Below are 55,701 nucleotides of genomic sequence, written 5' to 3'. Positions count from 1 at the left end.
ATCGCCGATGGTAGTGTGGGAGATCCCATGTGAGAGTAGGTCGTCGTCAAGCATCATACAAAGGAAGCCCTGATAGCGATGCTGTCAGGGCTTTTTTGTGTCTGCGGTTTTCCTCAACACATCAACGCATCAACGCATCAACGCAGCTAGATTGCGCATCCTCTTTTGTGTTCCGCTTGCGCCTGTCTCATACTTCGATGCGTCAGCGCGTGACATCAAAAGCGTGCACCTTATGGCAAGAGAAGGCGTTTAGAAAAACAGAGACGGAGCACCACCGGATCCCATCTCGAACTCAGAAGTAGCTCTCAACACGCTGCAGGCGCTCACCATCGCAGATGGTCGTGTGGGAGATCCCATGTGAGAGTCCCACAAGGGGATAGATATAGGTCGTACCGCAAGTGTATAGATATCGTCAAGCATCCTACAAAGGAAGCCCTGATAGCGATGCTGTCAGGGCTTTTTTGTGTCTGCGGTTTTCGGCATCTCAACGCATCAACGCAGCTAGATTGCGCATCCCTTTTATGCCCCGCTTGCGCCTGTCTCATGCTTCGACGTGTCAGCGCGTGACATCAAAAGGGGGCGCTGTAACCTGTAGATTCTCTTAATAGAATTTACCAATCTACATTGAAGCATTAACTATTAATCTATCCCTAGATAGGTTTGCTTGAGCGATGTAGTCAATTAAAAATTACGAATCTGATTGGTTTTTGAATGTTTTGAAAGTGTCGGCTATCAAAAATGCATCGGATTTTACTGAGTTTCAATTATCACTGACTCAAAGCGACTTTTATTTGATCAATATAACTATTAAAAATACTCTTTATGTAATTTTATTTCAAATAATGCCTGTTAATGAGTAGGCGCTCATTTGAAAGCGGTATAAAATTTCAACATCAAATTTTGGGCTTTTAAATTTACGTGTTGGAGTTTTTCGATGTCAGATGTACTACAAGTCGTCCTCATCAGTTTAGCGGTGATTGCTTTGCTGGGTGTGGTGCTGGAGGATGTGATTCATGTTAACAAAGCAAAGGTGACTTTGTTTTTAGGAACCTTTTCATGGTTTTTGCTCTACGTGTTCCATTCCGATTCAGAAAGTCAGTCAGAGGTTATTGCACGGGGTTTTGAAGAAAATATTGCCGAAATAGCAAGTCTATGGTTGTTTTTGGTTGCGGCTATGACGTTTGTTGCCTACTTAAATAAGAAGGGCATGATTGAAAATGTCATTCATTTATTTATGCCAAAGAGGATCAAAGAAAGGTCGTTGTTGTTCTTGACCGCTATTTTCTGTTTTATATTTTCTTCCTTAGCCGACAATATTACCGCAACGCTGGTATCGGTGACGTTGATTTTGTCGCTTAATTTATCGACTAAGAAAACCGTTAGGTTTGCTACGCTTGTAGTTTTTGCTGTGAACTCAGGAGGTGTTTCTTTGATCACCGGTGATGTCACGACGCTGATGATTTTCTTAGACGGTAAAGTACATATTTTAGATCTGTTATTGTTATCTCTGCCTGCATTCTCCGCTGTTATGGTGTTGGCGTTGCTACTCAGCCGTGGTTTAAGTGATACGGTTGAGATCAATATCCGTCACAATGAAGTAAGACCGGTCGACCTAATGATCGCAGGGGCCTTTTTATGTACGATTATTTCAACGATCGCTGCCAATGTCTTATTTGGTATTCCGCCTGTACTAATGTTCTTAATGGGCATGGCGACGATGTTTCTTATTGCTCGTTTCTTTAATGACGATGAAGAGGAAGAGCAATCTATCCTTGAATACATTCGAGTGATTGAGTTTGAAACCTTGCTGTTCTTCTTAGGTATCTTACTTCTCGTTGGGATGCTAAAAGAAATTGAGGTGCTGGATACGATTGTTCGCATGTATGAAATCATGCCGCCTTACATGGCTAACTTCTTGATGGGAGTTCTGTCCTCGGTGATTGATAACGTGCCACTCACGGCGGCCTTATTGAAAGCGGGTATCGTGATGACCGAAGCCGAGTGGTTAGGATTGACCTATGCGGTAGGTGTTGGTGGATCATTGCTTGTGATCGGTTCTGCTGCTGGTATTGTTGCGATGAGTAAAGTGGATGGGCTGACATTTGGTTCTTATGCACGTTACTTCATTGTGCTCGCACTTGTTTATACGATGGGGTATGCCGCATCGGTCGGTTTGGCCCAGATTTTATTGGGTTAGTTTTGATTATGAACAGGCACTTAGGTGCCTGTTTTTAGTTTGTTGTTAGGCCAATATTGGCCTAACAATTGTATGTAATGGAGGTAAGAGAATGTATTTTTAGCCCTGCTCCCCAAATGGGGGCGTAGACAGTCGCTTATTTGGTGCGTGCCTATGCTGCGTGTATCGAAATGGAGCATATATGGTAGATGTTGTTTGGCTTTTAGTTTCTGCTACGCTGGTATTCCTAATGCAAGCGGGTTTTTTATGTCTTGAAAGTGGTCGCATCCGCAGTAAAAACAGTATCAATGTTGCCGCGAAAAACATTTCCGATTTTATTCTATCCTCTGCAGTTTTTAACCTAGTTGGTTTTGGTTTAATGTTTGGTGCTTCCCAATACGGTGTATTTGGAACCTCTGACTTGTTGTTTGGCGAGCAGGCCGATTCCTCATCCATTGCCTTTTTCCTATTTCAGATGATGTTTTGCGGTACGGCCGCTACGCTGGTATCCGGCGCGGTTGCAGAGCGTATGACGTTCTCAGGCTATTTAATGATCACTGTTATTCTCAGTGCTTGTATTTATCCAATAGTCGGGCACTGGGCTTGGAATGGTGTGTATTCAGACGTCAGTCAGGGTTGGCTAGAGTCTTTAGGCTTCATCGATTTTGCTGGATCAACGATCGTACATTCTGTTGGTGGCTGGGTAGCTTTAATTGCAATCTGGGTGATTGGCCCGCGCTTACGTCGTTTCGACAAAGGCATTCACTTACCACAAGGTAGCAACTTGCCATTATCGGGATTAGGCGTGTTGCTGATCTGGTTGGGCTGGATTGGTTTTAACGGAGGTAGCACGTTACAGCTGAGCGAAGCCGTTCCACATATTTTATTGAATACTTTTATGTCGGCAGTATGGGGCGGGATTGGGGCGATGGCCTTATTCTATACATTAAGGCGTTATATTAATGTCTCTCAGTTGCTCAATGGCGTGATTGCCGGTTTGGTTGGTATCACGGCTGGCTGTCATGTCGTTACGGTCAATGGCGCAATTTTTATTGGTTTTACCAGCGGATTGATTACTGTGCTTGGCAGTATGTTGATGGAGCGTTGGAAGTTAGACGACGCCTTAGATGTGGTGCCAGCACATTTATTTGCAGGGATTTGGGGGACTTTAGCCGTCTCATTGTTTGGTGATCTAGATAAGATTGGTACTGGCTTAAGTCGCTGGGAACAGTTTGAAGTTCAAGCGTTGGGCATTGTTTCGATTGGTCTTTACTGTGTTGTTGTAGCGAGTATCGCATTGTATCTATTGCAAAAGGTGATGGTTCTACGTGTGACTCAAGAGGAAGAAGAGCAGGGTCTTAATATTGCTGAACATAGGGCCACCACAGAGCTGATTGATCTTTTGAATTCAATGCACGATCAAGAAGATGAGGCTGACTTTTCCAATCATGTGCCAGAAGAGCCGTTCACAGAAGTCGGTCAGATTGCGAAACAATATAATCGGGTGCTTGATAAAGTTAGCCAAGAAATTAGCGAGCGTGACCAAGCTCTGTTCTGGTTTAAAGAAAGTGAAATGCGAAAGTCTGCGATTCTTGATGCTTCAATGGATTGCATTGTTACGATAGACGGTGATGGCCATATCATTGAATATAACCCTGCTTCAGAGCGTACGTTTGGCGTGTTAAAGCGCCAAATTAAGGGAAAAAGCTTTATTGATAGTTTTGTCCCAATTAAAGAAAGACAAAACATTCGAAGTAGCTTGGCCACTGGCTTTTCCAGTTCTGGAGGTTGGCTGATTAATCGACGCAATCATTTTCAGCTACAGCGAGGCGACAACCAGATTTTCCCAGTGGAAATATCAATTACCAAGGCACTGAATGACCAGGGAAGCTTTCAAGAGTTTACGCTCCATATCCGTGATGTAACGCGCCATGTAAAGCTCCAGCAGCGTTTACGCTTGCTTGCTTACAATGATCCACTTACCAATCTCTATAATCGCGCCTACATGTCAGAGCAGCTTGAGCGTGCACTGGTGTATGCGGAGGAACATCATCAGGCTGTGGCGTTGTTATTTCTCGACTTGGATAAGTTTAAAGTGATCAACGACTCTTTAGGTCACAAAGCTGGTGATGAGTTGCTGTGCGAAGTGTCCGTTCGGCTTAATGATGTTGTCTTAGCGTCCGATATCATCGCGCGCTGGGGCGGCGATGAGTTTCTGATTATGTTGACAGAGAGTGTCTCTCCAGAACGTGCAATGACGCTTGCACATGAAATTTTAGCGAGCATGGTGGAGCCAATGTTGCTTGCGAATAAGCCTGTTAAAGTAGGGACGAGTATCGGTATCGCTATTACGGAACATCTTTATGATGCCGAGCAGCTGATTCAGCAAGCTGATATGGCCATGTATTGGGCCAAAGAAAATGGTCGAGACCATGCTCGATTCTTTGAGGCTCATATGGCCAATGAGATAACCGATCGTTTTCGATTGGAACAAGAAATCAAAGATGCCATTGGGGCTCAGCAATTTTATTTAATGTACCAGCCACAAATGAATACGCTAACGCAGTCGATCATTGGGTTTGAGGCCCTGATTCGTTGGGAACATCCAGAAAGAGGTTTTGTGTCTCCGGTGGAGTTTATTCCGTTAGCGGAAGAGTCGAATGTAATTTGTCGTATTGGCGAATGGGTGTTAGAGCAAAGTATCGCCAAGCTTCACCAGTGGCGAAATCAAGAGCTCAAAGTGTTACCAGTCGCTGTTAATATCTCCGGTAGGCATTTTGTTTCAGAGGGTTTCAGTCAGCATATTGAGACGCTGTTAGAACGTTATAAAGTGCCGGGTGATTTACTCAAGATAGAGATCACAGAAGGTGTGTTTATCCACGATATGAACCAATGTATCGAGATCATGGAAGGATTAAAAGCGCTCGATGTCGAGATTTCAGTCGATGACTTTGGTACAGGGTATTCGTCGCTGCATTATCTTAAAAAACTACCGCTGGATATTCTAAAGATAGATAAATCGTTCGTTTGCGAGATTGGTGATCATGCGGAAGGTGACAAAATTTGTGAGGCTGTGATACAGCTGGCGCAGAATTTAGATTTACAGGTAATCGCGGAGGGAGTAGAAACAGCGGAGCAAGCCAGTGTATTGAATGCGCTTGGTTGTTATCTGCATCAAGGCTACTTCTATGCTAGACCGTTACCAGAATCGGAAGTCATCGCACTGTTACACCATGAGCTTCCGATTCTATCGAACTAGCTAGTCTTCTTCTTGCGCATCAGCCGGCTGGCGTGTACGAATCTTACTCATCAATGACTGTCCAGTCGTTCTAGGAATGGCCGGGTTGTCACGATGCAGGGCCGTTTTAGCAATCATATTGGCCGCTACCGGAGCGGTGATTAACAAGAACAAAGTGATTAATAACTCTGAAACCGAAAAACGGCTTTGAGTAATCGTTTGATAAATAAGTGATGATAGCAAGATACCTGTAATGCCCAACGTAGTGGCCTTTGTCGGGCCATGCAGGCGAGTAAAAATATCAGGTAAACGTGCCAAACCAATAGATCCGACCAGCAAGAAAACCCCACCAATAACGAGTAATACCGTAATCAATAGCTCGGTGTAAAATGACATGTTGCTCTCCTATTACTCGATGATATCGCCGCGAAGTAAGTACTTACAAAGAGCGGACGTACTAACAAAGCCTAACATTGCAATCAATAAAGCCGCTTCGAAGTACAGACTGGTTTGCATATAAATACCGTAAAGCATCAACAATGCAATCGCATTAATGTACATGGTATCCAATGCCATGATTCGGTCCGAAATATGTGGTCCAACCAACAACCGCCATAAGTTGAGAAATAAAGCGATACAAATACAAATAGTGACGAAGAATAACGCCCAGCTTAGCATCCTAAGATCTCCTTAATTGGGCGCTCATAGCGCTGTTTAATTTCATCAATCAAGTCTTGTTCATTATCCAAGTGTAGGGCGTGAACATACAGCCATTGCTTATCTTCTGAGATCTCTACACTGACGGTACCTGGGGTTAATGACACCGTGCTTGCCAAAAGCGTAATGCCAACATCCGACGTGATATCTAGCGGAATGGCGACAAAGCCTGGATTAAGATTTTTGATGGGGCCAAGCACTAAGACAGCGACTTGGATATTGGCCACCAAGATGTCTTTTAGCACCATAAAGAAATAGCGAATCGCAAGCCAAGGTTTTTTGATTTTGGGCTGCTCGTTACGCATGCTGTTTACCAGCAAGGGAATACTGATCGCAAAGAATGCAGCGAGTAAAATGTGCCCTGGGCTGATGGAACTGTTCAGCAGTAGCCAAACAACAAACAGTAGAAGGCTATGGAATGGCATAGGCAAAAATGACATTAAAAGCCTCCTTTAGATAGCGGTGCAGTCAGTAGCGCATCGACCGATAAACTTGGGTTAAATAAATAAGCAGCGGCTTCGTTGGTTAACTCTGTCAGCGGGCCTGCAAACAATGCCAAGATAGGTGAGGCAGACAGTAGCAATACGATGCCCAGCCACTCACCCAAATGAATAGGCTGACTGTCTTCGTTTGACTGCTTGTTGGTAGAGTAGCGCCAGAACAGTGTGGTGCCTGCACGAGACAACGCTATCAAAGAGCCTAGACTGCTTAGCAGTACAATCGGCCATACCCACATTTGCTCGGTCGCTGATTGCACAGACTGAAGAATCATAATTTTACCGATAAAGCCTGAGAACGGTGGCATACCGATAACAGCAACAGCGGCGATTGAGAAGAATATAGCTAAGAAAACAGGGTTATCCATGGCTTTCGCCATGACAAACCGATCTTCGGCTTTACCACGTTGGCGACCGATTAAATCGGCTAACAGGAACATACCGCCCGCCACCAATGTACTGTGTATCATGTAGTACAAAGCCGCACTCGTTGCCGCTTCATTTTGCAATGCAGCACACACTAATAAAGTACCGGCCGATAGCACAACAAGATTGGCAGTAACCAGTTTGAGGCTAGGGCTGGCCAACACGCCGATGGTACCGACGACGATCGTCATTAACGCTAACGGCCACAACCAAGATTGAGCAATATGGGCTAGCTCACCCGCCTCATCGCCGAATACTACACCATGAATACGCAAGATACTGTAGATACCTACTTTGGTCATAACAGCAAAAATAGCCGCTACCGGCGCACTCGCGCTTGAGTAAGTCTTTGGTAACCAAAAGTGCAGCGGCAACATGGCAGATTTCATGCCAAATACCACCAGCAGCATCAACGCACCGATCTTCGTCAGAATCACCACACTGCCGTCTAGCTCAGATACCTTTTGTGCCATGTCAGCAATATTGAGTGTGCCTAATGTACCGTACAAAATCCCTAAGCCGAATAGAAACACACTCGAACCAGCTAAGTTTAAGATGACATAATGAACGGTTGCCTGTGTCTTTTGTTTGCCACCGCCGTGTACGAGTAACGCGTAGGACGCGATCAGTAGAATTTCGAAGAATACGAATAAGTTAAACGCATCACCGGTTAGAAATGCACCGTTGATCCCCATCACTTGGAACATAAAGAGAGGGTAGAAGTAGCCACCGGCGCGGTCATAAGACCCTGTCGCGTAGCATAACGCTCCAAAGGCCAAGAAGTTCGTTACGGCCACCATCACCGTAGACATCGAGTCAGCAACAAGCACGATACCGAAAGGTGGACGCCAATCGCCTAGAATGTATTGCGTTACGCCTTCCGTTTGAACGTGTGTAACCAAAGCAAAACCAACGACGACTTGCGCAAACATTGATAACAGCGTGGCAATACGCTGGCGTTTAATATTCTTTGACAGCGGCGGTAGTAATAACAGCGCCCCGGTAATCAACGGCAACAGAATGGGTAAAATACTAAGATGTTGCATTTAGCGTTGGCCTCCGGCTTTCTGGCGAGCTGATTCCTTGGTCTGTGGAATTCGACCATCCACATGATCATTGCCTAAATCGGCACGGGCACGCATAGCCAAGATAACGGCAAAGGCCGTCATGGCAAAGCCGATAACAATCGCCGTCAACACCAAAGCTTGAGGCAAAGGGTCACCATACTCTTCAGACATCCCTAGAACCGCAGCGGCATCCAGTTTCAAGCGTCCGCTTGCAAACAGGAATAAGTTCACGGCGTAAGACAGCAGTGTTAAACCAACCACAACCGAAAAGGTACGGCCGCGAAGAGTTAAGAAAATACCGCAGGCCGTCATTAAGCCCACACAAAAAGCGTAGATGCCTTCCATTATGCTTCCTCCTCATACACAGCACGTTCACTCGTGGTCAACTGACCAAGATTTGCCAAGATCAACATGGTTGCCCCTACGACAGTTAAAAACACGCCTAAATCAAACAACATGGCGCTGGCCAACTCAAACTTACCGATGACCGGTAAATAGAAGTAATCGAACCAAGACGTTAAGAACGGACGGCCAAACAGCCAGCTGCCTAAGCCCGTCAATGTAGCAATACCGATACCAGAGCCAATCATAATTTGGTAATCCAGTTTCAAACGGTCTTTAATCCAATCGACACCATGCGCCACGTACTGCTGAATAATGGCAACCGACGTAATCAAGCCCGCGATAAAACCACCCCCTGGCATGTTATGACCGCGCAGGAAGATATAAGCGGATACTAATAATGCCAATGGCAGCAAACTTTGAGAAACCACAGACAACATAAGTGGATGGCGATCACTCGACCAAGGTCGACCTTGTTCGTTGCTGGATGGCATGTACAGGCGCATACGAGCAATCAGCTTAAAGATACCCAGAGCGGCGATGCCCAATACCGTAATCTCACCTAACGTATCAAAGCCACGGAAGTCGACAAGAATCACATTGACCACGTTCGTACCACCGCCACCGGTTTTACTGTTTTCGGTGAAGAAGTCAGAAATTGTATCCAGCGGACGCGTCATTAAGGCAAAGATTACAGTACCTACGATACCGCCAATCATGGCCGAGATGCCTAAGTCACGCACAACACGACGAGGGCTCGACTCTTTCGGGGTTTTCTGGGGTAAGAAGAACAACGCCAGCATCAGCAAGATGATGGTCACGACTTCAACCGATAACTGAGTCAATGCCAAATCTGGTGCCGAAAAACGAGCAAAGGCGAGGGTGACAATCAAGCCGACAACAGACAATGTTAACAAAGCAACCATACGGCGGCGATGCCAGATAACGGTAGCGAGTGATGCCAAAGACAACAGTACCGCGCCCGTAATGGATAACGCATCCAGAGGAATCTCCGGGCGATGGCCAGCAGTGGCATCAAGATCTAACAACGGATACGCACTGACGACGATCGTCAGCATCATTAAAAAGTACATATAACGCTGCAACGAGCCGTTCTCAGTGAACCCTATAAACCATGTTGCTTTACTCACCAATTGTTGAATTGCACGTTCAAACAAAATTTTAGGATCGTTAGTCGGGAACTGAGCTTGGAATTTGAATAAGTGTTGGCGGTTGTAATACACCACCAGACCACCGACTAAGGCGATCGCACTCATCAGAAGAGGAATGTTAAAACCGTGCCAAATGGCCAAGCTATAGCTAGGCACATCGCCATTCAAAGCCGCATTCGACGCACTGTACAACAGATCGCCAACAATAAAGCTTGGGAAAATACCCACGGCCAAACACAGCGCCACAAGCACCTCTACCGGTACACGCATATAGCGAGGTGGTTCATGAGGCGTTTTCGGCAAATTAATCGGCTCACCGTTAAAGAATACATCGTGAATAAAGCGAAGCGAGTAAGCGACGGACAGGACACCGCCCAGTGTGGCCAGTACAGGTACCATCCAGGATATAGAGCCTAATGAGTTCTGATGCAGCGTTTCATTAAAGAACATTTCCTTGGATAAGAAACCGTTTAGCAGGGGCACACCCGCCATCGCCATCGATGCGACCATCGCTAGCGTGGCGGTATACGGCATGTATTTCCATAGACCGTTGAGCTGACGCATGTCTCGGGAACCAGACTCGTGGTCAATGATACCCGCCGCCATAAACAGAGACGCTTTAAAAGTAGCATGGTTGATAATGTGGAAAATGGCGGCAACCAAGGCCAGATCAGAACCCATACCCAGTAGGAGAGTGATCAAACCTAAATGACTGATAGTGGAGTTAGCCAGCAAGCCTTTTAAGTCGTGCTGGAACAAGGCTAAATAGCCGCCCAATAGGAATGTCGCTAGCCCCGTCATGCTGACCATTAAGAACCAAAGATCGGTGCCGGCCAAAGACGGGTAAAAACGCGCCATCAAAAAGATACCCGCTTTTACCATAGTGGCTGAGTGTAAGTAAGCACTTACTGGAGTCGGCGCCGCCATGGCATTCGGTAACCAGAAATGAAACGGAAATTGTGCGGATTTAGTGAACGCACCGATTAGAATCAACACAGTGATAATTGGGTAGGTACTGCTCGCACGAATCATGTCGCCGCTGTCTAAAACGGTTTGCAGCTCAAAGCTGCCGACCACATTACCCAGCATGAGTAGGCCTGCTAACAAGAACAAGCCGCCTGTGCCGGTAATGGTTAACGCCATTCGTGCCCCTTTACGAGCATCGCTTTTGTGGCCCCAGAAACTGATCAACAAGAATGAGCTAATACTGGTTAACTCCCAGAACACCCACATCTGGATCAAGTTATCAGACATGACCACGCCAAGCATGGCAAACATAAACAGAATCAGGTAACAGAAAAACTTACCGATGTTGTCATTGCTTGAAAGATAGTAGCGGGCATAGAGAATGACCAAGAGGCCAATGCCTAAGATCAGCAAGCTAAACAGTAGAGACAGACCATCCAATCGAAAGGCTAAACTCAGTCCGAGACTGGGGACCCACTCAATGGCGGTTTGAAAACGCTGCCCATCTAAAATGGCGGGTGCTAATTGCAGTACTAAAAATAAGGCCACTGCAGGTAAAGCAGCCGTTAAAAATGCACATGCGGTTCGGCTATAGCGGGTACTACATAAGGGGACTAAGGTTCCCAGTAATACTAATAGGGGAATGCATAGTAGAGTATTCAACGGATCTGCTCCTTCATAGCATTTTTAACAGTTAGCCCTACTAAAGGCATGACTGTTTCCATTTATTCGGCATCATATGTGAACAAATCGATGCTTATTCATCTGTATCCTGTAAGGATAGCGTGATAGAACAACATTTTCTTTAAAAAATTGACGAAAAAAAGTAACAAAAATAACGTCTTGCACCCTCATCAAAAAAAAGCGCCGAATTCAATTCAGCGCTTCTTAATAGACTCAAATCAATCGATTAAGTTCATTGACTCTTAATTTCTTCCATCAACGACTCGATGCTCACCACCACATGTAAGCTAGCGGTTTCCATCTTATCTAGATGATGCAACATATCGGCAGACTTGCCTTGCTCAGCAGCGGCAACGGCCGCACGACCAGAGTCATGAACAGTCTTATGTGGCGCTTCAATCGCACGGAAATTATGCGAATGCTGAAAATGCTTCTGTCCGTAACCCTGATAGTACCATTTACCAAGGCGACATTCCGTATGTGCGTTAACCGCTTCACGGAAGTCTTTTTTATCGATCTTGTTATACACCTGATTTTTCCAAACGGAATGGTCAAGTTTAACCGTATCAAGGAAGGCTTGTGTTGCCGCCATTTTGATTACGTTCTGCATTTTCTGAGACGTTGTAATCACGGTTCCAACAATGCTGTCGATTTGTCCTGCCGAGGTCGCAACATCTTCGGCGCTGGATTGGTTTTTGTCCACCATGCCTTTAATTTTTTGTGTTTGATCTAGAACTTTTCGTACTAAGTCTTCTACTTGCTCACTGGCTGCATGGGTTTTACTGGCAAGATTACGGACTTCGTCTGCAACCACGGCGAACCCACGCCCCGCTTCACCTGCACGAGCCGCTTCAATCGCTGCATTCAAAGCCAATAAGTTAGTTTGATCTGAGATTTCTTGGATGCTGGAAACCAATTGACTGATGCCACTGGCGGTTTTATCCAGCACAACAGCGGCGTCCATACTGGAGCTGGCTTCTTGATTGATGATTTCAGCACGGTCGTTTAAACGAGACAGTGCGGTACGCGTATCAGCAAAAAGCGTGTCGACTTCTTTTAGTTGCATACGTTCATGGATTAATGTCTCGGCACTCTCGGCTAAGCCTTGTCGAATAGAATTGAGCATGTCGCCACCACGCAGCTGGTAGCTTAATAGCTCTGAGCAGTAATCGTCGGCCGTATTGATAGCGGCGTCTTGCTTTGCTTGGAGTAGTTCAGTCTCAAGTGCTGAAATACGTTGCTGGCTTTGCGAACGTTCTTGTTCTATTTGTTGCTCTAGATCGGCAATACGGTTTTTATGTGAAGAGAAAAACATCGTCTAAGCGGCCTCCGCAATGGCTTTTTTATAAATAGCACAACGGTATAGTGTGCTTAATGCGGTCAGGATAAAAGATATTTATCTGTAGAGTGTATGAAATTTGTAAGCGACATTAAAAAGCCTGCTTCGGATCAATAACCAAGGGCTATTTGAAGCAGGCTAATGTGACGAGACTGTTCATTGATGAGTATTTATCCGAAGAATGCCCATAGTGGACTGTGTTCAGAGCCCATGCTCCACAACAGCACCACGACGGCTAACAAGAACTCAAGAATCAGAACACCAATACCAAGTGTCCCCGTGGATAGAATAAAACCTTCCTTATGACTGATGCCTAAGAATCGTGGCGTTCCTTTATAAAGTAGGTAGCCTGAATAAACGACCCCCAAACACACGGCTAACACACAAAGCCAAGCAATAGGATAAATCGCAAATAAACCACTCAAAAACATGGGTGTTGCAATATAACCTGCAAAGACAATGCTTTCAGCACGGCTAGGGCGATGAGAGTACTGGCGCGACAGTGCATGAATCGCCGACCCTACACCTGCAACCGCTAATAAGATCAAACCGTAAAATAACACCCCCAGACCTAGAGCCGTCATCAAACTAAGCTTCACGCCTTCTTCACCGTTCAACGTCCAACCCACTTGCGTCGTACCGATGAAACTACTAACGACAGGAATCGCCGCCATGATCAGCACATGATGTGCATACATATGACTGACAGATTCGTGTTCTCTATTGATTTCTCGCCATTCTCGATCAGGATGGTGTAACAACCCCCAAACATGATTAATCATGCTGTCCTCCTCGCTATCGACTATATGAGTTAGAGTTTACTTAAACGTTTAATTACGTACACAAGTAACGTCTACAACGTTCAGTATAGATGCATACGAGCAAGTAGTCGGACTGGATGATAATGATTTCTTATAAGCAGGTGATTTAATAGACGGTTACGCTATATTAAAACGCACGAGCGTAGGGGCAACGGCTTAGTTGAAGCTGTCCGTGCATTGATACGTTTCTGGCATTTCGATACGAAATGGCTGGTCAAGTGGTGCCTTGTGATCCAGTCTCTGAAGACTGTTTGACACCAAAAACTCATACAACTTCCATCGAGAACAGTCTTTATTTTCCACAGTACTGGTGCTGTGCAGTACGACCTGATTGTCTTGATTTACCAGCTCTAAACGAAAAGTTGCTTCTAACAATGAGTACGGAATTGTTTCGTAACCCACCACGTAAGGCATGACGTGATAATCGGTGTCACAGTAATGATCACCGTCTTTATTTTTATAGCAATGCGTGCTGCGCCCCGTTCGTACATCTTTATAAATAGGCGCTTTTTCTTCACGCTTAACCGTTTGACTACTTAGAGTAAAGCGTGCAATCAGATCAGGGTTATTTAACTGCGGACCAACGTAATGAAAGCCATTGGCTTGAAAGGCCTGCACCACTTGAGGCAGATAGCGTTTCTGGGTTAACGCATCGCCTGATGGCATGGCCTCCACACGGATACGAGACTCAGAAGTGATCACAGCCGTTGGGTCCACATTACTGACTTGGCGACCTGACATCACCACATTTGAGGAACAGCCGGTGACGGTTAACAGTATAACTATACTCAAAAGCGATTTCATGGCTCCTCCTTAACGTTGGTTTCGTTTTATTATTCTAATCGAAAATCCAAGTAATGCGGGTTATTAGAGATATGACACATTCGTCAAACGTTCTGATAAAAAGGCTCGATTATTGTGTCGCCTGAGAAGCAATCATCTGTGCTGAGCGTTCAAGGGACATCGAAATGCGCTCAAAGCTACCGCGAATAAGCTCTAACTGTTCCTCAGAAAGCGCAGACTGTGGCAATTGCGTTAGAAAGTGCTGTGCCGCTTGATCAAAGATCTCTGTTTTTTGGCCGTGATAACTGCTTACAAAGCCTTTCGCCAAAGCCTGCTGTAGAGTATGAAGTTCGGTGTTCAGTTGTTCGCCACAACGACTTCTGACTAAGCTGTGTAAATGCAATGAAACATGACCTAAATTTAACCCTGTTAGCGCAAGATCGATCAAATTACGGGTGTCCATCATACCTTTTTCATAGGTAGCAACGCGCAGTAAGCGGTCCCCCATACGGGCGTTGAACCACATATCGGCTTTTGAACGGTTGGGTAAATCGACCAAGTCTTGATAGGTATTCTTGATCAAACGATGCATCATGATGTTAAGGCTAGGCCCCGTAATTAACTTAAACAGCCAATACAAAAAACTGACGCCCACAAAAATCGCTAAGGCATTACTCACCGTCGAATCGATCTGAAATGCACGTGTCATATCCGGCCCTGGCATAACGAAGATAGTAAAGGGAATGGAAATGCCCAGACCTAAGGGCAGAGTGGCGCGATTGGCAATGCAGAGCAAACCAATGAAATAGGGGCCAGCCAACACCAGAATCAACAGCTCGTAATCACCACTGCTTTGCGCCAATAAGGGTAAGGCATAAAACACCGCTAACACGACAGCGATGACCACACCGACAAGGATGCGCCGCAATGCTAACGTCAACAGAGTCAGCGGAAACCGCGCCATCATAATCGAAAATACCACTGGTAGAATCATCATCATAAGCACCGCTGAGGCGCCGGTAGAAAGCCACAACACCGCCCCCACCGAAAACATCACAGCACTGCGTAACCCCGTGGCCAATCCAACCAAGGGGTCATGGTGTGATTTAATGCGTGGTGCATTCAAGCGTGGTTGACGGTGGCTGGTGAGCGCATCGAAGCTTTTAATAATGACAATCAGCTCAGCACTCAGCTCTTGAGCAATTTTAAATAAACGTAGGCCAAGGGCCGATTCATTGACTGCGTCGTTAGCATACTGACTTTGGCGACGACGCAAAGCTTGCGCAAGACGATGCGTCTCAGTAAACGTGGTGGCGCTGGCCATCTGCCCAAAGGTGTCGTGCATGTCGTCCATCATGGCACGCATAGACGGTGAAATAAGCTCAGAATGGTTGCGCTGCAAGCGACCAAAGATTTGAATTAATGCCAGCAAAGACAGGGTTTTATTGGTTAACAAATTCGAAGCGCGACTGCGCCCGGGGCCATGTGGCCCTTCAAAGCGGACTGCGGACGAGTCATCGTTCAGCGCTGCCAGAGACTCTAAAATACCATCGATCGACTTATGGCGACTGTCATGGGAACCGTTCGAATCCAGCTCGACCGCCAAGTAATCAAGCGTCATATTAATCGTAGTACGCGCATTGGTGCGCAAAACCGTACTGACTTTATTGGGCCAAATAAGCGTACTGACCAACGCGGCACACACCACGCCGACGATAATCTCACTGACCCTCGCTTGAGCAATATCAAAAATCATCGCACTGCTGGCTTGGGTGGGCTGAACCATGACCAACAGCACCACAAGGCTGGCGGTCATACCGGCCATGGCAAACGCATAAACAAGGTTGACGCGACGCACCAGCGCCGATAGCCCCGAATTGAGCCCCAACCAAAGTGCCAGAATGCTCATCGCCAGTGTTGGCTGACTGGAAAAGTTGTTCAGCAAAAAGATGCCAAAGGCACCGCCGACCACCGTACCTACAATCTGATACAGGCCTTTTTCAATCACTAGCCCACTTTCAGGGCGCATTTGTAAAAAGATCGCCCCGATCAATGCCCAATACGGGCGGTCTAAATTAAAGAACATCGCCACATACAAGGCTAAGGCCATTGCTAGCACACCTTTAATGGCAAACTTGATCGCATCACTTGTGGGGAACAGAATACTGTTGAGCAGTGCTTGCATAATGTGTCCGCTACTCAGTCGCTAGATGAATCGTCGCCGACATACCCGCACTCAACTGCACGCCATCAAACGGATCCAGTTCAATGTCCACCGGAATACGTTGCGCTAAGCGAACCCAGTTAAACGTCTGCTGTACTTGAGGCAAAAGCTGTCCGTTACTCGTCGTGTTGCTGTCGGCAATGGCTCGACCAATACTAGTGACTTTTCCTGTCAACGGTTGTCCACCGCTCATCAGGTGAACGCTGGCTTGTTGACCAACATGGATCATCGGCAGTTTGGTTTCTTCAAAGTAACCTGTCACATAGAGCGAGCCTTTTTTTACCAGCGACAATACGGGTTTTCCTTGGCTAACATAGTTACCTTCACGCAAGTTCAAGTTCACAATGTAACCATCTTGTGGCGCTGTGACTTGCGAGCGTTCTACATCCAACTTAGCCGCGTTGAGCTTTGCTTGGCTGAGTTTTAATGTCGCCTCGGCTTGCTTTACCGTAATTCGAGCGCTTTCAATCGTCTCGTCAGACACCAACTGGTCTTTTTGGCTTAGCTGGCGGCGACGCTCATACTGATGTTGCGCTAACTCTAGCGCGTATTGATTGCCGGCAACTTGTGCTTCCAACTGCTCCACCATGGTTCGAGCGCGGGCGTCGTCGATATTAAGAATGACATCGCCTTGCTTCACTTCTTGATTATCCGTCACATTGAGCGAGGTAACCCAGCCCGACACATCGGGTGCAATGGTAATCACCTCTGCGCGAACACGGCCGTCACGAGTCCAAGGGGAATACAAATAGTGCTGCCAAATCCAATAGCCCGCTAAAATCGCCAGCAGCACAACAGCGACGGTCAGGGCAACGCGTAAGGAATGCTTCATAACAGTGATTGGTTCCCAAGTAAGTAGACAACGAGCGCGAGATAGCAGACGTATAAGCCCACCTCAAACCATGCCACGCGCCAAATTTTCACATAAAGGCCCGTTTTGTAGAGCACAAACCGAGTGAGCCAAGATAGGATAAATGCCAACGGCGCAAACAAGACCAACGGGCTAAACAGCAAACCGCCCAGTGCTAATTCTTGAAACATATCGCTAAATATCCCATATCGTCGAAGTGATGATCTCAAGCTTGCTACGCCAGCGTATCGTGAAAAGACCTTTGCTGAGTAGCTTGATGTCTACCAGTTTAGCAGACTATAAAACAGAAAATGGCGTACATACTGAGGCATTACAGCGCAAACTCAGGGTAGAAGGGGAGATAAAAGCCTCGATCTCAACGCCTAGAAACCGCTGCATTATAAAAAGTAATGAACTAGATAATAAGCTATTAGGCGAGGCGATAGACGCAACGATGTGATATACGGCAGGCTGTTGATAAAGGTGTGGTATTCGGAAGGCACAAAAAAGGCCGCTTATTGCTAAGCGGCCTTTTTAGAATGTGGTGGAGATGGGGGGAGTCGAATCTCTTACTTACCCCTATTAATGACTAATAATGAGCTATAAACACCAATTTGCAAGGGGGGCTTTTACAATGATTAATCATTACGCTTCAGTTTGCGTCAGTTATGTAGTCACGATGTAGTCACTTTCTGAATTTGAACTTTTTGACACTGTATAGATCTGCATATGTTTAGGTAAGTTTGATAAGGATGTAAAACATGGTATGCACAGACATTGTCTTTCCCTTAAGCAAAGGGGGAAATGGAAACACAATAAAGCGATATGAGTTGGAAAGCAGTAAGTCTTGGGTGATTGCTACATTGAGGAGGCATCATAAGCAAGAGAACGACCGTCCTTACTGCCTATGCTCACCAAATAAGCCAAAGATGCAAGTACATGAACACCGCAACGGAAAGCTATATTTAAAGCGGCTGCCAAATACAGGATCAATGCATCATAAAGACTGTCCGAGCTTTGGGGATACTGTGTCTAGCAAAAAAAGAAATTACAAGGATGCAGTTTATACTGAGGGCGGCTTCTACAATATTTGCAGCTCTAGCTCTATTGGTGTACCTCATGGGGCTAGAGCCCCTAAGGGGGAGCAAGGTGGAAGCCAAAGAACAGGAACAGCTCGACATCGATTAACTCTAACAGATACTTTCCACGCTATATGGAGCGAGGCTGGCTTAGATACTCGAATAGAAGATGAGAGACCCCATTACGAACTTCTGAAAAACGAATTAGATAATACGGCTAAAAACATCAAAATTAACGGGACACTATTAAGTGATGTACTTTTTATTCCTAATCAGCTGACTGATAAGCAGCAACAAGAGCTTCTAGCATCCAAGCTCAAAGACAATGACTCAAAAAAGAAGTTGGTTGTTATGGGGTTGCTTAATAAGCTCAACCACCAGCCCAAAAAAGAAGGTGGTTTTTCTAAATTCCTGTTGTTTCTTTACAATGGCTATAAAGCCACCCCTAAGGCCACAGCCCCTCTTATTCTAGACGAAGGCTTGTATAAGTATTGTCAGAAAAAAATGAATTTTAAAGGGGATGTTTGGGAGTTCAATCGAGCAAATGATCTGGTTTGGGTGATTGCAACCGTTGAGGTCAAAACACGAGTTAATAGTGGCGGTGTTTATGGGAAAGTATCTAATCTCGCGTTTATTCCTGTTTCCAGTGAGCATGTTCCGATCTAAAAAATCAGTAGTATACGACTTCTTGAATAAAGTTTTAACGAACAGAAGCACGCCTATAACGCTGCTGCGCAGACTATAGGCGTGCTTCTGTTCGTTAAGCATTAAAGCAAAGTCGTTCGTATCATCATGGTTAGTTCTTTCTGGGACTTCTCAGAGCGCTCTGATCGGAATAAAGCGCCTAGTAAGGGCACATCCTTAAGAACTGGAACACCTGATTGAACTTTCCTTTCCTCATCAGTAACAAGGCCACCAAGTAACAAAGTCTGCCCGTCAACGACCCTTGCCACTGTCGATATAGATCTTTTGTTAGTAATAAGATCACTTGCTTGAGTTGAGCTTGCCACACTTGATGATTCTTGGCTTATCTGAAGAACAATTTCACCTGATGCTAGTACGTGTGGAACAACGGACAGGCTAACGCCTACGTCTCTACGTTCGATTTTTTGAATCGCATTGCCGCCGTCAGTTACTTCGTTCGAAATTATAAAGGGGACGTTCTGCCCTACAGATATATGACCACGCTCACGATCCATCACTAGGATTTGTGGGGTAGAGAGTATCTTTGTATTGCTGTTTGATATCAAAGCTGTGATCAGGCCTCGAATATTACCACCACGCGATAACACTGCATGCCCACCAAGCCCAAGCATTTGAATATCACTGGCTGAACTCATTGAGTTTTGAATGAATGAAAAACCGTTATTTGATAAGGCACTAGACAAATTTACACCGATCTCTTCAGAATCTAGTAAGTCACTTTCCATTATCACTGCCTCGATCAAAACTTGTGGTATATCGCTATCAACAACAGCTATAAACTCATCAACCATGCTAATTTGATTTTTATTACCAGTCACCAAAATAGCATTACTTGAAGGAAGTACTGTAACTGAGTGCTTAGAAACCATCGTTGCAGTAGCTTGCTCTGAATCGGGCGTAGTTATATTAGAAGTTAAAATACTTGTAATAGCACCTGAAGCCTTAGAACTTCTAAGATTGTTCAGTTTATATACTTTGGTTATCAATGGTTCATCAATGAATGTTGAACTGGAATCTAAAATAACCTGATAGATTCCATTTGATGTTCTTAAGGCGTAGCCATTAGATGTAAGGACTTTTTCAAACAGGTGCATTACATCATTAGAATCAAGGCTTTTTACATGTAAGGATATTGGCCCTTCAACTCCTCGACCCAAAATAATGTTATTACCTGTTTCTTGAGATACCCACTGAACAAAATCTGCAATTGGAGTATTACGCATCTCAAATGGATCTAAGGGTTTTGCAGTTAAATTGAAAGATAAAGAAAATGCGAATATGCTAGTTACAATAAATCGAAACATGTTGATCCTCCTTAATTATTAATGCCTCACATGCGCCTCTTGACTTAATCTCATAGCCTTTATTTCTAAGTGAAGTGGAAGATGTTCTTATTCCCTCTGAATCTATAAAGCCATAAGACGCTAATTGATTTGGCAAATTTGAATAATCTGTAATAACCCAGTCATTGAACACGTGGTTAAGAGGGATTTGAGAATGTAAGGTTTGCTTATCCTCGACTACAACCTGATGAGGTTCTGTATTTAAAATCATGATAATAAAGGTAGCTATTGAGCCGAATGCTAAGGCCGTTAGTCTTGAGTATTTTTTTAGATATATTTTTGTGATTCGCATAACATTTTTAAAACTCATAGGGACGCTATAGCGTCCATGTGTGTAATAGGGGGGTAAGACGCTGTAGAGACCTTTGTCATAGTAATCACTGAACTGTTGCTTAGTGTCGTAACATGAGTAAAGCGAGGTTCCAATGGTTGTCCATGTATCTACTTTTATTGATGTGGGGGAGTCTCCATAGCGAACAACAGCTATGTGAACTTTTGGAAACGGTAGCTTTGAACCCGTAAATATTTTGTAGATAGCACCTATGAAAGGGATATTTATTCTGTCTGTACGTCTGCAATAAACAACATGTTCCGCAAGCGAAAGCCGAGCTTGCTTGTCTACTAGACTTAGATCTTGAATTATAAAGATAACATCCCAGCCTAGCTTTCTTGCATGTAACAGCCAGTTTATTACTGCTTGCCTACCTTTATCAGCCCAAGTTCGACTATTGAACCATGTGCCGCATTCATCAAGGACTAATAAGCCATTTAAGTCTTCATCATAGCTTTTATTCCCAACACCTAGAGCTTCTAGATCGCGTGCTTCTGGTTTGTCTGGAACACGGTATAAACGAGTGTTTTTTTTATTTCGCCCTAACATTTCTTTTAGATCAATGTTTAGATTCGTAGCTACTGGTAAGCCTTTTTCAAGCTTTTCTTTGATTCGAGCAACAGATGCAATTGATTTACCAGAACCAAGTTTTCCTGTGACAAAATATATTGGCATTATCTGACTCCTGCATAATATTCAATATATCTGACTTGCCAGCTCCAAACCCAACGTACTACTTTGGCGGAAACTATTGCGGAAAAACAAACGGGTAATGAATCAGGAACAATAAGGCTCATTGCCTGTATGTACATAGGCGGTAAAACGAAATTTAAGCTAAGAATTAAGCTCTTAATGGCTGTGACCATTGCAATAGTTACTGATGAAACAGCGGTAATAATCCCTAATTGCATAGCTGTGTTTTTAGTAAACCACTTAGCAAAGAAACCTACCACTTGAGCAAATATTCCAGCTAAAAATGCTGCTAAGGCTGGAAGCCTCAGGGCATTACTCGCAGCGGTGATGATTGGCAATAAAAATACGGGCATTTGAGTTAGGCCTTCAATCTAGGGGGGATTCCAGTTGTTAAGATTTCGATCAATGTGATGACGGTATAAAACGTAAGAAGAAAGCTAAAAATCTTTTTAAACTGATCTGAGAACTCACAAGAGATAGTGAAACTAAATACTTGACCTGGTGTTCCCAAAGTCAAAGGAATACAGCTTTGCGGGCTAGGGATCACAGACAACAAAGTATCAAAGACTCCATCTAATGCAGAGTCATTTAGGGGGGATAAACCATCTACAATGCTTGAGATTTCAGCCTTGACTGTGTCAACGGCTGAACCTGATTCTTCATCAATGTATTCTTCTGTTGAATCAAGGAGGGAGGTAATAAAACCACTGTTTAGGCCATGGTCTCCCTCACACTGAGTAGGTGAAGAATCAGGATCGCAAGGCTTAAGCTCATCAAGCTTCCCGCTTATTTCATCCAGTTTTGAAGAGTAGTCAGTTGATGTTTCTGAATCTGCTGGTGCAGCATTAATACCTTGAATAGCATCAACAATATCTTCAGAACCCTGAGAAATTGCATTAGATAGATTGACGCCAGTCTGAGAAACATTGTCAGATAATTGCTCAGTGTTGTATCTCTCAATAGAAATACCTTGGCTGATTTTATCAGTGACGGCATCTATACGATTACCTAGGTCATAGGCACTTTGATCTATACTGTCAGAAATTTTTGTTCCGTTTTCATTTATATTGGCATTACCGTTGACTATAGCCGTATAGATATCACTTAAAGAGTCTAAAACCTGTGAGAAAACGCCTGAAAATTCATCGGCACTTGGCAAGTCAGGATAAATTGGGGTTTCATCATCTGATGGGGTGGTAGGATCATTTGTGTCATTACCATCCCCGTTACCACCTTGATCAGGGTGGTCAGGCGAATTTGGGTCGATATCAGAGCATGAGAATTGAAAGTTATCTGGGCTAATGTACTCGAAGCTAAAATAAGTTGATGATGAACTACAGCCCGCTTGAGATTCTGAATATTCATAACATGAGTCGTAATCGACACAAACAGCAGTTTCACTAGAGCATAGCTGTGAAGCTTGAACATATTGACCGTTATCGCAGAGCTTAGGTGAAGGACGATCACAGTAATCTGTGTAGCCGTATACATCAGGTGGGAAACCATCAGAACATAGCTCTTGATCTTGAGGTTGATCAAAATCAGGTAAGCATGTCGCAAGAGTTATGCCTGAAGAGCATGATCTCTTAATTACTACGCTTGAATCATATGAGGACCCACTAGATTTATAAAGTGTAACTTTATAGCCAGATCCATAAGTGATAATGCCAAATGTAGAGCAATAAGCTCCTGCATTATCACAAAGAAGTTGAGCTACTTCCCCAACACTGCTACCCACTTTAGTAGTGCTGGTTCCAACTCCCCAGTAGTAACCAGCCTCATAAGCATAAGCTGGATCATTAATGTTTTCATCTGCATGAAGTGAAAATGACAGCAAACTAAAAAGTATGGCGATAAAAAAATGCATAATTTCTAATCCATGAAAAAGGGGACTAAAAAGCCCCCCTCAGTGGTAAGTGATTCTAAGTAGCTGATCTTGCGAATTTCTTGATTAATTTAATACTAAGAAATGCGACAAGAATTGTCGTAGCGATAGGCCAAGTCGCAGCAATCAAGTCATCGACCATAACTGAGAGTGAATCATAAGCAGCTTGAGCGGGAGCTGGTAGCTCAGCATGTGCTGAAGAAATTGTTGCAATTGTTAAGCCTGCAACAGCGGCAATTTTAGATTTCATCATATTGATGCTTCCATAAGTTTTCTGAAATATAACAATGTTGAACCAAACACCCATCCAAGGGTGTAGGCAGTGGTTAAGGAGGCCATTAAAAACTGAGTATCAGTCATGGCTGACCTCCCTTAATTGCGCCTAACCCGAATGAAATTACGAGAGCGGCACAAAACCCTAACAGCCAAAGGCCGTCATATTGATCGGCAGACATCGCTAAGAGCCTGTCTTGCCGAGCGTGATGTTTTTAGCAACAGGGACTAGAGGTAAATCAAATGGATTTAACTCAAGGTTTTTGTATCGACCAACACGGAAGGCCGATAGTGCAAGCTCATACTCACCTACTGGTTTGGCATCAGTAGGGGCCTGCAAAGGAATCTCGATCTCTTGCGGAAAAGCACCACCCATGTGTGCATAGGCTTGCTGGAAGTAGCGCAGTCCATTTTTAGTGCTGCGAGACTGAGGCAGGTTATGACCTTCGATGATTGAAATTTTTAACATTTGTTTCTCCTAAACATTGGTTGTGATTGGGTGCGTAGAGTTATTGATACGAGTCCAAGGCAACAGACTACGTCTGTTGCAAAGCGCTCTTTGCCGCGCGGGCATGACCCCACCCCTCAGAAAACAAGTTTTCATCGAAGTGCGGTCCTATATGTTGGTCATCATGTTTTGGGCGTGTGTTTTGGAAATGAATTTCATCGAGAAGATCAACAACACCATCCATGATTTTTTGACTGGCTTCAGTTAAGCGAGGCGTAACTGTGACATCCCAGAAATGAATTCGAGATAAAATTGTGATGCCAGCATGGATAACACCTATAACAGTATCTTTAGCTTCATCACCATATTTAGAAGTGCTTACTGTCTCGATTTCACCGGTATCACGGTTTAGTCTTTGACGAGCTCCGTAAGCTAGTTTTATTTCCATGTCTTTACGTGAGATAAATGGGCCACCCATAAGATTGACAAATTCAGCCCAGTCACCGTTTCTAGCGGCCTGACGGATAGCCTCTAATTGTGGGTCTTGTTGTTCGTCTAAGCGTCTAAATTCTCTGTAAGCTTGCACACTATGTACCCCTATTATTTGGAATTGACGGATACCACAGTCTCTTGCCCACGCCTCGATACTAAGTGCACTTTTTATAGCGTCAGTCCCATACCAGTCTTCGCCATGCCCTGCATTTTGTGCGTTGTTTAAACCAATACCTGTGGTGGATTTTGAAATGTATTTAACGAGGTAACCTATAGCTGCTTCGGACTGAAGCACCTTGAAATCTATGCGATTTTTTTGCGCACCTTTCTCGTTTGGATAATCTTTTAATGCATATTCGGTAAATATTTCTTTTACTGCGTCTATATTTTGTGGGTCGATAAGCAAAGCTAAATGCCAGTGAGGTGTACCATCGTGATGAGGCTCTACCACTCTGAATCCAAATTTATGAATGCTTTTCCGAGCAAGTTTTGCCGTAATTAGTTCATAAAGGTGAGCAAGGTGTTGATTGACTTGTTTTGGCGTTGATCCATCCCAATTTGGGTTGGGTACAGCACTTATCGCCTGCTTCTTTTTGCCACTGTGTTTATAACGAAGTTGCATTCGATGCATACAACTAGGCGCGGTCAAAGTTACAAATAGACATTGATAACCTATTTGGCTAGCTATGGATGCATAGCCTTTTGCGACTGTAACGAACTCAACAAAACGAATGTAAGGATTAGATGGGTTCCTAGATGCAATATCAGCTAAAGAAAAGCTTTGACCGAGTTCATTCTCTAGTTTGGTGCGAGATAGAGTCTCTAAAGTATTAGCCATCCTACTTTGATGACGCTTAATGCTTACGCGAGAAGAATACGGAGAGAAAAACTTATGTGTTTGGCGTAGCTCGCGTGATAAAGCTTGAATTTCTGATCGACAAAGAGAGCCAATTTTACGCTTCCATATAGCTGGATCTTTAAAGCGATTGAGGAGAGGTTGTATCTCATCGATCTTAGATACTAGGCTTGAAAAATCTAGACTATATTCAGATGCCAGTTCCAGACAAAGAGAGAGGGCCTTATATGGGCCATTAAAATTGATGTGATTGGTGCTGATCCGCGCTAATTTATTCGATAAATCAAAAATATCATCATCTGAAGACGTGATGTTGAAACCGTTAGACTCAAGACGCTTTTCAAGCTCCAGCAAACGGCGGTTAGCGTGAACGTAGGAAGAGGTTTTAGCAACGTAATCATATTCGGCCCTGAAAGCACCTGCTAGATCTCGGGCTTTGACGAAAATCGAATCTCGGAATGACTCACATTGAGGCGTACCAAGATTGTTTAAGTCTGAGTTTTCCTTGATCTTGTTATCGAATGATTCAAATAACGGTGCTTGCGCACAAAGAGCGGCAACGTTTGAACGTTGCAATACACTCCCAGTATGATCTAACATTACCGAGTTCCTATTTAGCGATGGTGAACAAATCGGATAGCGGTATTGCCGTACTACTATCCAAGAGAAGCCATACTCAGTTGCCGCTGGTATGGCTTTTTTATTGCTTCTGGTTCAATGCCTCTTTTTCGATTAACGCAACGTTAACCATTCTTCGTCTACCTACTTTCATCGTTGGAAGCTTGCCTCTGCTGATTAAGGCTCTGATCGCATCAATCGTTAAGCCTGATACATCCGAGAACTTCTCAATCGTAACAATTGGGCTATGTAGCTGATTGTTTGGTGTCATGTTCTGATTCCGCTAGTGCGATTGTAAGTTGATCAAAGGCATTCTCTAGGTTTTGAACAGCCTTCATAACATTTTCATCACCGTGCATGAATTCACCCATTTGTCCCCATAGTAGAGACACAACAAAAATGGACTCTGCATAGTCGATACGTCCACGACGTACTGCTTTTTTCAAAAAGCCTAAAGCAAGTCGATACTCAGATCGGTCTTCAGGGGCTATCAAAATTTCATTCATAACTAACTCCAATTCAGCTTGTTTTTTTTATTGTTAAACAATTGACAACGACTCGTCAATAAGCTGACGATATAAAAAACACGTTATCAACATATAGTGTTATTTTGCCCCGCAATAGTTGCGGATTCGACGAAGATGGTGTTTTTTGGTGTTTTTTGGTGTTTTTTGATGTTTTTGGATTTTGAGCATCAAGAACGATGGTGTTTTTTAGTGTTTTCTAATTTTGAGCATAAAAAAACGATGGTGTTTTTTGGTGTTTTTTTTGAATTTTGGGTTATGTGATGACGATAAAGAAGCAAAATAACTCTTGGTTAGTTGATGTATACCCGCACGGACGAAAGGGAAAAAGGGTACGAAAGAGCTTTCCCTCTAAGGGCGAAGCTCTGCGATTTGAGCGACATATTTTGGGAAATGCGTCAGGTGAGCAACCTTGGAATGAGTCTCCGCCAGATAATAGACAGCTGTCTGAGCTGATCAATATTTGGTTTTTAATGGCTGGTCAGTACCTGAAAGATGGTGAAAGGCGGAAGGTAAAAATGCTGGCGATTGCGGGTAGGCTTGGCAACCCGATTGCGAGAATGATGACAGAAAGAGAGTTTGCTTTGATGAGGGCAAATCGAACAGCAGACGGGATTTCAGCTAAGACGCTTAACAATGAATTAGCGTATATCAAAGCGATGTTTAATGTGCTCAAAAAGCAAAAGGAAATAGCTTTTGAAAACCCGCTTAATGATCTTGATCCGTTGAAGATTGGAGAGCGTGAGCTTTCATACCTAACACATGAGCAAATAGACATTTTGCTTGATGCTTTCAAAAACAGTGAAAATGAACACGTTGAGCTGATTACATTAATTTGTCTCAGTACCGGAGCGAGGTGGGGGGAGGCCGAAGGACTTACTCGTAGCCGAGTTCATAACGGTAAAGTGACTTTCACAGATACGAAAAGCGGTAAGAATAGGTCTATACCTATTTCAGGTTGGCTTTTTGAACGGCTAATGAAGCATTCAAATAAGACTAAATCCCCTGAACTGTTTACCTTTTCTCTTAGTGCATTTCGTAGGGCACTAGTAAGAAGTGGAATCGAGCTTCCGAAAGGGCAGGCTGCCCATGTTCTAAGACATACATTCGCGAGTCACTTTGTAATGAATGGCGGCAATATACTCACGTTACAGCGGATTCTTGGACACAGTGATATCCGTATGACAATGCGTTACTCACATCTAGCTCCAGATCATTTAAAGGATGCGGTTGAGCTAAATCCAATTAACCAAATTAGGTGTTAGTCTTCATCAAGAGTATAAAATGTCAATGTGTAAGGAATAGGAGTGTCAGCTATTTTAGATAAATATTCCTGAGATTCCTTGTATAAACGAATTGTCCATATATCTAACAATTTGTTTGGGTAATGAAATCCTATAGCTTCCAGAAGATCTTGATTAACCTCTTCTTCAAATCCAATATAGTCAGCTGGGTTGTGAATAAGTAAGCTTTCAATAGAGAAATCGCTAAAAGATAAACTTTCTAATAAATCTGAGAAACTATCTGTTTTTGACAAATAGATGGGCATTTCTTTATTTCTTTCGTTTTTTATTCTTTTAATAATGTTTGAATTTAAATCATTTAATAATGATTGATATATGTTTTTTTTCACATCGATTCTAAATTTTTCCTGAACTTTTTCTAAAACAGATGGGTTTATATAGTAATTGGAAATTGATTGATCTGGGTTTAGATCTTCTTTAATAACAATTTTGCTATGAACTAGGTTCTGAAGAGCATTGAGACTTGGGTTGTAGGTAATGTATGGGATTTGTTTTGTGTCTGTTGCTCTTACTACACCTTCTGAAATCACTATCTTATAAAGAGTGCTTTTGTCATCTCTCTCTAAGGTTTTGATCGCTCGAATTAAAGAGTCTTGATTTCGATTATGTATTTCTCTGTTGTTTTTTTCTTGCTCTTCTTTTTTCAATATTTTTTCTTGCTCTTCTTTATTTTTTGCTTTAATCCCGTAGATGATTAGCACTAGAGAAGCGCTAACTATCATTGAAAAGGGGAGCCAAGCGACAGTACCTTTGGCTTCTTTAAGATCTGTGTTCTGTCTTACTTGGTTTAGAGTTGTATCAGAGAAAAAATAGACGATAGATATATCAATTAGAGCACTTAACAATAAAAATAAACCGTACCCGTGCATTGGTACATTTTTAAGATGCTCTACTGCACCAAAAAGTGCTTTTTCTACACCATTCATAATGTGATGTCCTTTTAATGCGCATTTGATAAAAAAAGCCGTTACTAAATGAATAGTAACGGCTTTTTTGTTCGGTGTAGACACTTTGTGGTCATATCTACCGTGTTTGACTTAAAAACTTCTTTTAAATCAAGCGCTTGATTGGTGGAGATGGGGGGAGTCGAACCCCCGTCCGCCAGTCCTCTGCCATTGGATCTACATGTTTAGTCACTTCTATTATTTGACTGTTTACCGCCCGAAGGACAGGGTGTAACCAGCGAGCCTGTTTAGTCTTATATCCTTATCCCCAGGCAGGGCATCGGATAGCATCTCGTAATTTATGATACTGCGGAATCCTGGGCTACAAGCAACCTAGGGGCAGCACACTAGCAGGGTATTAAGCTGCTAGTGAGTAGTTTTCGTCGTTTGCGACTATATAATTGATACATGTGGATTTACGAGATCACGTATCACTCTCGACATGCACCTCAGGTTTTGTAACCGGCGTCGAAACCATGTCATCCCCGAAGTTGCGGCCATTCTATCTAATACTGTGACGTTTAGCTAGTGGACCGCTCTGTTTCCACAATGTGGAAATTAAACGCTGTGTTTCATTAGACGTTCTTTATCACGCGCCCAATCACGTTCTCTTGCGGTATCGCGCTTGTCGTGGTCTTTTTTACCGGTTACCAGTGCGATCTCACATTTGATTTTGTTGCCTTTCCAATACAACGCCATGGCCGCACAGGTTTTACCTTTTTGCTCGGTAATCTGAATGATGCGGTCAAGCTCGCGTTGGTTCAGCAGCAGTTTACGCTGGCGCAAGGGTTCACACACAACGTGTGTCGATGCGCTCAACAGTGGAGTGATGCGTGCGCCGATGAGGTAAGCCTCGTTTTGGTGGATGATGACGTAGCTGTCCACCAGTTGTGCTTTCCCTTCACGAAGACTTTTGACTTCCCAGCCTGATAGCACTAAACCGGCTTCAAACTTCTGGTCAACAAAGTACTCGTGGCGTGCGCGCTTGTTTAAGGCGATTGTGCCAGTACTGTTTGATTTTTTCTTTGCTTTACTCATAGGAAAAATTATACGGTCGATAGGGCGAAAAGCCTATGCTTTTCTTGAGGTATGCGCCCTAATATAAGAAAATTTAGAACTTTAAGTAAATTCGGCGCAGGCAGTTGATTGGTCTGCCGCATGTTTAAAATTCGCTTAACTCATTGAGAGCTTAATGTATGCCCGAGAGTCGCTGTTTACAAGGGATTTGGTCTAGCCCTTGGATATTTATTTTTGCCGCCGCAGGTTCTGCAATTGGGCTAGGTAATATTTGGAAGTTTCCCTACATGTTGGGCGCCAACGGCGGTGGTGCCTTTCTATTAATCTACTGCTTGTGTTTGGTTGTGGTGGGGTTGCCGATGTTAATGGCCGAAGTGGCATTGGGGCGCACAGTGCGATCTAACCCAGTCGATACGGTGAATGACTTAGCCGAACGCCACGTCGTGCCTAAGTATTGGGTGGCCGTGCCTTATTTGGCGGGTGTCACGGGGTTGCTGATTTTGACGTTTTACAGTGTCATCGCAGGGTGGGCGTTTGCTTATTCGCGACGTGCTGTCACTGGTGCGTTAGAAAACTTAGACAAAGTTCAATCAGAGGCCTTGTTTCAAGACTTCTTGCAAGCGCCCGTTGAGATGATCTTCTGGCATACGCTGTTTATGGCGATGGTGGTATTGGTTGTTGGGCAGGCGGTGACACGCGGGTTGTCCAGTGTCGTGAAGCTGTTGTTACCTGCGTTGATCTTTTTATTATTGTTGTTGGCCGGATATGCACTAGTAGTGGGCGCAAGCAGTGAAGCAATTGGCTTCTTATTGCGTTTTGATTGGGATCAGGTGACTTTTGAGGTGGCATTGTCTGCGATTGGCCACGCGCTGTTTAGTCTGGGCGTTGGCTTAGGGGCGATGTTTTCTTATGGCGCATACATGAGTAAGCGAATGTCGATCGCTAAGGCGTGTACCATTGTGGTGGGGCTCGACTTGTTGGTATCGATCTTGTCGGCGTTGATTATTTTCCCGCTTACCTTTGCCTTTGGTATCGATGTCGATTCTGGTCCGAGTTTGCCATTTGTTACGCTGCCTATTATTTTTGATCTGTTGCCCGCAGGGCAGGTGATTGGCTTGGTGTTTTTTGCATTGTTGGCGCTTGCGGCGCTGACGTCGGCGATTGCGTTGATGGAGTTGTTTGTCTCATGGCTGCATGAACGCTTTTATGTGGGGCGTTTAAAGGCGTCGTTTATTATTGGTTTGGTGATTTGGTTTTGTGGCATTGCGATAGTGCTGTCGTTTAGCCACTGGGATGCCAAAATTGCATTCGGCTTGAATTTATTCGAATTGGTGGACAATGTAACCTCTTTAATTATGTTGCCCGTTGCAGCCATTGCCTTATCTGTTTTAGTGGCTTGGGTCGTGCCTGAGCCAATGTTGAAAAACGAAATGATTGCGAAGAACCCCAGCCATTTTCGTTGGTGGTACACTACGCTGAAATACGTCAGTATTCCTGCGGCTGTTTTGATTACGGTTGCCGGATGGATAGGAGTTTAGTTTGAGTCATATTCAGAAATTTGCTCATGTTAATTACAGTCAAAAACAAATGTATGACTTAGTAAACGATTTCGAGCAATATCCAGTATTTCTTCCAGGCTGTATTGGAGCCCGCACGATTACCCGTACGGATCGTGAAATTGTCGCGACATTGGAGGTTGGTAAAGGGCCAGTACGACAGTCTTTTACGACGCGTAATGTGTTGACTGAAGCGAGCCGTGTTGAGATGAGCTTGGTCGAAGGGCCTTTTAAACGTCTGCATGGTGTGTGGACATTTGAGCCTTTGTCAGAAACAACGTGTAAGATTGCATTAAGTATCGATTTTGAGTTGAGTGGTATGCTCAAATTCGCCTTTGGTGGTGTTTTTGGTCAGGTCGCCAATGCGATGGTTGAAGCCTTTAGTGAACGAGCGAAAGTAGTGTATGGCTAAGATTCGAGTTGAGGTAGCCTATGCGCTGCCTGAAAAGCAAAAAATAGTGGCGCTTGATGTGGAAGAAGGCTGTACTGTGATGGATGCAGTACGGATGTCGAACATTGATGCGTTTTTCCCTGAGCTGGATTTGACCGCTCCAAAACTGGGGATCTTTGGTAAATCGGTGCGTAAGCCAGAAGAACAAGCGCTTCGAGCCGGTGAGCGTGTAGAAATTTACCGCGAATTAAAGGTTGACCCGAAACAAGCTCGGGCCAACCGTGCAGCGAAAACCGACAAATAGAAAATTATTTTTCCTGAATGTCTTGTAGGGCGCCGTTTTGGAATGTCAGTACAAGATGTTTTACTTCGCTCAGCTTACTTTTGTTGTCTGTGTAAAGGCTGCTGAACAAGTAGTGCCACTGGTTTGAATTGAACGTGCTCTGTACCATTGGTGTGCCGAGTACGTACATGACCTGAGATTGTGTCATGCCAAGCTGGAGTTGCTGCACTTGTTCTGTTTTTATGACGTTACCTTGTTCAACCGGTGGTTTGTACGGTGAAGGCAGTAAGCTACAGGCGCTAAGTGTAAAAAGTGTCGAAAGTAGGAGAATCGTTTTCTTCATTGGTCTTATCCTATATTGGTTAGGTCAATGATAAAGTAATTATTAACGAGATCGAAATAGAGAATGACTCATGAGCAGTGAAAATCAAGAACTTAAAAAAGCGGGACTGAAAGTAACACTTCCACGTGTGAAAATCCTACAAATCCTTGAAAATGCCGGCGACCATCATATGAGTGCGGATGATGTTTACCGCACACTATTGGATCAAGGCGAAGATGTGGGGTTAGCAACGGTATACCGTGTTTTAACACAATTTGAAACGGCTGGCTTAGTTGCGCGCCATCACTTTGAGGCTGGCACAGCGGTATTTGAATTAGCGAAAGGCGATCACCACGATCACATGATCTGTTTAGAAACCGGCAAAGTGGTTGAGTTTGTAGACGAAGTGATCGAGCAACGTCAACACGAAATAGCAGAGGCTCACGGTTACGACATCGAAGATCACAACTTGATCATTTATGTTCGTCCAAAGAAGAGCTAAGCAACTTCAGTCCTAAGATTACTGAAGTTGAACGTTGCCGAGCATCTCTTGGGCATGAGCCAGAGTTTGCTCGGTAAGTTCTATTCCGCCTAGTAATCGTGCGATCTCCTGCGTACGGTTTGTTTCCGCTAGAGACTCTACCTTCGATACGGTAGCCTCATTAAAGACTTCTTTGCTAACGCGGAAGTGCTGATGGCCTTGTGCGGCCACTTGTGCCAAATGTGTGACACAGAAGACTTGCCCTCGATTACCCACAGAGCGCAACATACGGCCCACGACTTCGGCGGTACCGCCACTGATGCCGACATCGACTTCATCAAAGACCAAAGTCGGAATCACTGAGGTATGCGCAGTGACTACTTGAATCCCCAAGCTAATACGAGACAACTCACCACCTGAGGCAACTTTGCGCAATGGTTGAGCTGGCTGGCCTGGGTTTGATGCAATCATGTATTCGATTTCTTCATAGCCATGCGCGCTGATTTGATCCAATGGATCGCAATGAATGTAAAAGCGAGCGTAAGGCATACCCAAACCGTGAATTTGTTCTTCCACCCGTTGGGCCAGTTCTTCTTTGGCTTGGGTGCGTTTTTCTGTCAACAGTGTGGCGCTACTGGTAAGTTGCTGATACGCCTTTTCTTCTTTAAGTTTCAGTGCTTCAAGGCTCTCTTCGCCACCCGACAACGCTTCTAGTTCTTGGTCCACCGTTTCACGCAGTGGTATCAAACCTTCTGGCAGTACTTTGTGTTTGCGGGCGGTGTCGTAAATATCACTTAGGCGTTGCTCGACGTCTTGGAGTCGGCCAGGGTCTTGCTCCAGTGTGTCTTGGTAATGACTTAGGCTAGTGGCGGCTTCTTCGGCTTGAATCAGTGCCTGCCTCATCATTTCCAGTGCATTATCAAGCTCTTTTGTCGCAGGATGAATGGCGCTCGCTTGTTGAATGGCTTTGTGTAATGAAGAGCAGACGTTGCCTTCATCGCTGTCACGCAAAATACCCGCTGACGCGTAGGCTTTAAATTGAGCATCCGCAATGTTGGATAAGAAGGCTTGCTCATTTTCAAGCTCTTCCAATTCGCCTACTTTTAAATCTAGTTGAGCGAGTTCGTCTGCTTGATAAGACAAAAGTTGAATGCGGGCGTCGAGCTCTGCCGAACGATTTTGCTTGGCATGCAGTTCGTCTTTGAGTTTACGCCAGCTATTGTATTCCTCACGAACTTGGCGTGTTAAATCAGTCAGTTGGCCGTATTCATCCAGCTGCTGACGCTGGGCACTGCGCTTCATTAGGGATTGGTGTTCGTGTTGTCCATGAATATCGACCAAAAAGCTACCGGCTTCTTTTAGATCAGCCAAAGTACAAGGCCGATTATTGATATAGGCTTTGGAGCGACCTTCTTTGCTAATAACGCGGCGTAAAATACACAAGTGATCGTTTTCTAGGTCGCGTTCTTCTAGCCAGCTCTGCACTGCAGGGTAGGCGCTAATATCAAACGTTGCGCTAATGTCGGCCTTTTTTTCACCGTGGCGAACCACGCCTGCATCCGTGCGCCCACCTAGGCACAACGATAAGGCGTCGACCATGATGGATTTACCGGCACCGGTTTCCCCTGAAATGGCTGTCATGCCGGATTTCAGTTCAAGTTCTAGGGATTCCACAATCGCAAAGTTTGAAATAGCAATACTGGTTAGCATGGCCCGCTCCTGATAAAGCAAATAAAGGTATGGTTATTTATACAGTACTTTATGTGTATCTTTATACAGTATTTGTTTGTTTTTTGACAAGTGTAGTCAAAAGAAAAAAAATGCGCACATTTAATAGGGATAAGGTGTTGAAAGCCTCAAAGGCATCCCCATATATCGATCACAGACAGGTTACTTTCTGTTATTTGGAGATAAAAATGAGTGATCAAACGAATAAAGCACAGCAAGAAGAAGAGCTGCTGAATGAAGCAGATGCGGCCATTGCTGAAGAAGTGTTAGAGGGTATGGTGGATGACACTGCCTCTGATGAACTAGCTAAAGCGCAAGAAGAAGCGGCTAATTACCGTGAAGCAGCGCTACGTGCTCAAGCCGATGCGCAAAATGCTCGCCGTCGTGCAGAACAAGACGTAGAGAAAGCTCATAAGTTTGCGCTTGAGAAGTTTGCTAAATCGATTATTACGGTAGCGGATAACTTAGAACGTGCTTTGTCTTCGACAGATGAAGGTTCTGAGAAAGATCCAATGCGCGAAGGTGTTGAGCTAACGTACAAAGACCTAATGGAAACGTTGGCACGCTTTGAAGTAAAAGCAGTGACACCTGAAGGCGAACCATTCAACCCTGAATTGCATCAGGCGATGACAATGGTGCCAAATCCGAATATGGAACCTAATACTGTAATGGATGTGGTTCAGAAGGGTTACACCCTGAACGGACGCCTTTTGCGCCCTGCAATGGTAGTAGTTTCGAGCGCCGCTTAAAAATACTGTCATTTTTTTGACAGTCAGAGCTTGAAATACAAATTGCAGCACCCAAATACAGAATTATCTAAACGAACAACGAATTTTTACTGGAGATAAAACCATGGGCAAAATCATTGGTATTGACTTAGGTACAACAAACTCTTGTGTTGCTGTCCTAGACGGCGAAAAAGCTCGCGTTATTGAAAACGCTGAAGGCGATCGCACAACCCCATCTATCGTGGCATTCACAGAAGACGGTGAAACACTGGTAGGTCAATCAGCAAAACGTCAAGCGGTAACAAACCCAACGAATACTTTGTTCGCTGTTAAGCGTTTGATTGGACGTCGCTTTGACGACAAAGTCGTTCAAAAAGACATCTCTATGGTGCCTTACAAAATCATCAGCGCTGACAATGGCGATGCTTGGGTAGAAGTGAAGGGCGACAAAAAAGCGCCACCACAAATTTCAGCTGAAGTTCTTAAGAAAATGAAGAAAACAGCAGAAGACTTCCTAGGCGAGAAAGTAACAGAAGCGGTTATCACAGTTCCTGCTTACTTTAACGACTCTCAGCGTCAAGCAACCAAAGATGCGGGTAAAATTGCAGGTCTTGATGTTAAACGTATTATCAACGAGCCAACAGCGGCTGCGCTTGCATACGGTCTAGACAAAGCAAAAGGCGATTCAACGATTGCTGTATACGACCTTGGTGGTGGTACATTCGATATTTCTATCATCGAAATCGCTGATGTAGATGGCGAGAAGCAATTCGAAGTATTGTCTACGAACGGTGATACGTTCCTAGGTGGTGAAGACTTCGATATGCGCGTTATCGAATTCTTGGCTGCTGAGTTCAAGAAAGAAACGGGCATCGATCTACACAACGATCCTTTAGCACTACAACGTCTAAAAGAAGCGGGTGAGAAAGCGAAAGTTGAGCTGTCTACTTCTAGCCAAACAGAAGTAAACCTACCGTACATTACGGCTGATGCGTCTGGTCCTAAGCACCTTAACGTTAAATTGACTCGCTCTAAGCTTGAGTCTTTGGTTGAAGAGCTAGTGGCTAACTCTATTGAGCCTTGTCGCCAAGCGCTTAAAGATGCAGACCTTACTGCGGCGGACATCGACGAAGTTATCTTGGTAGGTGGTCAAACACGTATGCCATTGGTACAAGCGAAAGTAACAGAGTTCTTCGGTAAAGCGCCTCGTAAAGATGTGAACCCAGACGAAGCGGTTGCTATCGGTGCATCGATCCAAGGTGCGGTACTAGCGGGTGACGTGAAAGACGTTCTTCTTCTAGACGTAACACCTCTGTCTCTTGGTATCGAGACAATGGGTGGTGTGATGACACCATTGATCGAGAAAAACACGACGATCCCAACTAAGAAGTCGCAAGTATTCTCAACGGCGGAAGACAACCAAAACGCTGTAACGATTCACGCCCTACAGGGTGAGCGTAAACAAGCGTCTCAGAACAAGTCTCTAGGTCGTTTTGACTTGGCTGACATTCCACCTGCGCCACGTGGTGTGCCTCAGATCGAAGTGAGCTTCGATATCGATGCCAATGGTATCTTGAGCATCTCTGCAAAAGATAAAGCGACAGGTAAAGAGCAGTCGATTGTCATCAAAGCCTCTTCTGGTCTAAGCGATGAAGAAGTTGAACAAATGGTACAAGACGCAGAAGCGAACGCGGAAGAAGACCGTAAGTTCGAAGAGCTAGTACAGGCTCGTAACACTGCAGACGGTATGATTCATGCAACACGTAAAACATTGACTGACGCAGGCGACAAAGCGACAGCAGAAGAGAAAGAAGCGATTGAAAAAGCGATCACGGATCTTGAAGCTGCGCTAGAGTCTAACGACAAAGATCAGATCGAAGAGAAAACGAATGCGTTGACTCAAGCGTCTGGCTCTCTGGCTCAAAAACTATATGAGCAGGCTGATGCTGCTGAAGCTGAAGGTGCTGAACAAGCGTCTGGCGCGAAACAAGATGACGCAGTGGATGCTGAGTTTGAAGAAGTAAAAGACGACAAAAAATAAGCCCTGTGCTTAGTTAAGTCGTCGTCCCGATGGGACTTATGCAAAACACGGGACGCTACCGTGTTTTGCTGTATCTAGGGATTAAACTCACACTACATATTCAGGAACACCTGCAATGAGTAAACGTGACTATTATGAAGTGCTTGGTGTAAGCCGAGACGCGGATAAGAAAGATATTAAAAAAGCTTACCGCTCGTTGGCGAATAAGTACCATCCGGATAAGAACCCGGACAATGCCGAAGCACTGGATAAATTTAAAGAGTTGGCAGAAGCCTACGAAGTATTGTCTTCAGAAGACAAGCGTGCAGCGTATGACCGTTTTGGTCACGAAGGTGTCAATGGCCAAGGTGGTCAGGGCGGCTTTGGTGGTGGCGCTGGTGCAGGCGGTTTCAGTGATATATTTGGCGATGTATTTGGCGATATTTTTGGTGGCGGAGGTGGTGGCGGTCAAAGCCGTACTCGTCGCGGTTCCGATTTACGCTACACGCTAGAGCTTGATCTTGAGCAAGCGGTGTGGGGCTGTGAAGAGAAAATTCGCATTCCAACTGCGGTTGATTGTGAGAAATGTGAAGGTTCTGGTGCCAAGCCTGGTACGAAGCCGACAACGTGTCCAACCTGTAATGGTGCTGGGCAAGTGCGCATGTCACAAGGCTTCTTTTCGGTTCAGCAGACCTGTCCTCAGTGTCATGGGCAAGGACAGGTTATTTCTGACCCTTGTAACTCTTGTCATGGCCAAGGCCGTAAACAAGAGTACAAAACGCTTAACGTTAAGATCCCTGCAGGGGTTGATACCGGTGATCGCATTCGCCTAACGGGTGAAGGTGAGGCGGGGACTTTTGGTGGCCCAGCAGGTGACTTGTTTGTTCAAGTCTCGGTCAAGCCTCACTCTATTTTTGAGCGTGATGGTTCCAATTTATACTGTGAAGTGCCGATTAGCTTTGCAACGGCGGCTCTAGGTGGCGAGATTGATGTACCGACTTTAAATGGTCGTGTGCGATTGAAAGTGACCGAAGAGTGCCAGACTGGCAAGCTATTCCGTCTACGTAATAAAGGCGTGAAGCCTGTGCGTGGTGGTCCAGTAGGAGATTTGATTTGTAAGGTGATGGTAGAGACACCAGTGAACCTAACGGATCGACAAAAAGAGCTGCTGCAAGAATTGGCTGAAAGCATGGGGGAGAACTTAGATCACTCTCCTAAGCAAAAAAGCTGGTTTAATGGGGTGAAGCGATTTTTCGAAGAGATTAAAAAATAAGGTAATCTCTTTAGTAAGACAAAAAAGGAGCCATTAGGCTCCTTTTTCTATCAGTAAACTCTCAATATATTGACGTAGCAGATTGGCTGCATTGGTAAAGCTATTATTATTAGGGATGATGAAATCTGCTTTGTTGCGGATCTCGATGGTTTTGAGTGATGCTTGACGAACATGTCGCATGTAACGGCTAGTCACTTCATTAACATCACGGGCGCGTTCTGTGATGTCACGCTTTAAGCGACGTACGATTGCAATATCCATATCGGTATCCACAAATAACAGGTAATCTACCGCGTCGCGGATGGCTGGGTCTTGAAACATCATGTGACCTTCGACCAGAACGACTTTGGAAGGTGCCAAATTACGATAGCCTACGCGCTTATGTTGCGAATGATCGTAAACGGGAATTTCATTGGGTTGCTGTTGGTTTTTACAATTGTGTATAGCGAGTGTGATGCTCTCTAAGTCTAACGAGTTAAGATCATCGAAGTTATAGACATCCGGGTCAATGTTGCCGCAGCCTTTGTAGAAACTATCCTGACAAATGACGGTCAACTTATTTCCTAGGCCTTCTGCTAGCAGTGAGCATAGACGGCTTTTACCGCTACCTGATATACCGGTGATGCCGATTACGAGCGCCATGGGTTACCTCAAGAAAATAGAATTTGCATTATTGAATGGTAGAATTAGGCTCTAGTTTAACAGAGAAGTACTAAAATCGCTTCCTGACTTATTGGTTAACATTACGAACATTGAGATTTTCATGTACTTAAATAATTTGGGCTTTAAAAGGGTTTGCATCGCTTTTGCTATGCTAGGTTCTTTTGCGAGTGTTGCAGAAGACTTGGCTCAAGCCGACTCAGCCGAGGTTGTGGAAGAAGTGCAGCCTGCTGCGCCAAGCTATTCAAAGGGAGCTGAGCTGTTTGGGATCGGTTTTAATAACTTGTCTAAAGCAGAGTTTGAGGCGCATTTATCTAAAATGGGTCTGGAGCCGTATCCATCCTATCGAGAAGGTATAGCCAGCTATAGCTTAGGAGCGACTGGGATTTTAGGCATTAAAGAGCTGACTGTGGTCTACAACCATTATGAGTATGTAGAGCGTGCAACAATGTCAGGTGTCGTAGAGGACCCTGAGCTTAGGTCAAAATTAGGCAGTGTACTAGAGCGAAAATATGGCCCACCTACGGTTGGCTTTATTCGTGATGGTTATGGCCGCGCCCGATGGATATTGCGGGATGGAACTGAAATTGAATTGCACAATACGACCTTTGATGTATCCGTCAGTTATGTGGATCGCATACCGAAGCGTAAGTCATCTTCTGGTCGTATTGATGTGGAAGCCTTACTTAAACGAAATCAGTGATCTAAATGGACTTATTACTCAGCTTTAATTTAGATATTGCGCGTAAACTGTCTCCTCATTTACATGATATCTCACTAGCATTGGTGGCGACGATGCTGGTTATCTTTGGTGACCATGTGAACCGAACGCTTAAGCGTGCTGTGTCGAATTGGATGTTTTTGGCGCGTATCACGGCATTTGTACTGATGTGTACCTTTGGCTACGGTTTACTGACGTTATGGGGGCAACCTCTTGTCTATTGGTTGTTGACTCACCTTGCACCCATGTTTAGACCGTCTGTCATTCTTGTCTGCTTTGTATTCTTGGGTGTATTGGCCGAAAGAAAACGATATTTATAAAAAAAATAAAGAAATTTTCCCTCATTTTCTGTAGTGAAATTACGTAAATTTATTAGAAAATGCCGATATAAAAACAGCGCTTAATGCAAATGTTGTTATTTTATAACAAGCCTTAATTAGTTACGTTGCTTTCATAAAAAAATGCCTGTAACCCCTGATTTTGCTGGTTTTTTGTTGCCGGGTTACAATTTGTTTTTAGGTGATTGTGTCGGTAAACTGCGCCCAAATAGTTATGAAACGTTTGTTTTTCTCGGGGGCAGTTAAATGGCAAACACTTGGTTAGAAACGGTAGCCAAAGTTGAATCAATGATTCCACTTTTGGGCAAGTTAGGTCGCGAGCAGTCAGTGAAAGTTCAGCTAGCTGGGCAAACATTGATGTCTGATTCTGTAACAGGTTTAGTGGCGTTATTTGACCAGTATCCTGGTGTAGACCTAGCGCGTGTGTATCAAGTGTTAGAGCAGTTGATTGCAAAGAAGACATCAAATGCAACAGTTGAACTTGAAGAAGCGCTAGCAGATGCTGATCTTGCATCGTTGACAAGCTTTGCGCAAGCGGGTGCAACAACACCTGTCGTGCTTTATGGTTTTGGTCGTATTGGACGTTTGTTAACACGTCGTATGTGTACGCTTGGTCACACAACACCTGGCATGCACTTGGCTGCTATCGTTGTTCGTAAGGCGGGTGATCGAGATCTTGCGAAACGTGCTAGCCTACTGAAATTTGATTCAGTTCACGGTACGTACGAAGGTGTTGTTAAAGCAGATGCTGAGAACGAGCAACTGATCATCAACGGCCAGCCAGTTAAAGTTATTTATTCCTCTGATCCAAGTGAAATTGATTACACGAAACATGGCATCAATAACGCGTTATTGGTTGATAACACAGGTCGCTGGCGTGATCACGATGGACTGAGTGTTCATCTTAATCGTCCGGGTATTGATCGTGTTGTATTGACGGCGCCTGGCAAGCAAATGAAAAACATCGTATACGGTGTTAACGATTCTGATATTGAATCAAGCGATCAAATCCTTTCTGCGGCATCTTGTACAACCAATGCGATCACCCCGATCCTGTCTGTACTAGAAGAGCAATTCGGCATCGAGTCTGGGCACGTTGAAACGGTTCACGCTTACACGAATGACCAAAACCTAATTGATAATGTTCATAAAGGTGATCGTCGTGGCCGTGCTGCGGCAACAAACATGGTAATGACTGAAACAGGTGCTGCAAAGGCTGTTTCCAAAGCGATTCCTTCTCTAGAAGGTAAGCTAAGTGGTAGTGCAATCCGCGTTCCTGTGATCAATGTCTCGATAGCAGTATTGAGCTTGAACTTAAAAGCTCAAACAACGGTTGAAGAAATCAATGAACTGCTTCAAAAGGCGTCTGCAAGTGCAGCATTGACAGGCCAAATTGGCTTCAGCACTGAAGCAGATGCGGTAAGTTCTGACTTCATCGGCAGCGAACAAGCCGGTATTTTGGATTCTCTATCTACAAAAGTACGCGGTAACCAAGCGACATTGTATGTTTGGTACGACAACGAATACGGCTACAGCTGCCAAGTAGTGCGACTAATGGAAAAATTAGCGCAAATGGCTCTGGCTGATAGCAATGCAGTAGAGACTGCAGCAGCGTAATAGATCGGACACCTTTAAGCATGTGTGTTAGTTCGGCGACCTTCGGGTCGCCGTTTTTTTTGCCTAAAAAATAACTAGATCGCGGTTTTAGGTAATTCAAGGCAAAAAAAATCGGACCGAGGTCCGATTAAATGTAACTAGCAGTTGCAGTGATGTGGCGCTCACCAACATCACGCTAATACATGGCTGTGGGGACATGTACTAGGGAAGCATCTGATTGCTCAAGACGCCGTGTTTAGGAAGCAGTACTACCAAAACATGGAGCCTATTCTACGCGTTGATTGTTGGGCGACAAACGATATAAACTGCGCTTTTGGATTAGCCTTACTAATGCAAGTGTGACTCATGAATAAAGCATCTCTTCCTTTTTTACATACTTTCGTCGTCGCGGCTAAGCACTTAAGTTTTACTAAGGCTGCGCAAGAGCTTTTTTTAACTCAAGGAGCTGTAAGTCAGCAAATGCGGCAGTTGGAGCAGCGCTTAGGCTTTGCTTTATTTGTCCGCTATCATCGCAGTTTAGAGTTGACATCTATGGGAGCAAGATTGGCGCTGCATTTGCGCCATGTCTTTTCTGACCTAGACGCGCTTATCGAAGAGTTACGTGAAGAACGTGACTCCAATATTATTACGCTATCTGTTATGCCATCGTTGGCAACACGTTGGCTGATGCCGCGTTTAGGTCGTCTGCAAGAGCGGCATCCAGGCTTGCAGTTGCGAATTCAAGCGAATGATCGAGAGGTGAATTTCACCCGAGATCGCATTGATGCAGCGATTATCCATAGTCATTTACATACTGGCAGTGCTTATACAGCGCCTTTGTTGAGGGACAAGGTTTTCCCTGTATGCAGTCCTGCCTTTGCAAAACAGAATCAATTACATGAGCCAAGTGACTTAGTGAGGGTGCCGCTGATTAATGATGATTCAGAGTGGCGTTTTTTCAGTCCGTATGCGGAATGGGAAGCTTGGTTAGCCAAAGCGAATGTGAAGGGTGTAAGGCCCAGTCGTGCGATGAGTTTTAATCGGGGCGACCTTGCCGTTCAAGCTGCACTGTCAGGACAAGGCGTTGCGTTAGGAAGAACGCCATTGGTTATGGATGATATTCGCGAAGGGCGTTTACTAAAACCATTTGATGAGATCTACGATAATGGTCATGTGTACTTGTTTGCCTGCCCAAATGAGTTTCGCGAGCGAGAGTCGATCCAACAAGTACTTAGTTGGCTAATCAGTGAATGCCAATCCTACGCGCCAGATGAAGCATTAGCTTGATGTCAGTAGCTTTATAGATAAAGCGATACACATTACGATCACTAGTGGCCTGATTAACTGTTGGCCTCGGCTGATGACGAGCCGCGAGCCAATTTGAGCGCCAAACCATTGCCCAATTCCCATAACAATTCCGATGCCCCAAAGTACATTGCCAGTAAAGCTAAATAAGATGAGGGAGGCAATGTTGCTGGTGGCATTTAAGATTTTGGTATGGGCAGTGGCTGAAATAATAGAAAACCCCATTAAGCAGATGAATGCAGTGGAAAAGAAAGCGCCAGTCCCCGGCCCAATCAAGCCATCATAAAAACCAATTGAGAAGCCAGCGAGAAAGGCGAACTGAGTCATATTGATGCGAACAAGCTTCGCGACTAGAGGTTGTAATGTGGGCAGCAAGTAAAAAAAGATCGCTACCCCAATGAGAATGGCAGGAATCATTTTGATCAAAATACCGCTGTCGATATAAGAAACTAATAGAGTGCCACTAAAACTACCGAGCGCGGTCATTAAGATCGGAATGCGCATAGACGACAGTGAGACTTGTTTGGTGCGGACAAAATGATAGGAAGCCGATAACGTGCCAGCGCAGCCTTGTAATTTGTTTGTTGCGAGGGCTTCAACAGGTGATGCTCCTGCAGCAATAAGGACGGGAACCGTGATTAAACCACCACCACCCGCGAGGGCGTCGATTAGACCAGCAAGGAAAGCGGCAGCAAAAAGCCCAAGTACAACCCAGATAGAAAAGTCAGAAAACAGCTCCAAGCTTAGTCCTTTATTAAATAATGATGGTAACCAACGGTCATATTACAGTATGTTAAGAATATTAAGCTAGCAAGCCATTATGGATACGCAGAGTTACGTTTTTAAACGCTTACCTGCTTGAGGTTATTGCAGATTCTGGCTAACTTATGACTTTATTATTGGTTATTTTTTGAGGGATTGTATTGATGGCTAAACAATACGCAGAAGTACATCAAGATGACTTTATGAAATTTGGTGGAGATCGTTTGAGCTACCTAGATATTGAAGATGACTTGATGGCGTTGGCTGGGCATGGTGTTGCTGGCAACAACTTTAAGAAGGAAATTCTAAAAATGGCAGGTTGGACAGGTGGTGCATTAACCACTTATGCTCAACGACCTGCGGTTGCAGCAAATGCGTTTAACAAAGTACGAGAAGGTTTAGCGAAGGTGTCGACTGCCGAAGAGCTGAAAGCTTTTTTGCAAAGCTAAGCTAAGCTAACCCTCCATAGGCCCGTTTCATTGCTGACCTATGGAGGGTTAGGTAGTTACTTCCCTTCGGCGTCCGCTATCTCGCGAATACCGTATTCTTCATCGAGAATTTTCCCGATGATGTTGTCACCTGCTAAGTGATGCGCATATTGCATGTGTAAGCAGCGAATCTGATCCCAGTTTTTAATGCCACCAATCCCTAGTGTTTCAAATAAATGGGTAAAGCCTTTTTCTTCAATGATACGCTTATGCTCATCGCTCATCGCTTGCCAACGACGGCTAACGTAATCTTCATGTGATTTATGGTACGCCGCGCGAAGTGCTTCATCATCTCTAATGCGCTGTTCTAATTCTTTTACGACACCTTGGCTTTCGATGCGTGCAAGCGCCTTATCAATGGCGCTGCTGGACAACCAAAATAGAGTCGGGAATGGTTGATCAAATACCCAAGTTTCCATTTCTAGAACTTGCGGTACGCCGTTTGGTGAATAGTGAGCAACTTTACGAATGCCGCTTGGAGCGCGACCTAGCTGCTGAGTGATGATATCGATATCAGCTTGAGATAGGGGATTTGTCATTGGGTACTTTAAAGGGTAAATGCTGGGAAACTGGCGGCGAACTGTTGGATCCATTCAGCGGCGGCTTCGTTATAGTTTAAGCGTCGGCCTTGATGCTTAGCTTGTCGACGATAGTGTTCTATCTGCGAGAGTTGCTCAATCATACGAACACAATAACAATCATCATTGTTGGGGAACTCAATCGCAATACGATATTCGTCTTGCTCTTTGTCACACCAGACAATTCGCCCCGTCACACAGAAGTGAGGGTCTATTTCTTGCAGAGTGATACGCACAGAAGTGCCTGCATGATAGGCATATGGCGCCAAATAGGTAATGCCTACGAAGCCAAGCCGATCAGTACCAACAGTAGGAAAAAACTGATCCTCGATAATTTTTATATCTAAGGGTAAGTCTTTCGGATGTGCAACAAATTCCATCGCAACAAGCCAGTTTATGTTCAGTTAATCAGTCTATCGGCCGGACAGCCAGATGGTTTAAAAAGAAAGCGAATTGTACGCTTTTTACTCTGGCTGTACAGACGAAATTTAGGATAAATTTCAGTCAATACATAAGTTTTAACTATTAAATTCACTTGGCCTAGTGTTTTGCCTTACAAACCACACATTCCCTTCACTCTGTCGTTTCTTAGGTCAAGCGAGTGAGCATTTCATTGCCCGTTATTAATAAGTCTTATGCATAAAACGCTCCAGATTTCTAATTTCTTTAGTCATGCACTGCAGTATTTGTCTTACGTAAAGTTGGAACAGGGCTTGCACCTTGTTCAAATAACAGGCAGTATTTTTATTAAAAGGTCATTTAATAAAAAGTTGCTTTATTTGACCTGCACGAAACACGTTATTTAGAGTGGAATGGGAGGCGTCAATGTCGTTATCAGTGGTGCAGCGAGTGCTGCTTGGGTTTGTAGTGCTCCTACTGTTGCTATTTATTGTGGCATGGTCAGGAGTAGGTGGCTTGAATTCGGTGCAAAACAAGATTGAGACAGTCACAGGTGAAATCGCTTCCATTTCTGACAGCAGTACACAAGTCAGCGCGACCTTAGCGCAAACCAGTAGTGCCGCGTTGCAATACTTAATTGCCTCTTCGGACACAATGTTAGAGAGTGCTCAGAGCCAATATCAAGCGGGCAAAAAGAATTTTCAAACAGAAGCTGAATCACTCAAACAACAGGTTTCCAATTTTCCTGATGTGTTGGCCACGGTGTCTGAAATCGAACAACTTTCTACAAAATTTTTCTCTATAGCGGATGCGGCTATTGCTGACCATAATCGAATGGTTCAGCTTGAGCGTGCCATGGCGGACAAAAAACTCGATCTTAAGGATGAGCTGAGTTACGTCGTGGAAGACTTAGAGTCGCTTGCTGGTTACCCAGAAAGTGAAGAGCAAGCGTTTGCCGCAGGGCTTGTTAAAACACAAATGGAAAGTCTGCGCTTGTTGATCGGTGATTACTTTGATTCAACCAGCGTCGCGGCGTTAGAAGATATACGTAACGAGATGGGGAAAGCGTTTGCCCCTGTCGACAAGGTCATCGGCAAATTGGGGGATGAGATGATCACGGATAATATTAATGTTATCCGCCAAGCCTTTGAGTCAGATGAGGGGGTTGTGAATGAGTTTTACGAATATAACCAACTACAAGTCGCCGCCGAAAAAGCCGCTGCGTTACTGCTGAGTTCGTTGCAGTCGATGCAAGGGGAGCAAGTGCAACTTACAGCATTGGTCGGTCAATTACGCGAACAAGCGAAAGAGAATGCCTTTGCGGCGTCTAGTAATGCCAAACAAATATCATATCTAGTCGTGGCGATTTCTGTGGTGATTGCGGTCATCATTGCCTATTGGGTCAGTATTAGTATTCGTAAGCCATTGGCGAAAATTTTGAAGGTACTGGACCAAATTGCCAATGGTGATTTAAGTCAGCGAGTTGCGGTGACGAGTAAAGACGAGTTTGGCCAGCTGTCTTATTGGGTCAACAGTTTGGTGGAAAAGCTCAGCAGTGTTATTAAGCAAATTGATCAGGCCTCCGATCAAGTAGTGACTTCTGCTGATACGGTTTTTCAGTCAACCTCCCATACTCAATTGATCATGAAAGAGCAGAATGATAAAACCACGTCTGTTGCTACCGCTATGGATGAAATGTCAGCGACCGTGCGTGAGGTGGCGCATCATGCGGAAGTGTCTTTAGAAAAAGTACAGCAGGTCGACAATAGCGCGGACGCGAGTTTACAGCGTATGACAACCAATATTTCTCAGGTAGAGCAGCTAGTGCGCCAGTTAGAGTCTTCGTCTCAGGTGGTATTAAAAGTAGAGCAATATTCCCAGAACATCGGCACGATTTTAGAGGTGATCCAAGATATCGCTGAGCAAACTAACCTGTTGGCTTTGAATGCGGCCATTGAGGCGGCTCGTGCGGGCGAGCAAGGTCGAGGTTTTGCTGTGGTGGCTGACGAAGTACGAACACTGGCTAACCGTACCCATACTTCCACAGAAGAGATTCAGCGGGTCATTGCCGAGTTGCAAGGTGGTGTGAAAGCAACGGTTAATACCATGGATCAAAGCTGCCAACATGCTCGAGATAGCATGGTTGAGGCGCAAGGTGTGGGGAGCTCATTGTCTGAATTACGTGGCTTTATTGTCGAAATTCGTGATTTAAGTATGCAAATTGCCACGTCGGCGGAGCAGCAGTCACATGTTGCTCAAGAGATTAATCGTAGTATTCACGAGATCTCAAACAGCTCTGAAGGGGCTATGGAAGAGGCGTTGGCTGGGCAGAATAACTGTCAACATATGAATGAGTTGGCTCAGAATCAGAGAACCTTAGTCGGACAATTTAAAACGGCATAAAGATCGCTGTTGGAAATTATTCGCGCTATGATGCGGTGAAAATACCGGATAGGGACACAGTCATGAGTGTACAAATTGGAGATGTTTTGCCTTACGGCAATTTCTTGGTGATGTCTGAAAGCGGTCCTCAAGAGATTGATGTAGAGACATTCTTTACGGACAAAAAAGTCATAATGTTTGCTGTGCCGGGGGCGTTTACGCCAACCTGTAGTGCGAAGCATCTGCCCGGCTTTGTCGAGCATTACGCAGCCTTTAAAGAGCGTAGAGTGGACGATGTCGTGTGTTTATCCGTCAATGATGTCTTCGTGATGGATGCATGGGGTAAAGCTCATGGTGCAGACCGCATTGTTATGGCCTCAGATAACTTAGCGGAGTTTACCACCGCGTTAGGGTTAGAAGTGGATGTTGCGAAGGCTAAAATGGGCTTACGCAGTCGCCGCTATGCTATGTTAGTAGAGAATGGCATTATCCAGCAGCTATGGCTTGAAGAGCCTGGGGTATTTGGAATAAGTGCCGCTGAAAATGTACTAAATCAGATATAACGATGAAGAAAGCCGCATTAGCGGCTTTTTTTATGTTTGTTGGGTTTACAAATCAACCGAAGAAATTCACTTGCTTTTTTATTTTCTAAGATCAATATAGTTATAAGACAAGCACATAGATAAGGAGGGCGATCATGCTGTATGAAGATCGCGTTGACGCGCTGGTATCCCCCAAAGGCGCATTGGAAATGTTATCCCAGGAAGAAATTGCTCGTATGTCGGAAGACAGCGGTGATTTGCATGAGTTGTTTCGTCGTTGCGCACTGGCTATTTTGAATTGCGGTAGTGATTCTGACGATCCTGCGGAAGTGATGTCTATTTTCAAAGACTTTGAAGTCCGTATTATTCAGCAAGAGCGTGGTGTAAAACTGGAGTTGACCAATGCTCCGAGCAGCGCTTTTGTTGATGGGAAAATGATTAGCAGCGTACGTGAAATGCTGTTTAGTGTGTTACGAGACATCATTTTTACTTACCATGAATACAATGTGGCGCGCGGCTTAAACGATGCGTCGTCTGACAAAATCACCAACGTCGTATTTGAATTGCTGCGTAATGCTAATGTATTCCGTCGTATTCAGGACCCAGATATGGTGGTGTGTTGGGGCGGGCATTCGATTGCTCGACACGAATACGATTACACCAAATATGTTGGCCATGAATTGGGCCTACGTGAATTGAATATTTGTACTGGTTGTGGTCCTGGTGCAATGAAAGGTCCTATGAAAGGGGCGGCCATTGCTCATGCAAAACAACGCATTAAAAATGGAGTTTACCTAGGTTTAACCGAACCCGGTATTATTGCGGCGGAATCGCCTAACCCGATCGTTAATCAACTGGTGATCATGCCAGATATTGAAAAACGTTTAGAAGCCTTTGTGCGTACTGGACACGGTATCGTGGTGTTTCCTGGTGGTGCAGGTACGGCGGAAGAAATTCTGTATATTCTTGGCATCTTGCTACACCCGAAAAATGAAGGCATTCCATTTCCGTTGGTACTGACTGGGCCAAAAGAAAGTGCTGCGTACTTTGAACAGATTAACGAGTTTATTGGGGCGGTGTTGGGTGAGAAGGCCCAATCGTTGTACCAAATAGTCATTGATGATGGCGTTGAAGTGGCGCGCATAATGAAAGCGGGTATGGAAGAAGTTCGCTTGTACCGTAAAGCGCATCAAGATGCGTTCTACTATAACTGGAAACTACACATTCCTGATGAGTTTCAGCGTACCTTTGAGCCGAACCATGAAAACGTAGCGGGGTTAAACTTGTTCTTTGGGCAAGAAACACACTTGTTGGCGGCTGACTTACGTCGAGCGTTCTCAGCGATTGTTGCAGGTAACGTCAAACCACAAGGCGTTGCGAGCATTAAAGAGCATGGCCCATTTGAAATTCACGGTGATAAAGGGCTGATGAAGAAGCTGGATGCGTTATTAGAAGCGTTTGTGAAACAGCAACGAATGAAGCTTCCAGGTACTGCTTACGTACCATGTTATAAAGTTATTACAGACTGATAACTTTATTTGAGCATTAAAAATGCCGCATCAAATGCGGCATTTTTTTGGACTGTAGTTAAGAAACTGTTACTTATCTGGCGTGTCATTAAGTGCGTTGGCTTGATTCTGAATTAACAGCTGGTGAATAAAACCAAGTTTTTCGCGTACTTTAGGCACTATGACAAATGGGTACAGATCCGGCTGTCCCATGCTGCGGTTGAGGTTATTAGCCGCAAACGTCAGTGGCAAATATTGATTGAGAAGCTCATCAAAGTTCTGATGCTGATAAGGGTCGAGCGTAATCTGAGTGACTAGGGATGGGTGTGTGCCATGCACTGGTTGAATTTGAATACCAAATTCGTAGGCCGTTTCAAGCGTATCCAGTATATGAAAATAGTGCGCCCAAGTTTCCGCCCAGTCTTCCCATGGATGTGAAGATGCATAGCTGCTGACAAAGTTCTCCTGCCAATTCGCTACAGGTGTTTCATAGTGTTTTTCTAGGGCTTCACCGTAGTCTGCTCGCTCATCACCAAACATCTGGCGACAGTTTGTTAAGATCGGAGCATTTTCTGCAATCAGGTGGTCCCAATAGTAATGTCCCACTTCATGGCGTAAATGGCCGATTAATGTCCGATAGGGCTCATTCATATCCTTACGCATTTGTTCACGATCAGCACTGTCAGCTTCGGCGGCATTGATTGTTACTTGACCTAGCGCGTGCCCTGTTGTCGTTTGCGCTCCGTCGGGTACAACGTTTTCCTCTGAAATAAAATCAAAGGATAGGCCTTCTTCAGGAGCGTCTTTTTTGCTGACAACCGGTAAGTTTAAGCGTAATAAAGAATACACTAGGCGATGCTTAGCGGATTCTAGCTCCTGCCATGCTTGCTGTTGCTCGTAATTCTGTAAATTGGGGATATGGCGGTTTAGGTCACAGGCTTCGCAGAGTTCACCTTGCTCTTTAACCATCCAATTACAGACATTGTGTTGTTTGTTCTGGCAGTAATACCAGACACTGTTGGAATCATCTGCTAAAGCGTTAAAGCCACTTTCTAAAGGGGTAAGAGCGCTTAATGTCATCAGCTCAGGTAAAAAGCCAAGTTCTGATTGGCAGTTTTCACATAAGTTATTTTCAAATAAAAGCGTTTGCGAGCATTGTTGGCAATTAAAAAGTTTCATTCAGAGTATTACCTGTCATAAGCCCGAAGGCTGCTTTTAATGAAAGAATGCGTCAGCTAAGCTGACTCATTGGCTATGATATCCGCATGGGTCAAGATTAATTGACCTGAAATACTGGTTGGGTTAGGGGTGTTAGGTAAATCATCGTAGCGCCACCACCCCGCTTCTGCGATTTCATCTGGCGCCGGAGTGATTTCACCAGATTCGTATTCGGCAAAAAAGCCGACCATAAGTTGATGGGGGAAAGACCACGGCTGGCTGCCTTGGTATCGAATGTTTTTGACTTTGATACCGACTTCCTCAAAGATTTCGCGCTGTACGGCCTGTTCAAGGTTTTCCCCCGCTTCAACAAATCCCGCGATATTGCTGTAGCGGCCTTCTGGCATCACGAAGGAGCGTGCCAGCAGCAGCTCATTACCTTTGCGTACCGATACAATAATACAAGGTGAGATTCTAGGGTAATGGCGAATATTACATTGCTGACACAGCTTAGCGTGTTCTTTCTCATGTTTCTTTATTAAAGGTGTGCCGCAACGCCCACAGAATTGATGATCAGCATCCCATGTGGCAAGTTGGTGAGCACGACTGAGTAAATCAAACTCTTGCTCGTTGCTGTCAAAGAGCATGTCTCGTAGGCCATTTTCGGTAAACCCTTTTGGAGGGTGAGGAAAACGACAAACAAAGATATCGATACCTTCATATTGGCCGATGAAGACGCTGCGCATGTCAGAGCTTGGATGAAAGTCTGAAAGGCTGAACAGAAAGTGCTTATCGAGCGTTAACACTTTCTGTTTAGCAATTAATATATAGCGCGCATCGTTGTGAGGGCTTGGGTGAGTATTAGTTCCAATTTCTAGCATGTGAGGCTCATTTCAGCAAAAAGTTCTATTACAATATGCTACGCTACTCTGAGCTTAAAGAGTGTGCAACTGCCTTACAAAGAATCCACATTAAACCGACATTTGCCAATCAATGATCACTTTTCCAGATTGACCGGAAAGCATTGCATCGAAGCCTTTTTGATACTCTTCTAATGTAAAATGATGAGTAATTATAGGGGCAATGTTTAGACCGGATTGAAGCATGGCTGTCATTTTGTACCATGTGTCGTAAATCTTGCGTCCATAAATGCCTTTAATAGTAAGCCCTTTAAAGATCACTTGGTGCCAGTCAATTTGAGTGTGTTGCTCAGGAATACCAAGTAGAGCAATGTTGCCTCCGTGAGCCATATGCTGCAGCATGGTGACCAAGGCACTGCCGTTGCCTGACATCTCTAATCCCACAGAGAAGCCTTCTGTTAACTTTAATTCTGTCATCACGTCTGTTAGGGATTCACGTTGCACGTTGACGACACGTGTGGCGCCGAGTTTTTGCGCGAGCTCTAGACGGAAATCGTTAATGTCACTGACAACGATGTTGCGTGCGCCAATGTGCTTGGCAATCGCGGCGGCTATGGAGCCAATAGGTCCCGCGCCTGTGATGAGTACATCTTCCCCAGTAAGGTCAAAGGTCAATGCGGTATGAGTTGCGTTACCAAGTGGATCTAAAATAGCGGCGATATCATCACTGATATGCTCCGGCAGCTTAAAGACATTGGCCTCGGGGATGCTTAAGTATTCTGCGAATGCGCCTGGTCGATTAACCCCCACCCCCTGGCTGCTATTGCATAAGTGGCGTTTACCTGCGCGGCAGTTACGGCATTGTCCACAAGTGATATGGCCTTCTCCTGATACGCGATCACCAATACTTAGACCTGTGACCGCAGAGCCTATGGCAGCAATGGTTCCCACGAACTCATGACCAACAGACATTCCTATGGGGATGGTTTTTTGCGCCCAATCGTCCCAATTAAATATGTGAATGTCTGTACCGCAGATCGCGGTTTTATGAATTTTGATGAGTACTTCATTTTGATCGTAATGAGGCCGTTCAGTAGTAGTAAGCCAAATACCTTTTTTTGCGTACTGTTTTGTGAGAGTTTTCAAAGTGCCTTCCTTACAACATATTCAACTGCTGGGCGACTTTATGGAAGGCTTTGGTGGCCTTATCAAGGTCGTTTTGACTCAGAGTCGCGGACATTTGTGTGCGAATGCGGGCTTGCCCTATGGGGACAACAGGATAGGAAAAACTAACGACTAAGATTCCTTCCTCCAATAATGCAGCCGCCATTTTTTGGGCGAGTTGAGCATCATGAACCATAATGGGAATAATCGGATGCTCTCCTGCAATAAGATCAAACCCAAGTGCTGTCATTTGGCTTCGAAATAATTGAGCATTTTTTCTGAGCTGATTGCGTCGCTCGGATTGGTTTTGTAAGCGTTTGAGTATGCTTAAGCTGGTTGCCGCAATCATCGGCGCAAGGCTGTTTGAAAAAAGGTAAGGACGAGAGCGTTGGCGTAGCCATTTAACTATAGACGATGATGCACTTATATAGCCTCCTGAAGCACCTCCTAGCGCTTTACCGAGAGTACCGCTAATAATGTCGACACGACCCATAACATGACAGTGTTCAACTGAGCCTTTTCCATTGGCGCCTAGAATACCCACGGCATGTGAGTCATCGACCATTACCAATGCGCCATAGTGTTCCGCTAAATCGCAGATGGCGGCTAGGTTGGCGATGGTTCCATCCATAGAGAACACGCCATCTGTCACAATGAGAATAGTGGCATCTTGATGGCTGATGGCCTGTTCAAGGCATTGTTCTAAAGCATTCATATCGTTGTTTTTGTAGCGTAGACAGGTCGCTTTGCTTAAACGGATACCATCTATGATGCTAGCGTGGTTAAGGCTGTCGCTAATAATGACATCATTTTTACTGAGTAATGTTTCAAATAAACCTGTATTTGCATCAAAGCACGAGGAATAGAGAATTGTGTCTTCCATCTCCAAAAAATGACTGATCTGACTTTCAAGTTGTTGATGGATTGCTTGAGTGCCGCATATAAAGCGCACTGAGGCCATACCATAGCCAAATGTGTTTAAAGCGTTATGTGCCTCGGCAATGACGTCCGGATCATTGGCTAAGCCTAGGTAATTGTTTGCGCACAAATTTATTAAGCACTCATGTTGATGAGTTGTGACGTGTGAGGACTGTGCGCCCAACAATGCGTGTTCTGATTTATATAGACCGTTTAGCGAGAGTTCTTTTAGTTGCTCATCCAGTTGTGATTTGAAGCGGTGCGATAGCATGATCATCTCCTCCCTTCTTTTTTAATAAGTGTAGTCTGCTAGTGGGACAAAGGGAGGTTGCTGTTCGTGATTGGTTGAATCGCGTACAATATAAGTAAAGAAATACTTGTTAAGGTTCGCTATGACGTTTAAAAAATCGTTGGTTGCCGGTGCGGTTGTGCTCTGTAGTGGGGCGGCGCTGTCTCAGGATTATTTGCCAATCCTTCAGTATCACCATGTTGACGCCTCGACGCCTCGTTCAACCTCTGTTTCACCAGCTGAGTTTCGTGAGCACATGGATTACTTGAAAGACGCAGGTTTTCAAGTGCTGGACTTGGCGCAAGCGCTGGCAGATATAAAGGAAGGCGTAGCGTTACCAGAGAAAGCGGTAGCGATTACGTTTGATGATGCGTATCGCAATATTTATCAAAATGGCTTTCCTATCCTAAAAGAACATGGCTTTCCCTTTACTGTCTTTATTAATACAGGTCCGATTGAACAGCGCCACCGTAACTTCTTAACGTGGCAACAGATGCAAGAGATGCAGCAGTCTGGGGGGATGTTTGCCAATCATACCGTGAGTCACCCTTACATGTTGCGCTTAGAAGAAGGCGAAACGACAGAGCAGTGGCAGCAGCGTATGACAGATGAGGTTAATACTGTTGAACAGTTGCTGGTCGAAAAACTTGGGCAATCGCCAAAAATGCTGGCGTATCCGTATGGTGAATCGAATCAGCAGATTCGAGAACAAATGGCGGAGCTGGGCATGATCGCTTTCGGTCAGCAATCAGGAGTAGTCAGTGGCCATTCGGACTTTACTAACTTGCCTCGTTTTCCTGCCGCTGGGAACTATGCCAAGTTATCGACGTTGAAAACAAAGCTGAATGCGCAGCCGATGCCTTTGGTGTCTTATCAAGATGGCGGCGATTTTGCAGGTAATGAGCCTGTTTCAATGACGTTAAATTTTAAAGAAGGGCATTATCGCCTACAAGAATTGTCGTGTTACGTATCAGGGCAGGGCAGAGCTGCCTTAGCGTGGCAGAATGAGACAACGCTAACAGTAACTGCGAACGACGCCTTCCCTATTGGACGCGGTCGTATTAACTGTACGATGCCAGATAAAACAGGACGACACTATTATTGGTTTTCCAATGTTTGGATCCGTGCAGCGGCGGATCAGGCCTATGTGACGGAAAAAGTTAAAAAAAGTTAAAAAAAGAGTTGCACAGAAATTCAGAATCCGTAATATACACCTCGCTCGCAACGGAGGGGTGGCAGAGCGGTTGAATGCACCGGTCTTGAAAACCGGCGAAGATTAATAGTCTTCCGAGAGTTCGAATCTCTCCTCCTCCGCCATTTCCTATTTGGATCTGGTTTGTAGCGAGTTAAAAATTAGTAATTCCCTGATAGCTCAGTTGGTAGAGCAAATGACTGTTAATCATTAGGTCACTGGTTCGAGTCCAGTTCAGGGAGCCA

Annotated in this window: 54 protein-coding genes, 2 tRNA genes, 1 other RNA gene and 1 pseudogene; 22 read left to right on the top strand and 36 right to left on the bottom strand. The window is 44.6% G+C overall.

What is annotated here, in order from left to right; all coding sequences use genetic code 11:
• Positions 1-934: 934 nt before the first annotated feature.
• Both nhaD and amt read left to right on the top strand, forming a co-directional pair.
• Entirely contained in the window at positions 935-2,197 is a 1,263-nt protein-coding gene (gene nhaD, locus AYW76_RS15950; RefSeq protein ID WP_067222931.1) for a sodium:proton antiporter NhaD, read from the top strand.
• A 181-nt stretch (positions 2,198-2,378) separates the two neighbouring features.
• Positions 2,379-5,435: an ammonium transporter gene (gene amt, locus AYW76_RS15945; protein ID WP_067222927.1), complete on the top strand. Its 3,057-nt coding sequence runs from the start codon at positions 2,379-2,381 to the stop codon at positions 5,433-5,435.
• Here amt and AYW76_RS15940 read toward each other — a convergent pair whose 3' ends face one another.
• The 13 genes and pseudogenes from AYW76_RS15940 to AYW76_RS15885 all read right to left on the bottom strand — a co-directional run bounded on the left by AYW76_RS15940 (position 5,436) and on the right by AYW76_RS15885 (position 17,493).
• Positions 5,436-5,810, bottom strand: coding sequence for a Na+/H+ antiporter subunit G (locus tag AYW76_RS15940; protein ID WP_067033449.1), 375 nt, complete (start codon positions 5,808-5,810; stop codon positions 5,436-5,438).
• A 12-nt stretch (positions 5,811-5,822) separates the two neighbouring features.
• Complete coding sequence (locus tag AYW76_RS15935; RefSeq protein WP_067033452.1) at positions 5,823-6,092, bottom strand: K+/H+ antiporter subunit F; 270 nt, start codon at positions 6,090-6,092, stop codon at positions 5,823-5,825.
• A complete protein-coding gene (locus tag AYW76_RS15930) occupies positions 6,086-6,571 on the bottom strand; it encodes a Na+/H+ antiporter subunit E (protein WP_067222925.1) in 486 nt (161 codons plus the stop codon). The genes AYW76_RS15935 and AYW76_RS15930 overlap by 7 nt, the downstream gene beginning before the upstream one ends.
• Complete coding sequence (locus AYW76_RS15925) at positions 6,571-8,100, bottom strand: monovalent cation/H+ antiporter subunit D (protein ID WP_067222922.1); 1,530 nt, start codon at positions 8,098-8,100, stop codon at positions 6,571-6,573. Before AYW76_RS15925 ends, AYW76_RS15930 begins: the two co-directional genes overlap by 1 nt.
• Positions 8,101-8,466 carry a Na+/H+ antiporter subunit C gene (locus AYW76_RS15920; protein ID WP_067033460.1) on the bottom strand — a complete coding sequence of 122 codons (366 nt, stop codon included), beginning with the start codon at positions 8,464-8,466 and terminating at the stop codon, positions 8,101-8,103. It lies immediately after the preceding gene.
• Entirely contained in the window at positions 8,466-11,264 is a 2,799-nt protein-coding gene (locus AYW76_RS15915) for a monovalent cation/H+ antiporter subunit A (RefSeq protein ID WP_067222918.1), read from the bottom strand. The genes AYW76_RS15920 and AYW76_RS15915 overlap by 1 nt, the downstream gene beginning before the upstream one ends.
• Positions 11,265-11,517: 253 nt before the next feature.
• The gene (locus AYW76_RS19695; protein ID WP_231872635.1) at positions 11,518-11,877 is read right to left on the bottom strand and encodes a CZB domain-containing protein; all 360 of its coding nucleotides are present in this window, start codon (positions 11,875-11,877) and stop codon (positions 11,518-11,520) included.
• A gap of 42 nt (positions 11,878-11,919) precedes the next feature.
• A pseudogene (locus tag AYW76_RS19690) lies at positions 11,920-12,249 on the bottom strand (methyl-accepting chemotaxis protein); the annotation flags it as partial.
• A gap of 545 nt (positions 12,250-12,794) precedes the next feature.
• Positions 12,795-13,406, bottom strand: coding sequence for a Yip1 family protein (locus AYW76_RS15905; protein WP_082866270.1), 612 nt, complete (start codon positions 13,404-13,406; stop codon positions 12,795-12,797).
• Positions 13,407-13,601: 195 nt separating this feature from the next.
• Entirely contained in the window at positions 13,602-14,249 is a 648-nt protein-coding gene (locus tag AYW76_RS15900) for a hypothetical protein (protein ID WP_067222916.1), read from the bottom strand.
• 109 nt (positions 14,250-14,358) lie between these two features.
• On the bottom strand, positions 14,359-16,413 hold the full coding sequence (locus tag AYW76_RS15895) for an FUSC family protein (RefSeq protein WP_067222911.1): 2,055 nt from the start codon (positions 16,411-16,413) through the stop codon (positions 14,359-14,361).
• A 10-nt stretch (positions 16,414-16,423) separates the two neighbouring features.
• Positions 16,424-17,284 (bottom strand): efflux RND transporter periplasmic adaptor subunit, encoded by an 861-nt coding sequence (locus tag AYW76_RS15890; protein ID WP_067222907.1) that lies wholly within the window; start codon positions 17,282-17,284, stop codon positions 16,424-16,426.
• Positions 17,281-17,493: a DUF1656 domain-containing protein gene (locus AYW76_RS15885; RefSeq protein WP_067033477.1), complete on the bottom strand. Its 213-nt coding sequence runs from the start codon at positions 17,491-17,493 to the stop codon at positions 17,281-17,283. The genes AYW76_RS15890 and AYW76_RS15885 overlap by 4 nt, the downstream gene beginning before the upstream one ends.
• A gap of 570 nt (positions 17,494-18,063) precedes the next feature.
• Between AYW76_RS15885 and AYW76_RS15875 the strand changes: the two genes are divergently transcribed.
• Positions 18,064-19,047, top strand: coding sequence for a DUF1173 family protein (locus AYW76_RS15875; protein ID WP_067222900.1), 984 nt, complete (start codon positions 18,064-18,066; stop codon positions 19,045-19,047).
• 101 nt (positions 19,048-19,148) lie between these two features.
• On the opposite strand, the gene AYW76_RS15870 is transcribed toward AYW76_RS15875, so the two are convergent.
• The 10 genes from AYW76_RS15870 to AYW76_RS15835 all read right to left on the bottom strand — a co-directional run bounded on the left by AYW76_RS15870 (position 19,149) and on the right by AYW76_RS15835 (position 26,531).
• Positions 19,149-20,390 (bottom strand): hypothetical protein, encoded by a 1,242-nt coding sequence (locus AYW76_RS15870; protein WP_067222896.1) that lies wholly within the window; start codon positions 20,388-20,390, stop codon positions 19,149-19,151.
• Positions 20,368-21,435, bottom strand: coding sequence for a zonular occludens toxin domain-containing protein (locus AYW76_RS15865; RefSeq protein WP_067222893.1), 1,068 nt, complete (start codon positions 21,433-21,435; stop codon positions 20,368-20,370). Before AYW76_RS15865 ends, AYW76_RS15870 begins: the two co-directional genes overlap by 23 nt.
• Positions 21,435-21,806: a DUF5455 family protein gene (locus tag AYW76_RS15860; protein ID WP_067222889.1), complete on the bottom strand. Its 372-nt coding sequence runs from the start codon at positions 21,804-21,806 to the stop codon at positions 21,435-21,437. Before AYW76_RS15860 ends, AYW76_RS15865 begins: the two co-directional genes overlap by 1 nt.
• Positions 21,807-21,811: 5 nt before the next feature.
• Entirely contained in the window at positions 21,812-23,320 is a 1,509-nt protein-coding gene (locus AYW76_RS15855) for a YhgE/Pip domain-containing protein (protein WP_067222886.1), read from the bottom strand.
• 55 nt (positions 23,321-23,375) lie between these two features.
• Positions 23,376-23,591 (bottom strand): major coat protein, encoded by a 216-nt coding sequence (locus AYW76_RS15850; RefSeq protein WP_067222882.1) that lies wholly within the window; start codon positions 23,589-23,591, stop codon positions 23,376-23,378.
• Positions 23,592-23,694: 103 nt separating this feature from the next.
• Positions 23,695-23,793 (bottom strand): tail virion protein G7P-2, encoded by a 99-nt coding sequence (locus tag AYW76_RS19685; protein ID WP_407943026.1) that lies wholly within the window; start codon positions 23,791-23,793, stop codon positions 23,695-23,697.
• Positions 23,794-23,795: 2 nt separating this feature from the next.
• Complete coding sequence (locus AYW76_RS15845) at positions 23,796-24,080, bottom strand: single-stranded DNA-binding protein (RefSeq protein WP_067222879.1); 285 nt, start codon at positions 24,078-24,080, stop codon at positions 23,796-23,798.
• Positions 24,081-24,147: 67 nt separating this feature from the next.
• On the bottom strand, positions 24,148-26,007 hold the full coding sequence (locus AYW76_RS15840) for a replication endonuclease (protein WP_067222876.1): 1,860 nt from the start codon (positions 26,005-26,007) through the stop codon (positions 24,148-24,150).
• 100 nt (positions 26,008-26,107) lie between these two features.
• The gene (locus AYW76_RS18990; RefSeq protein ID WP_082866268.1) at positions 26,108-26,296 is read right to left on the bottom strand and encodes a hypothetical protein; all 189 of its coding nucleotides are present in this window, start codon (positions 26,294-26,296) and stop codon (positions 26,108-26,110) included.
• Complete coding sequence (locus AYW76_RS15835; protein WP_067222872.1) at positions 26,271-26,531, bottom strand: hypothetical protein; 261 nt, start codon at positions 26,529-26,531, stop codon at positions 26,271-26,273. Before AYW76_RS15835 ends, AYW76_RS18990 begins: the two co-directional genes overlap by 26 nt.
• Positions 26,532-26,812: 281 nt before the next feature.
• On the opposite strand from AYW76_RS15835, the gene AYW76_RS15830 reads away from it, so the two are divergent.
• A complete protein-coding gene (locus tag AYW76_RS15830) occupies positions 26,813-27,814 on the top strand; it encodes a phage integrase (RefSeq protein WP_067222869.1) in 1,002 nt (333 codons plus the stop codon).
• Here the strand turns inward: AYW76_RS15830 and AYW76_RS15825 are convergent.
• From AYW76_RS15825 to smpB, 3 genes are all read right to left on the bottom strand, one after another.
• On the bottom strand, positions 27,811-28,779 hold the full coding sequence (locus AYW76_RS15825) for a hypothetical protein (RefSeq protein WP_067222866.1): 969 nt from the start codon (positions 28,777-28,779) through the stop codon (positions 27,811-27,813). The genes AYW76_RS15830 and AYW76_RS15825 overlap by 4 nt on opposite strands.
• Before the next feature lie 142 nt (positions 28,780-28,921).
• Positions 28,922-29,284: a transfer-messenger RNA gene (gene ssrA, locus AYW76_RS15820) on the bottom strand.
• 71 nt (positions 29,285-29,355) lie between these two features.
• Positions 29,356-29,835, bottom strand: coding sequence for an SsrA-binding protein SmpB (gene smpB / locus AYW76_RS15815; protein WP_067033480.1), 480 nt, complete (start codon positions 29,833-29,835; stop codon positions 29,356-29,358).
• Positions 29,836-29,993: 158 nt separating this feature from the next.
• On the opposite strand from smpB, the gene AYW76_RS15810 reads away from it, so the two are divergent.
• Genes AYW76_RS15810 through AYW76_RS15800 form a run of 3 tightly spaced genes read left to right on the top strand, consistent with a single transcriptional unit; the run spans position 29,994 to position 32,065 of the window.
• Positions 29,994-31,352: a sodium-dependent transporter gene (locus tag AYW76_RS15810; RefSeq protein ID WP_067222862.1), complete on the top strand. Its 1,359-nt coding sequence runs from the start codon at positions 29,994-29,996 to the stop codon at positions 31,350-31,352.
• A gap of 1 nt (position 31,353) precedes the next feature.
• Positions 31,354-31,782, top strand: a complete 429-nt coding sequence (locus AYW76_RS15805; protein ID WP_082866267.1) for a type II toxin-antitoxin system RatA family toxin — start codon at positions 31,354-31,356, stop codon at positions 31,780-31,782.
• Positions 31,775-32,065, top strand: a complete 291-nt coding sequence (locus tag AYW76_RS15800; protein WP_067033485.1) for an RnfH family protein — start codon at positions 31,775-31,777, stop codon at positions 32,063-32,065. The genes AYW76_RS15805 and AYW76_RS15800 overlap by 8 nt, the downstream gene beginning before the upstream one ends.
• Before the next feature lie 4 nt (positions 32,066-32,069).
• On the opposite strand, the gene AYW76_RS15795 is transcribed toward AYW76_RS15800, so the two are convergent.
• Positions 32,070-32,387, bottom strand: a complete 318-nt coding sequence (locus tag AYW76_RS15795; RefSeq protein WP_067222858.1) for an outer membrane protein assembly factor BamE — start codon at positions 32,385-32,387, stop codon at positions 32,070-32,072.
• Positions 32,388-32,457: 70 nt separating this feature from the next.
• On the opposite strand from AYW76_RS15795, the gene fur reads away from it, so the two are divergent.
• Positions 32,458-32,868, top strand: a complete 411-nt coding sequence (gene fur, locus AYW76_RS15790; protein ID WP_067033491.1) for a ferric iron uptake transcriptional regulator — start codon at positions 32,458-32,460, stop codon at positions 32,866-32,868.
• Positions 32,869-32,886: 18 nt separating this feature from the next.
• Here the strand turns inward: fur and recN are convergent, their stop codons facing one another.
• Positions 32,887-34,557 carry a DNA repair protein RecN gene (gene recN, locus AYW76_RS15785; RefSeq protein WP_067222855.1) on the bottom strand — a complete coding sequence of 557 codons (1,671 nt, stop codon included), beginning with the start codon at positions 34,555-34,557 and terminating at the stop codon, positions 32,887-32,889.
• Between the two features lie 206 nt (positions 34,558-34,763).
• Here recN and grpE point away from each other — a divergent pair, with 206 nt between their 5' ends.
• The 3 genes from grpE to dnaJ all read left to right on the top strand — a co-directional run bounded on the left by grpE (position 34,764) and on the right by dnaJ (position 38,596).
• A complete protein-coding gene (gene grpE, locus AYW76_RS15780; protein ID WP_067222853.1) occupies positions 34,764-35,324 on the top strand; it encodes a nucleotide exchange factor GrpE in 561 nt (186 codons plus the stop codon).
• Between the two features lie 103 nt (positions 35,325-35,427).
• Positions 35,428-37,344, top strand: a complete 1,917-nt coding sequence (gene dnaK / locus AYW76_RS15775) for a molecular chaperone DnaK (RefSeq protein WP_067222850.1) — start codon at positions 35,428-35,430, stop codon at positions 37,342-37,344.
• 115 nt (positions 37,345-37,459) lie between these two features.
• Positions 37,460-38,596, top strand: a complete 1,137-nt coding sequence (gene dnaJ / locus AYW76_RS15770) for a molecular chaperone DnaJ (RefSeq protein ID WP_067222847.1) — start codon at positions 37,460-37,462, stop codon at positions 38,594-38,596.
• A 33-nt stretch (positions 38,597-38,629) separates the two neighbouring features.
• On the opposite strand, the gene AYW76_RS15765 is transcribed toward dnaJ, so the two are convergent.
• Positions 38,630-39,238, bottom strand: a complete 609-nt coding sequence (locus AYW76_RS15765) for a uridine kinase family protein (protein ID WP_067222843.1) — start codon at positions 39,236-39,238, stop codon at positions 38,630-38,632.
• Between the two features lie 121 nt (positions 39,239-39,359).
• Here AYW76_RS15765 and AYW76_RS15760 point away from each other — a divergent pair, with 121 nt between their 5' ends.
• The 4 genes from AYW76_RS15760 (at position 39,360) to AYW76_RS15745 (ending at position 43,198) form a co-directional block, all read left to right on the top strand.
• Positions 39,360-39,959, top strand: a complete 600-nt coding sequence (locus tag AYW76_RS15760) for a uridine kinase (RefSeq protein WP_156489097.1) — start codon at positions 39,360-39,362, stop codon at positions 39,957-39,959.
• A 5-nt stretch (positions 39,960-39,964) separates the two neighbouring features.
• Positions 39,965-40,297 (top strand): DUF3392 domain-containing protein, encoded by a 333-nt coding sequence (locus tag AYW76_RS15755; RefSeq protein WP_067033518.1) that lies wholly within the window; start codon positions 39,965-39,967, stop codon positions 40,295-40,297.
• Between the two features lie 264 nt (positions 40,298-40,561).
• A complete protein-coding gene (locus tag AYW76_RS15750) occupies positions 40,562-41,932 on the top strand; it encodes a glyceraldehyde-3-phosphate dehydrogenase (RefSeq protein ID WP_067222840.1) in 1,371 nt (456 codons plus the stop codon).
• Positions 41,933-42,277: 345 nt separating this feature from the next.
• Entirely contained in the window at positions 42,278-43,198 is a 921-nt protein-coding gene (locus tag AYW76_RS15745) for a LysR substrate-binding domain-containing protein (protein WP_067222836.1), read from the top strand.
• Here the strand turns inward: AYW76_RS15745 and AYW76_RS15740 are convergent.
• Positions 43,190-43,957: a TSUP family transporter gene (locus AYW76_RS15740; protein ID WP_067222833.1), complete on the bottom strand. Its 768-nt coding sequence runs from the start codon at positions 43,955-43,957 to the stop codon at positions 43,190-43,192. The two genes, AYW76_RS15745 and AYW76_RS15740, sit on opposite strands and share 9 nt — an antisense overlap.
• A gap of 185 nt (positions 43,958-44,142) precedes the next feature.
• On the opposite strand from AYW76_RS15740, the gene AYW76_RS15735 reads away from it, so the two are divergent.
• On the top strand, positions 44,143-44,427 hold the full coding sequence (locus tag AYW76_RS15735) for a hypothetical protein (RefSeq protein ID WP_082866266.1): 285 nt from the start codon (positions 44,143-44,145) through the stop codon (positions 44,425-44,427).
• A 56-nt stretch (positions 44,428-44,483) separates the two neighbouring features.
• Here AYW76_RS15735 and AYW76_RS15730 read toward each other — a convergent pair whose 3' ends face one another.
• On the bottom strand, positions 44,484-45,005 hold the full coding sequence (locus tag AYW76_RS15730) for a DUF501 domain-containing protein (RefSeq protein WP_067033527.1): 522 nt from the start codon (positions 45,003-45,005) through the stop codon (positions 44,484-44,486).
• A gap of 8 nt (positions 45,006-45,013) precedes the next feature.
• Positions 45,014-45,424 (bottom strand): PilZ domain-containing protein, encoded by a 411-nt coding sequence (locus tag AYW76_RS15725; protein ID WP_067033530.1) that lies wholly within the window; start codon positions 45,422-45,424, stop codon positions 45,014-45,016.
• Between the two features lie 445 nt (positions 45,425-45,869).
• Between AYW76_RS15725 and AYW76_RS15720 the strand changes: the two genes are divergently transcribed.
• The 3 genes from AYW76_RS15720 to ppnN all read left to right on the top strand — a co-directional run bounded on the left by AYW76_RS15720 (position 45,870) and on the right by ppnN (position 49,896).
• Positions 45,870-47,846 carry a methyl-accepting chemotaxis protein gene (locus AYW76_RS15720; RefSeq protein WP_067222830.1) on the top strand — a complete coding sequence of 659 codons (1,977 nt, stop codon included), beginning with the start codon at positions 45,870-45,872 and terminating at the stop codon, positions 47,844-47,846.
• A gap of 62 nt (positions 47,847-47,908) precedes the next feature.
• Complete coding sequence (locus AYW76_RS15715; protein ID WP_067222827.1) at positions 47,909-48,388, top strand: peroxiredoxin; 480 nt, start codon at positions 47,909-47,911, stop codon at positions 48,386-48,388.
• Positions 48,389-48,522: 134 nt separating this feature from the next.
• The gene (gene ppnN, locus AYW76_RS15710; protein WP_067222823.1) at positions 48,523-49,896 is read left to right on the top strand and encodes a nucleotide 5'-monophosphate nucleosidase PpnN; all 1,374 of its coding nucleotides are present in this window, start codon (positions 48,523-48,525) and stop codon (positions 49,894-49,896) included.
• Between the two features lie 69 nt (positions 49,897-49,965).
• Here the strand turns inward: ppnN and AYW76_RS15705 are convergent, their stop codons facing one another.
• The 4 genes from AYW76_RS15705 to AYW76_RS15690 all read right to left on the bottom strand — a co-directional run bounded on the left by AYW76_RS15705 (position 49,966) and on the right by AYW76_RS15690 (position 54,246).
• Positions 49,966-51,054, bottom strand: coding sequence for a zinc-binding metallopeptidase family protein (locus tag AYW76_RS15705; protein ID WP_067033538.1), 1,089 nt, complete (start codon positions 51,052-51,054; stop codon positions 49,966-49,968).
• Positions 51,055-51,110: 56 nt separating this feature from the next.
• Complete coding sequence (gene nudC / locus AYW76_RS15700; protein WP_067033540.1) at positions 51,111-51,914, bottom strand: NAD(+) diphosphatase; 804 nt, start codon at positions 51,912-51,914, stop codon at positions 51,111-51,113.
• Between the two features lie 90 nt (positions 51,915-52,004).
• On the bottom strand, positions 52,005-53,039 hold the full coding sequence (gene tdh, locus AYW76_RS15695; protein ID WP_067222820.1) for an L-threonine 3-dehydrogenase: 1,035 nt from the start codon (positions 53,037-53,039) through the stop codon (positions 52,005-52,007).
• A 10-nt stretch (positions 53,040-53,049) separates the two neighbouring features.
• On the bottom strand, positions 53,050-54,246 hold the full coding sequence (locus tag AYW76_RS15690; protein WP_067222816.1) for a glycine C-acetyltransferase: 1,197 nt from the start codon (positions 54,244-54,246) through the stop codon (positions 53,050-53,052).
• Between the two features lie 121 nt (positions 54,247-54,367).
• On the opposite strand from AYW76_RS15690, the gene AYW76_RS15685 reads away from it, so the two are divergent.
• The 3 genes from AYW76_RS15685 (at position 54,368) to AYW76_RS15675 (ending at position 55,701) form a co-directional block, all read left to right on the top strand.
• Entirely contained in the window at positions 54,368-55,438 is a 1,071-nt protein-coding gene (locus tag AYW76_RS15685; RefSeq protein WP_082866265.1) for a polysaccharide deacetylase family protein, read from the top strand.
• 52 nt (positions 55,439-55,490) lie between these two features.
• Positions 55,491-55,581 (top strand) — tRNA-Ser (locus AYW76_RS15680).
• Between the two features lie 44 nt (positions 55,582-55,625).
• Positions 55,626-55,701 (top strand) — tRNA-Asn (locus tag AYW76_RS15675).

Origin of the sequence: Marinomonas gallaica (assembly GCF_001639745.1) — a bacterium.
In the GTDB taxonomy this organism is placed as follows: Bacteria; Pseudomonadota; Gammaproteobacteria; order Pseudomonadales; family Marinomonadaceae; genus Marinomonas; species Marinomonas gallaica.
The sequence above is the reverse complement of the archived record's forward strand: the minus strand, read 5'-3'. Positions and strand labels throughout refer to the sequence as shown.

Bases quoted from the DNA above. Each gene is read 5' to 3' on its own strand.
- AYW76_RS15895 (WP_067222911.1), bottom strand. From the start codon at position 16,413: ATGCAAGCACTGCTCAACAGTATTCTGTTCCCCACAAGTGATGCGATC.
- nudC (WP_067033540.1), bottom strand. From the start codon at position 51,914: ATGCTAGAAATTGGAACTAATACTCACCCAAGCCCTCACAACGATGCG.
- AYW76_RS15745 (WP_067222836.1), top strand. From the start codon at position 42,278: ATGAATAAAGCATCTCTTCCTTTTTTACATACTTTCGTCGTCGCGGCT.
- AYW76_RS15925 (WP_067222922.1), bottom strand. From the start codon at position 8,100: ATGCAACATCTTAGTATTTTACCCATTCTGTTGCCGTTGATTACCGGG.
- AYW76_RS15685 (WP_082866265.1), top strand. From the start codon at position 54,368: ATGACGTTTAAAAAATCGTTGGTTGCCGGTGCGGTTGTGCTCTGTAGT.
- smpB (WP_067033480.1), bottom strand. From the start codon at position 29,835: ATGAGTAAAGCAAAGAAAAAATCAAACAGTACTGGCACAATCGCCTTA.
- AYW76_RS15760 (WP_156489097.1), top strand. From the start codon at position 39,360: ATGTACTTAAATAATTTGGGCTTTAAAAGGGTTTGCATCGCTTTTGCT.
- AYW76_RS15860 (WP_067222889.1), bottom strand. From the start codon at position 21,806: ATGCCCGTATTTTTATTGCCAATCATCACCGCTGCGAGTAATGCCCTG.
- AYW76_RS15935 (WP_067033452.1), bottom strand. From the start codon at position 6,092: ATGCTAAGCTGGGCGTTATTCTTCGTCACTATTTGTATTTGTATCGCT.
- AYW76_RS15930 (WP_067222925.1), bottom strand. From the start codon at position 6,571: ATGTCATTTTTGCCTATGCCATTCCATAGCCTTCTACTGTTTGTTGTT.
- AYW76_RS15900 (WP_067222916.1), bottom strand. From the start codon at position 14,249: ATGAAATCGCTTTTGAGTATAGTTATACTGTTAACCGTCACCGGCTGT.
- AYW76_RS15755 (WP_067033518.1), top strand. From the start codon at position 39,965: ATGGACTTATTACTCAGCTTTAATTTAGATATTGCGCGTAAACTGTCT.
- AYW76_RS18990 (WP_082866268.1), bottom strand. From the start codon at position 26,296: ATGACACCAAACAATCAGCTACATAGCCCAATTGTTACGATTGAGAAG.
- AYW76_RS15720 (WP_067222830.1), top strand. From the start codon at position 45,870: ATGTCGTTATCAGTGGTGCAGCGAGTGCTGCTTGGGTTTGTAGTGCTC.
- AYW76_RS15765 (WP_067222843.1), bottom strand. From the start codon at position 39,238: ATGGCGCTCGTAATCGGCATCACCGGTATATCAGGTAGCGGTAAAAGC.
- AYW76_RS15840 (WP_067222876.1), bottom strand. From the start codon at position 26,007: ATGTTAGATCATACTGGGAGTGTATTGCAACGTTCAAACGTTGCCGCT.
- AYW76_RS15875 (WP_067222900.1), top strand. From the start codon at position 18,064: ATGGTATGCACAGACATTGTCTTTCCCTTAAGCAAAGGGGGAAATGGA.
- recN (WP_067222855.1), bottom strand. From the start codon at position 34,557: ATGCTAACCAGTATTGCTATTTCAAACTTTGCGATTGTGGAATCCCTA.
- AYW76_RS15725 (WP_067033530.1), bottom strand. From the start codon at position 45,424: ATGGAATTTGTTGCACATCCGAAAGACTTACCCTTAGATATAAAAATT.
- AYW76_RS15920 (WP_067033460.1), bottom strand. From the start codon at position 8,466: ATGGAAGGCATCTACGCTTTTTGTGTGGGCTTAATGACGGCCTGCGGT.
- AYW76_RS15885 (WP_067033477.1), bottom strand. From the start codon at position 17,493: ATGTTTCAAGAATTAGCACTGGGCGGTTTGCTGTTTAGCCCGTTGGTC.
- amt (WP_067222927.1), top strand. From the start codon at position 2,379: ATGGTAGATGTTGTTTGGCTTTTAGTTTCTGCTACGCTGGTATTCCTA.
- AYW76_RS15715 (WP_067222827.1), top strand. From the start codon at position 47,909: ATGAGTGTACAAATTGGAGATGTTTTGCCTTACGGCAATTTCTTGGTG.
- AYW76_RS15825 (WP_067222866.1), bottom strand. From the start codon at position 28,779: ATGAATGGTGTAGAAAAAGCACTTTTTGGTGCAGTAGAGCATCTTAAA.
- AYW76_RS15890 (WP_067222907.1), bottom strand. From the start codon at position 17,284: ATGAAGCATTCCTTACGCGTTGCCCTGACCGTCGCTGTTGTGCTGCTG.
- fur (WP_067033491.1), top strand. From the start codon at position 32,458: ATGAGCAGTGAAAATCAAGAACTTAAAAAAGCGGGACTGAAAGTAACA.
- AYW76_RS15845 (WP_067222879.1), bottom strand. From the start codon at position 24,080: ATGTTAAAAATTTCAATCATCGAAGGTCATAACCTGCCTCAGTCTCGC.
- dnaK (WP_067222850.1), top strand. From the start codon at position 35,428: ATGGGCAAAATCATTGGTATTGACTTAGGTACAACAAACTCTTGTGTT.
- dnaJ (WP_067222847.1), top strand. From the start codon at position 37,460: ATGAGTAAACGTGACTATTATGAAGTGCTTGGTGTAAGCCGAGACGCG.
- AYW76_RS15690 (WP_067222816.1), bottom strand. From the start codon at position 54,246: ATGCTATCGCACCGCTTCAAATCACAACTGGATGAGCAACTAAAAGAA.
- AYW76_RS15810 (WP_067222862.1), top strand. From the start codon at position 29,994: ATGCCCGAGAGTCGCTGTTTACAAGGGATTTGGTCTAGCCCTTGGATA.
- AYW76_RS15705 (WP_067033538.1), bottom strand. From the start codon at position 51,054: ATGAAACTTTTTAATTGCCAACAATGCTCGCAAACGCTTTTATTTGAA.
- AYW76_RS15870 (WP_067222896.1), bottom strand. From the start codon at position 20,390: ATGTTTCGATTTATTGTAACTAGCATATTCGCATTTTCTTTATCTTTC.
- AYW76_RS19695 (WP_231872635.1), bottom strand. From the start codon at position 11,877: ATGGCGGCAACACAAGCCTTCCTTGATACGGTTAAACTTGACCATTCC.
- AYW76_RS15730 (WP_067033527.1), bottom strand. From the start codon at position 45,005: ATGACAAATCCCCTATCTCAAGCTGATATCGATATCATCACTCAGCAG.
- AYW76_RS15795 (WP_067222858.1), bottom strand. From the start codon at position 32,387: ATGAAGAAAACGATTCTCCTACTTTCGACACTTTTTACACTTAGCGCC.
- AYW76_RS15835 (WP_067222872.1), bottom strand. From the start codon at position 26,531: ATGAATGAAATTTTGATAGCCCCTGAAGACCGATCTGAGTATCGACTT.
- AYW76_RS15940 (WP_067033449.1), bottom strand. From the start codon at position 5,810: ATGTCATTTTACACCGAGCTATTGATTACGGTATTACTCGTTATTGGT.
- AYW76_RS19685 (WP_407943026.1), bottom strand. From the start codon at position 23,793: ATGTCTGCCGATCAATATGACGGCCTTTGGCTGTTAGGGTTTTGTGCC.
- AYW76_RS15750 (WP_067222840.1), top strand. From the start codon at position 40,562: ATGGCAAACACTTGGTTAGAAACGGTAGCCAAAGTTGAATCAATGATT.
- AYW76_RS15850 (WP_067222882.1), bottom strand. From the start codon at position 23,591: ATGATGAAATCTAAAATTGCCGCTGTTGCAGGCTTAACAATTGCAACA.
- ppnN (WP_067222823.1), top strand. From the start codon at position 48,523: ATGCTGTATGAAGATCGCGTTGACGCGCTGGTATCCCCCAAAGGCGCA.
- grpE (WP_067222853.1), top strand. From the start codon at position 34,764: ATGAGTGATCAAACGAATAAAGCACAGCAAGAAGAAGAGCTGCTGAAT.
- AYW76_RS15735 (WP_082866266.1), top strand. From the start codon at position 44,143: ATGGCTAAACAATACGCAGAAGTACATCAAGATGACTTTATGAAATTT.
- nhaD (WP_067222931.1), top strand. From the start codon at position 935: ATGTCAGATGTACTACAAGTCGTCCTCATCAGTTTAGCGGTGATTGCT.
- AYW76_RS15905 (WP_082866270.1), bottom strand. From the start codon at position 13,406: ATGATTAATCATGTTTGGGGGTTGTTACACCATCCTGATCGAGAATGG.
- AYW76_RS15855 (WP_067222886.1), bottom strand. From the start codon at position 23,320: ATGCATTTTTTTATCGCCATACTTTTTAGTTTGCTGTCATTTTCACTT.
- AYW76_RS15865 (WP_067222893.1), bottom strand. From the start codon at position 21,435: ATGCCAATATATTTTGTCACAGGAAAACTTGGTTCTGGTAAATCAATT.
- AYW76_RS15830 (WP_067222869.1), top strand. From the start codon at position 26,813: ATGACGATAAAGAAGCAAAATAACTCTTGGTTAGTTGATGTATACCCG.
- AYW76_RS15800 (WP_067033485.1), top strand. From the start codon at position 31,775: ATGGCTAAGATTCGAGTTGAGGTAGCCTATGCGCTGCCTGAAAAGCAA.